This is a genomic window from Streptomyces sp. P9-2B-2 (genome assembly GCF_030406865.1).
GTDB lineage: Bacteria > Actinomycetota > Actinomycetes > Streptomycetales > Streptomycetaceae > Streptomyces > Streptomyces platensis.
This window is the reverse complement of sequence record NZ_CP129126.1, coordinates 8632577-8689931: the sequence shown is the minus strand read 5'-3', so window position 1 is coordinate 8689931 and position 57355 is coordinate 8632577. Positions and strand designations below refer to the sequence as shown.

Here is a 57355-nt window from a genome sequence, read left to right as displayed (position 1 = left end):
GCAGGACCTGGGCCCAGAGCCAGTACGGCGGTACGCCCTCCCCCGGGAAGCAGTGGCTCCACACCACGTCGGGAGCGTCGCCTGAGGCGTTCAGGGACGTGGCGAGCTCGGTCAATAAGCGGGTCTTGCCGACACCGGCGGGGCCGAGGACGCAGGCGACATGCCCGTGTCCGTCGCGGGCCGCGGCGGCGGCCCGGGTCACCAGGCGCAGTTCGCGGGCGCGGCCGGCGAACAGGGACGGCCCCGCGGGCTCCGCCGCTTCGCCGCCCGCACCGGTCGGGGCCGGCCGCTCGGCGTCGTCCGGGGTGGGCGCGGGCGGGGCCACCGCCACGACAGGCCGTACGGCAGGGGGCACGGGCGGTTCGGCGACCGGGCCGTCGTCGAGTTCCTGCCGGAGGATGGCGGTGTGTATCCGCTGGAGTTCGGCCGCGGCGTCGACGCCGAACTCCTCCACGAGATGGCTGCGGGTCCGCTCGTAAAGCTCCAGCGCCTCGGCCTGCCTGCCCAGTTGCGACAGGGCGGTCATCAGATGACCGATGAGCCGTTCCCTGGCGGGATGGCGACGCGCCTCGCGCGCCAGCTCGGCCGCCACTTCCTCGGCCGCGCCGAGGGCCAGCCGGGCCTCGGCGCCGGTCTCGACGGCCGTGAGCCGTAATTGTTCGAGCCGGCCGCGCTCGTCCAGGAGCACCGGGTGGGCGGAGAACTCCGTGTACGGGGCGCCCTGCCACAGGGCGAGCGCCTCGGCGATCCGGTCGCGTGCCGCCACCGCGTCCCGCCGCCCCAGCAGTCGGCGCCCCTCCCCCACCAGGCGCTCGAAGCGGTGGGCGTCACTCTGCTCCGGGGCCAGGCCCAGCACGTAGCCGGGCGCGCGGTGGCGCACCAAGGACGGTTCGCCCGGGCCCCTCGTGACGTCCAGCGCCCGGCGCAGGTGGGAGACATGGCTCTGGAGCGCGCCCACCGGACCGCGGGGCGGCTCGTCCCGCCAGAGTTCCTCGACGAGCACCTCGGTGGGGACGACCCGGCCCAGCCGGACGAGCAGCAGGGCGAGCACGGCCCGGCGGCGGGGCGGACCGAGCGGCAGTTCCCGTCCGTCGTACCGCGCCGTCATGGGCCCCAGGACGCGAAGGAGAGGACCGGAGGCTTCCGCTGGCTGGTGCGGGCCGGGCAGGGGAGCTGCGGACATCAGGAGCCTCAATCGTTCTCACACGTGCCGGCCACGGTCGCGGCCCGAAAGGGACGGCGTCGTCCCGAAAATGTGATCTTGGCACAGTCGGCGAACTCTATCCAGACGTCGGAATCAGCCACCGGCAAGGTTCCGGCAAGGAGCGCCCAGCCCCCGGCAAGGGCAGGTCAGCGGCCGGAACAGGATGCCGCAAGGCCGACGCGGCAGGATGGGATCGCGGGACCTCATGCCGATGACCCCTACCCGAGCGGAAACTTCATGCACGGACAGGGCAACGCCCCTCTCGCCCCACCTTCTTGCCCGGTGCCGGATGGGCAAGGAGCACTCACCCCGATCCGGGAACTCCTCGGCCGCCTCCCGCACTTGCCGGTGGCAGACGAGCAACCGGCGGCGGTGATGCGGTGGTACGCCGAACCGTTCGGCCGTCGGCAGCCGGTGGCGACCGACGACCCCGCCCCGCTCATCACGACCCGTCAGGATCGCCGTCTCCCGGGAGGTGACGCATGACCGGCACGGCATCCCCGTCCGCGCCGCTGCGCGTCGTGGTGGGCATCACCGGCGCGACCGGCACCCTGTTGGGCGTACGGCTGCTGGAGCGGCTGCGGGAGCACGGCGGGGTCGAGGTGCATCTGGTCATGAGCCGCTGGGCCCGCAGCACCCTGGAATGGGAGACCTCGCTCAACACCCGGGATATTGCCGCGCTCGCGGACGTCACCCACGCCCCGGAGGACCTGGGCGCGGCCATCTCCTCCGATGCCTTCCCCGTGCACGGCATGGTGGTCATCCCGTGCAGCATGACGACGCTGGCCGTGATCCGCGCCGGGTGTACGGACGGCCTGATCTCCCGCGCGGCCGACATCACGCTCAGGCAGCGCCGCAAGCTGGTACTCGTGCCCCGGAAGACACCGTTGAACGACGTCCACCTGGAGAACATGCTCGCGCTCTCCCGGAGGGGCGCGGTCATCCAGCCGCCGATGCCGGCCTTCTCCCAGCGCCCGGAGACCGTCGACGATCTCGTGGGCCACACGGTGGACCGGGTGCTCGATCAGTTCGGCCTCGAAGCACCCGGGGCCCGCCGCAGGCCGGGCCTGCGTGCGGCACCCGAGGCGGCGTCCTTCCGGTAAACGGTGCCGCGGTCAGCGGGGCATTGCTCCGCCGCCCCCAGGCAAGGAGGGAATGTAATGGTCGATCACACCCGCGTGCTGGTTGGCCCTGCCGGCCAGGTGCGAGTCGGGGTGATCGAGTCGCGGCCGGCGCCCGTGCCACAGGAAAGACGTGGCACGGGAGGCCAGACGACTGAGGGTGGCTTTCATCGGTCCTCCGTTCGAAGTGGTCCGCTACCGCGAGCATACGAAACGCCGGCGACGTGCAGGGAAAATCTGAGCCAGATCTGAGCATCCGGTTTCCCCTGGGAACCAACGACCGTGACAGGGAACGCTGTTGGGGCCGTTGCACGGCTCCGTGGGGAACAAAACGAATGGTGCCCGGCACCTACGGCGAGGAACATGGGCGCCATGGCCAAGGAGATCCGGCGGCAGCTGCAAGAGGCCGCCAAGAAGCATCAGTTCACGCGTCTCGTGCGCGCCCTTCCGGACAGTGACGAGCTCGAGGGTTTCGTGATCGAGGTGACCCCCGCATGGACGCTGATCGCAGAGTGCGGCCGCCTCGCCCTGGACGGTTTCGTGGCGCTCCGAACCCGCGACATCGTGCAGGTCCGACGCCGGGGCTCCCACGATCTGACGGTGCGCTGGCTACAGCGGCACGGCCCCTGGCCGCCCCCGGAGCCACGTGGTGAACTCTCGCTGACGGACGTCCGGTCCCTGGTGGAGTCGGTGAACACGCACTACCACCTGATATCCGTCTTCGAAGAGGACCTGAACCCCGGCGCGGTGTACATCGGCACACCGGTACGCACGGGAAAGAAGCGGCTCAAGCTGCTCGAGGTCAACCCGAGAGCCCGCTGGGCCGCCACACCGTCGTCCTTCCGCTACGACGACATCACCCGCATCGACTTCGACGACCGGTACAACACGGTCCTGCACGCGTTGGCCGGACCGCCGCCGGGCGCGTAGCGGGCCGACCGGCGGCCATGACGCGTCAGTTCGGCGGGAGGCGGCTATCCGAGCCCGACGTCGTCACGGATTCGCGCGCCGTAGGTGCACATGGCCGTCAAGGGGGTACAGGGGCGGTGCCGCCGGCAGGGTTCTGACGAACGCATAGCCGCTCTTCTGTGCGACACGGCACGAGGCCAGGTTGTCCACTTGGTGGAGGAGCTCAATGCCTTCCAACCCCTCGGCACGGAAGGTCTCGAAGGCCCAGGTGGTGAGTGCCTCCAGCGTGCGGGAGGCGACACCCCGGCCACGGGCTGGTGCCACGGTCCAATAGCCGACTTCGGCTGTCGGTTTGCCGGGAACGACGTTCTTGAGCACCATGTTGCCCACCAGCCGCCGGGCAGCCGCGTCGGGAGTCTCTTCCAAGACCGCAAAGCCGAGCTGGTCTCCCACCGACCAGCCGCGTTGCTGGTCCTGTATCCACCGCGCCCCCTCGGCCACGTTTTCCGGACGCGAGCGGGTCCAGCGGCCCAGGGTGGGATCCCGGTACGCCTCGACCAGTGCCTCAACGTCCGCCATGCGCCAGGGGCGAAGAACAAGCGCGGGGAGGGCAGGCGTTGCGGGCGCGTGAAGCAGCACGGAACTGTTCACCGGGCGCCCCCTGAGGGCAGCGCGAGCACTGTGCCGGTCATGTAGCGGCCTCCCCCCTCCGGTGTGCGCCGCAGAGCCTGAACTGGCCGCCCGCACACCGGCTTTCAGGTTACCCGGTGCCTTCCGGCCGTTGATCGGTCCACCGCGCGACCGGCAGCAGCGGCGCCGGCAGGTAGGCAGCGCGGGCACGGCTCTCCCATCGGAGGCACTGGCAGGAAAAGGAAGCCGGGCGAGGACGGGCGGGAAGGCTTACGCGCGGCCCGCGGCCAGGTCCATCAGGCGGGCCAGTACCCGGCCGCCGGAGGTGTTGACGCCGTCGTGCTCCCACTCGTTGGTGACCCAGACGCGGGTGGCGCCGACCTCGCGGGCGGTGCGCAGGGAGAGTTCCGCGTCGACGTACATGTCGTCGTGGTAGACGATCGCGGCGAGCGGGACCTGGTTGGCCGCGAGGCGCCGGGGGTCGTACAGCTCCGGCCAGTCGGGGCGTGCGGCCAGCAGGTGGGCGGCTTCCTCGAAGGACCGCAGGCCGGTGATCTCCCGGAACATCCAGGGGTAGATCATTTCGCCGGTGAGGAGGAGGGGGTCCGCCTCCTCGGTGAATGCGGCGAAGCCGTCGAGGGCCCGGGCGGCTGCCCAGCCCGTCGGACCGGCGCCCTGCCCGTAGAGCGTCTCCTGAAGCACGGCGTACAGCGGATTGTCGGTGAAGCCGGTCAGGTTGCGCACCTGGTGGAGGAAGGTGTCGGTCAACTCGCCGTCGGTGTCCAGGGATTCGTCGAGCAGCCAGTGGAGCCGTTCGAAACCGTCGCCCATGCCGAGGGCGAGGCCGAGGGTGCGCAGTCGGCGGGTGGTGAGGCGGTCTCCGTCGGGCAGCCGGACCTCGGTGGTCGTGAGGAGATCGGCGATGTGGCGGAGGCGGTGGGCGTCGTCCGGGTAGCGGGCGTAGAAGTCGAGGACGCGGTCCCGCACCCGTGGGTAGGTGCGGGCGTAGACCTCGTCGGCGGTGGCGGTGAGGCCGGGCAGACCGCCGGTCACGTAGCAGGCCCGCAGGCCCTCGGGGGCCCGGGAGAGGTAGGTGAGGGTGAGGAAGCCGCCGTAGCTCTGGCCGAGGGTCTCCCAGGGTTCGTCCCGGCAGAGTTGGCGGCGGATCAGTTCGGCGTCTGCGACGATCGAGTCGGCGCGGAAGTGGCCCAGGTATGCGGCGAGTTGGGCGGGCGAGGTGAAGCGGGCGGCGGCTCGGGCGGTGACCGGGGTGGAACGGCCGGTGCCGCGCTGGTCGAGCAGGAGCACCCGGTGGGTCTGGAGGGCCTGGTCCAGCCAGCCGGGTGAGCCGGCCGACGGGCGGGGGGATTTGCCGCCCGGACCGCCTTGCAGATACAGCAGCCAGGGCAGCCGCTCGTCCGCGCGGGCCGGGTCGACGACCTCGCGGGCGAAGACCTGTATGTGTTCCCCGTTGGGGGCGGAGTGGTCCAGGGGGACGGTGAAGAAGTGGTCGACGGTGGTGTAGGCGGGGTTCATGGGTCCCTTCCACGGCCCGGGGGCGCGTCATGATGTGTGACGTTGCATGGGACCGGCGGGAGGGCGGGCGGCATCGCTGTCCGCAGTGGGACGGGGCTCGCCGCCGCCCCGCTACCTGCCGGATTTCGCCGCGGTCCCGCTTCTGGCCCAGAGCGAGCGGACATGGCCCAGGTGCTTGGCCATGCACTTCTCGGCTGCCTTCGCCTCGCCGGCCAGCATCAGGTCGAGGAGTTCGAGGTGTTCCTCGGCCGACGGGATCAGCTCGCCCCGCTCGTCCAGGGCCGTGAGCCCGTAGAGCCGTGAGCGCTTGCGCAGGTCACCGACGGTCTCGACGAGGCGGTCATTGCCGCTGAGGCCGAGCAGATCGAGGTGGAACTGCCGGTCGGCCTCCAGGTAGCCGATGAGGTCGTGGTCGCGCGCGGCGCGCACGATCTCCTCGGCGACCGGCCGCAGCGCCTCCAGGTCCGCACGGGCGGCGGAGCGGGTGATCCGGCCGATCATGGGAATCTCGATGAGGGCACGGATCTCGGTGTACTGGTCGAGGTCGCGTTCATTGACTTCGGTGACCCGGAAACCCTTGTTGCGGACGGGCTCGACCAGGCCTTCGCGCGCCAGGTCGAGCATCGCCTCGCGCACGGGCGTGGCCGAGATCCCGAAGTCCTCGGCCAGGACCGGCGCCGAGTACACCTCCCCCGGCTGCAGTTCACCGGAGATCAGGGCCGCTCGCAGGGCATGGGCGACCTGGTCGCGCAGCCGCTCCCGGGTGGCGTTGAGATCGCGGTGCTTCAGGTGCCCCATAGCGGTGGTGATCCCTTCCTGGCGGAGCGGATCACCAGCATACAATTTCACATTGTTCCCACGGTGGAGAGGGTGTACGTACGGCTGGAGGTGTAGAACTCCAGGGCGGCGCGGCCCTGTTCCCGCGGTCCGTGGCCGGATTCCTTGGCGCCGCCGAACGGCAGATGGAAGTCGACCCCGGTGGACGGGGCGTTGACTCTGATCATGCCGGTGTCGAGCTGGTCGAGCCCGTGCAGAACCGGGTCCAGACCGGCCGAGTGGACCGAGGTGACCAGGCCGTACGGGACCGAGTTGGTGATCCGGACCGCATGGGCCAGATCGTCGGCGGGCAGCAGCGCCGCGACCGGCCCGAAGACCTCTTCGCGCAGCAGCTGGTGGCCCGGGGGCACCTGCTCGACCAGGGTCGGGGCCGCGTACCAGCCGGGGAGGCCGCGCGCGGCTGCGCCCGCGAGGACCGGGAGACCGTCCCGGGCGCGGCTGACCCGGTCGCGGGCCTGCTCGTTGATGAGCGGCCCGCACACGGTGGCGGGGTCGGCCGGGTCGCCGACCGGCACCGCCCGCAGGGCTTCCACGAGCGCCTCCCGCAGGGGGCCGAGGGCCGCTCCGACCGCGATCACGCGACGGGTGGCGGTGCACTTCTGGCCCGCGTATCCGGCGATCGCGGCGGCGATATGGCGCGCTGCCTGCTCGATGTCCGCGTCCGGGAGGACCAGGGCCGCGTTCAGACCGCCCATCTCGGCCTGGACCGGGATGCCCCGGGCCGTGGCCGCCTGCACGACCGACCGGCCGACGGTCGTCGAGCCGGTGAAGGAGATGACATCGGCGACGGAGACGAGCGCGTTGCCCTCGGTCGCTCCGCCGGGCAGCACCGTGCACACCCCTTCCGGCAGGGCCTGCTCGATGAGGGAGGCGAGGCGCCGGGCGCAGGCCGTCGCCTCGGGGGCGGGCTTGAGGACCACCGCGTTGCCCGCGGCGAGTGCCGGGGCCGCCTTCCAGCTCGGAATGGCGAACGGGAAGTTCCAGGGGGTGAGGAGGCCGGCGACCCCGTACGGACGGCGGCGGGTCAGCAGCAGCCCCGGGCCGACGGCGGTTTCGTGCACGGCGCCGAGGGGTTCGTAGGGGGCCTGGGCGTAGTAACGCCAGATCGCGACGCTGCGGGCGATCTCGGCGCGTGCCTCGGTGAGTGGTTTGCCCACTTCACGTACGGCGAGCGCGGCCAGTTCGTCCGCGGCGGTTTCCAGGGCGGTGGCGACCGCGCCCAGGGCGGCCGAGCGGGCGGCGGCACCGCCGGCCAGCCAGCCGGGCTGGGCCGCGCGGGCCCGCTCGACGGCATCCGCAGCGGCGAAGGCTCCGGGGGCCGGAACCGACACCAGCACATCGGACGGATCGGCCGGATTGCGGGAGGTGACAGAAGAGACGGCGGTGGTCACAGGAGGAAGCCTCCGGGGAAGGGGTCGTCCGGGTCGAGGAAGTACTGGGCGGTGCCGGTGATCCAGGCGCGGCCGGTGACGGTCGGCACCACGGCGGGCCGCCCGCCGACCTCGGTTTCGGCGACCAGGCGGCCGGTGAAGCGGGTGCCGATGAAGGACTCGTTGACGAAGTCCCGGTCCAGGGGCAGTTCGCCGCGGGCGTGCAGCTGCGCCATCCGCGCCGAGGTGCCGGTGCCGCAGGGCGAGCGGTCGAACCAGCCCGGGTGGATCGCCATCGCATGCCGCGAGTGCTGGGCGTCCGAGCCGGGAGCGGCCAGATAGACATGCTTGACCCCGGCGATCTCCGACTGCTCGGGGTGGACCGGCCGGTCCGGCGAGGCGTTGATCGCGGCCATGACGGCCAGTCCGGCGGCCAGCAGATCGTCCTTGCGGGCGCGGTCGAACGGCAGCCCCAGCGCATCGAGTTCGACGAAGGCGTAGAAGTTGCCGCCGAAGGCGAGGTCGTAGGTGACCCTCCCGTATCCCGGGACCTCCACGGTGCGGTCCAGACCGGCGCAGAAGGCGGGCACATTCGTGAGGGTGACCGACTTCGCCACCCCGTCCGCCACGTGCACGTCGACGGCGACCAGACCGGCCGGGGTGTCGAGCCGCACCGGGGTGACCGGCTCGGTCACCGGCACCATGCCCGACTCGACGAGGACGGTGGCGACCCCGATGGTGCCGTGCCCGCACATCGGCAGCAGGCCGGAGACCTCGATGTAGAGGACGCCGTAGTCGGCGTCGGCGCGGGTGGGCGGCTGGAGGATGGCGCCGCTCATGGCGGAGTGCCCGCGCGGCTCGTACATCAGGAGCGTCCGGAGATGGTCGAGGTGCTCGATGAAGTGCAGTCTGCGCTCGGCCATGGTGGCGCCGGGGAGCACCCCGACGCCACCGGTGATCACGCGCGTGGGCATGCCCTCGGTGTGCGAGTCGACGGCGTGGAAGACATGACGCGTACGCACCATGAGTCCTTTCGAAGCGGCACGGATGCGGTCAGTGGTGACGGATGCGGTCAGTGGTGACGCATGCGGTCAGTGGTGTCCGGCGGCCAGGGCCTTCTCGGTGGCGGCCCGGACTTCGGTCTCGGTCTCTCCCGTGAGCGGGGAGCGCGGCGGGCGGGCAGGGCCGCCGTGGCGGCCGACGAGGTCCATGGACAGCTTGATGCACTGGACGAACTCCGTCTTCGAGTCCCAGCGCAGCAGCGGGTGCAGGGACTTGTAGAGCGGCAGGGCGGTGTCCAGGTCACCGGCGACGGCGGCGTGGTAGAGCGCGGCGCAGGTGGCGGGGAAGGCGTTGGGGTAGCCGGCGACCCAGCCGACCGCACCGGCCACGGCGAGTTCGAGCAGGACATCGTCCGCGCCGATCAACAGGTCGAGGTCCGGGGCGAGTTCGGCGATCTCGTAGGCGCGGCGCACATCGCCGGAGAATTCCTTGACCGCGACGATGCTGCCGTCCTGGTGCAGCCGGGCCAGCAGCGCGGGTGTCAGATCCACCTTGGTGTCGAGGGGGTTGTTGTACGCGACGACCGGCACCCCCGCCTTGGCGGCCTCGGCGTAGTGGGCGCGGACGGCCCGTTCGTCGGCGCGGTAGGCGTTCGGGGGCAGTAGGAGGACCGAGCCGCAGCCCGCCTCGCCCGCCTGTTCCGCCCAGCGCCGGGACTCGGCGCTGCCGTAGGCGGCGACGCCGGGCATGACCCGCGCGCCGTCGCCCGCCGCTTCGACCGCGGTCCGCACCACACGGGCCCGCTCCTCGTCGGTGAGGGTCTGGTACTCGCCGAGCGAGCCGTTCGGTACGACGCCGTCGCAGCCCTGCTCGATCAGCCAACGGACGTGCTGGGCATAGGCGTCGTGGTCGACGGACAGGTCGTCGCGCAGCGGCAGTGCCGTGGCGACCATGATTCCGCGCCAGGGGCGGGTGCTGTTCCAGGTGAGGGCGGTCATGCCGGTGAACCCTTCGGTAGCGTGTGACATTTTATTGGGTCGTCCGTGGCCGCCACGAGGACGGCCGGCGGTCAGTCGTCAACGGCCGGGACGGCGTCCGGCCGGCCTCCGGTGGAGTCGTCGGACGAGGCGAGGGCCGAGAGCGGAACGGGCACGGCGAACGGGCGGCGTTCGGCGGGTGGTTCCGCCTCCCCGTCGCCCGCCGCGAGGCACGCCGCCGCCGTCCCGCACATCCGCCCCTGGCACCAGCCCATACCGGCCCGGGTGAGGAGTTTGACGGTGCGGGCGTCACGGGCGCCCAGGTCGGTGACCGCTTCGCGGATCGTTCCGGCGGTCACTTCCTCGCAGCGGCAGACCTCCGTGTCGTCGGTCAGCCAGCCCGTCCAGCCCGCCGCCGGTGCATGTCTGGCAGCCATCGCGTCGGCGAAGGCACGCATCCGGTCCCGCCGACGCCGCAGCGCCCGTACGCGCCCCTCGTCGGCGGGGCGCCCATGGAGCCAGGCGGCTGCCGCGAGCCCGGCCAGCTCCCCTTCCGTACGGGCGAGCGGGGCGCCGCCCACTCCCCCGGTCTCCCCCGCCGCCCACAGCCCGCGTACGGAGGTCTCCTGAAGGGCGTCCAGGGCCAGGGCCGATGTCCCGTCCGCGGTGCGGCGGGTGGCGCAGCCGAGTGCGGTGGCCAGTTCGATCTGCGGGACCAGGCCGTGTCCCACCGCGAGGGCGTCGCAGGCGATCTGCCGGCCCGTCCCCCGTACGGGCCGCCAGTCGCGGTCGAGCCGGGTGACGGTGACGGCCGCCACCCGGTCGGTGCCGTGCACCTCGGTGACCGCGCTGCGGGTGCGCAACCGGACGCGGTGCCGCAGCAGGGCGGCCCCGTGGACCGCCGCCTCGACGAGCTTGCGCGGATTGGCGGCGAGCGCACCGGGATGCCGTGCGTATTCCAGATAGCCGGACGCCTCGATCACGGCCGGGACCTGCGCACCGGCGGCGGCCAGCGACGAGGCGACGGCGAGCAGCAGGGGTCCGCTGCCCGCCACGACGATCCGCTTACCGGGCAGCACCAGACCGGACTTGAGCATGGCCTGCGCTCCCCCGGCACCCACGACCCCCGGTACGGTCCAGCCGGGAAAGGGGAGTTGGCGTTCGTAGGCGCCGGTCGCGAGCAGGATCGCCCGGGCCCGCACCCGGACCGCCTGCTCCCCGTTGCCGTCGGGTCCGGTGACGGCGTGCACCGCCCACAGGTCGCCGTCCTCCTTCGTGACGGCCCAGACATGGTGCCCGGACAGCCGGCGGATGTCGCTCCGCTCCAGGCGTCGGCGCAGTTCGGCGAAGGCCGCCCAGTCGTGGTGCAGCGCCTCGGGCCGGGTCGCGCCGACGGCAGGTGCCGGATGCCGGTAGAACTGGCCGCCGGTCTGCGGTGCGGCGTCCAACAGGGCGACGGACAGCCCGAGTTCGGCTGCCGTGACGGCACCGGCGAGACCGGCGGCGCCCGCGCCGAGCACCGCGAGGTCGTACGGGTCAGACGCCGATGCGGGCATGGCCGTGTCCCTCCTGGGTCGTGATCGCGTCGCCCGGGCTCGCGGGCACAAGACAGGCCCGGCGGTTGGGCTCCCCGTTGATGGTGGCGAGGCAGTCGTAGCACTGCCCGATGCCGCAGAAGGCTCCCCGCGGGCGGCCGGTGGTGCGGGTGGTGCGCCAGGCGAGGATGCCGGCGGACCACAGGGCCGCGGCGACGGACTGGCCGGGCAGGGCGGGGACCGGATGGCCGTCCATGGTGATCTCGAACGACGCGCCGGGGTTCGCCCCTGCCAGTTCGGCGGGGGTACGGGCCACTGCGGGCCTCCTCTCGTAGCGGACGGATCAGACGGCGGCTTCGGCTTCGAAACGGGCGGGGTGGAACGGGCCCGGGTCCAGGGGCGGTTCGGCCCCGCTCAGGGACCGCGCGATGAGCAGCCCGGTGGCCGGGGCGAGGCCGATCCCCGCGCCCTCGTGACCGCAGGCGTGCAGCAGACCGGGCACCCGCGGATCGGGGCCGATGGCCGGCAGATGGTCGGGCAGGTACGGGCGGAACCCCACATACGTCCGCATCGCGCGGACCCCGGCGAGGACCGGGAAGAGTGCGGTGGCCTGGACCGCCAGGCGGCGCAGCACCTCGGTCGACAGCGTCCGGTCGAAGCCGACCCGCTCCCGGCTGGCGCCGATCAGGACGGGCCCGGCGGCGGTACCCTCGACCACCGCCGAGGTCTGGAGCGCCGCCGAGCCGCTGGCGACGTCGGCCACATAGTCGGCCGCGTACACCTTGCGCCGGACCACCCGCGGCAGCGGTTCCGTGACGAGCACGAAGCCGCGACGTGGCAGCACCGGGAGTTCCACGCCCGCGAGCCGCGCGAACTCGCCGCCCCAGGTGCCGGCCGCGTTGACCACGTACGGGGCGAACACCTCGCCGCCCGTCGTACGCACTCCCCGCACCGCCCCGTCCGCCGTGGTCAGCAGGCCGGTGACTTCCTCACCGAGCCGCAGGCACACCCGGTCACCGCCCGCGCGCAGCAGATGGGCGGCGGCCAGGGCCGGCATCACCTGAGCGTCCTGCGGATAGTGAAAGCCCCCTGCCAGGACGGGAGTCAGATGCGGTTCCAGCTCCCGCAACCGGTCCGCCGGGATCTCGTCCGCCCGCACACCGACCGCGCGCTGTCCGGCCGCGAATTCGCGCAGGGCCCGCATCCCGGTCTCGTCGGCGGCGACCACGAGGCCGCCCTTGGGCTCGTACTCGATCTGCGGCGGGAGCAGTTCGGCCAGCTCCTGCCACAACCCGGTGGAGAGCAGCGCGAGATCGAGTTCGGGGCCGGGCTCCTTGTCGGAGACCAGGAGGTTGCCCTCACCGGCGCCCGTGGTGCCGCCCGCGACGGGGCCGCGGTCGACCACGGTGACGGAGAGGCCGGCGCGGGACGCGTAGTAGGCACAGGCCGCGCCGACCACGCCCGCGCCGACGACGATGACATCCGAGCTTCTTCTCGAGGGCACGTCAGTAATATTTCACATTGCACTGACGCTGCCAAGAGTGCCGCGTGATCCGGTCGCCACTCCCCGGGCCGAAGCGCGTCGTCGCGTCCGGATTCTTCACGACTCCCCGGGCGCGGGTAAGTAACGGACGCGCCAACCGGACCGAGGCGCCGCTGCCCCGGATCGCGGCACCGGGAGAGCCGCGGGAGGCCGCCTGGCACTTCCCGAGGCGGCCGGAACACAGCGGTGCCCCGGCTCCGCTCACGGGAGCCGGGGCCGGGGCACCGCTCCGTCAGTTCACCGTCTGGAGAGTGGTTCCGGAGGACGGCCCGAAGCTGACGTCGCCGTTGTAGTTGCCGGTGACCAAGTGGGTTCCCTTCGGTAGGGGGTTGAACGACGCGCTGGCCGTGCCGTTGACGAGAGGCACGGTCTGGGGGCTGCGTCCCGTGATGGCGAGGGTGACGGTTTCGGTGGGCGTCCCCGTTGCGGGGGCGACGGGCACCACGGTCGCGGTGACCGTGACCCGGTCACCCGTCGTGGAGGGGTTGGGCGTGGAGATCACGGTGGTGGAGGTCGTGGCCCGGGTGACGGTCTGGGTGTCGGTCCCGGTGGAGCCGTTGAAGCTGGCGTCCCCGCCGTAGGTGGCCGTGACGGTGAACGGGCTCCCGGTGGTGGTCGTGTAGGGGTGGGTGACGGTGGCGACTCCGCCGGAGAGGGTCGCGGTGGCGGTGCTGGTGCCGTCACCGAAACTGAAGGTGACCGTGCCGGTCGGCGTACCGGCCGCGGAGGAGACCGTCGCCCGGACGGTCACCGTCCCGCCGGACACCGAGGGGTCGGGAGTGGAGGTCACCGTGGTGGTGGACGCGTTCTTGGTGAGCGTCTGGGTGTCATTGCCGGTGGACGCCGTGAAGTTGGCGTCTCCGTTGTAGGTGGCCGTGATGGCGAAGGGGCTGCCGGACCTGGTCGCGTAGGTGTGGGTGACGGTCGCGGTGCCGCCGGAGAGGGTCGCGGTGCCGGCGCTGGTGCCATCGCCGAAACTGAAGGTGACCGTACCGGTCGGCGTACCGGCCCCCGGAGCCACCGCCGCCACCATCGCGGTAAGCGCCACCGCCTGCCCCGCCACCGACGGATCCGGCGAAGAAACCACCGCCGTCGTCGTCGCCGCCCGACCCACCGTCTGCGAGTCACTGCCGCTCGATGACGTGAAGTTGGCGTCCGCGTTGTAAATCGCCGTGACGGTGTACGGGCTGCCGGCGGCCCCGGTGAACGTATGCGTCACGGTCGCGGTGCCGCCGGAGAGGGTCGCGGTACCGGCGCTGGTGCCGTCACCGAAACTGAAGGTGACCGTACCGGTCGGCGTACCGGCCCCCGGAGCCACCGCCGCCACCATCGCGGTAAGCGCCACCGCCTGCCCCGCCACCGACGGATCCGGCGAAGAAACCACCGCCGCCGTCGTCGTCGCCGCCCTGCCCACCGTCTGCGAGTCACCGGCACTTGACGAGGTGAAGTTGGCGTCCCCGTTGTAGATCGCCGTGAGGGGGAAGGGGCTGCCGCTCGTGGTGGTGTAGGTGTGCGCGACGGTCGCGATGCCGTCGGAGAGCGTGGTGGTGGTCGAGGGGGTGCCGTCGCCGAAACTGAAGGTGACCGTACCGGTGGGGGCGGCGGCCCCGGGCACCACGGAGGCGACGGACGCCGTGAGGGTGGTGGACTGACCCACGACCGTGGGATCGGGCGAGGAGATCACCGACGTGGTGGTGGCCGCCTTGCCGACGGTCTGGGTGTCGCTCCCGCTCGACGAGGTGAAGTTGGCATCCCCGTCGTATGTCGCGGTGATCGCGAACGGACTGCCCGCCGTACTGCCGTAAGCGTGCGTCACCACCGCCAGCCCATTACTGACCGGTGCCGTCAACGTCGGACTGCCATCACCGAAATTGAAGGTGACCGTACCCGACAGCGCCCCCGCCCCCGGCGCGACCGACGCCACCGAAGCCGTCACCGTGGTCAACTGCCCCACCACCGTGGGATCCGGCGACGACACCACCGCCGTGGTAGTGGCCGCCTTACCCACGGTCTGCGTGTCACCCCCGCTCGACGAGGAGAAGCTGTCGTTCCCCAGGTAGAGCGCGGTCACCGTGTACGGGCCGCCCGCGGCCGTATAGGTGTGGGTGATCCGGGCGACGCCGTCGGAGAGCGAGGTCAGGGTGGCTGGAGTGCCGTCACCGAAGTCGAAGGTGACCGTCCCGGTCGGGGTGCCCGCGGCTGGTGCGGCCGCGGAGACCGTCGCGGTGATGCTCACCGGCTGGCCCGTCACCGAGGGATCGGGCGAGGAGGCCACGGCGGTGGTGGTCGCGGCCTGGCCGACGGTCTGCATACCGGTTGCCGTGGAGGGGCTGAAGTCGGCGTCGCCGCTGTAGCCGGCCGTGAGGGCGTACGGGCTGCCGGAGGTGCTCGCCCAGGCGTGGGTGACGGTGGCGGTGCCGCCCGTCACGGGTGCGGTGACCGTCGGGGTGCCGTCACCGAAGTCGAAGGTGACCGTACCGGTGGGCGTGCCCGCTCCCGACCCGGCCGCGGAGACCGTCGCGGTGATGTCCACCGGCTGGCCCACCGCTGGTGGAGCCCTGGTCCGGGAAGACACCGGAGAACTGGTTGCGCTCGGCCATCAGGCCGGGGCCGGCCGCGGCAGCGAAACGCCGCCAACCCTCCCCGTGAACCGAGGTGTTGCGCAGCGCGGAGAGGGCGCCCAGAAGGGCGGCGCTGTCCCTCGACGCCGCCAGATCGGTGCCGTCGACCACGGTACAGACGACCGGGCCGCCGGCATCGCACCGCGCCATGTGTGGGGCCGGCGCGCTGAGGGTGGGGACGACCCGGTGGGACAGCGGGTCGATGACGGCGAGGTAGTTGCCGTCGCGGTCGGTGACGAGGGCGAGCCCGCAGGGGCGTTCCGGAGTCAGCATGACGGTGTCACCGCCGATGCCTCCGTGCCCGCGGTGTTCGCCTCAACGGGGCTTTCTTCATAGGGAAGTTGGGGGAAGGGAGCGTACCGGCCCGGCGGGGCCACCCAAGGGAGGGCGATGACGCGGACGGGGCACACAGCGCGGGCAGCAGGCATGACGGCTCCAGCCAACTTGCGGGCTCGCCGCACCATGAGACGCCCGCGTACGCGCGCCGACATGGCCGGTCCTGCACATCCCCAACGGAGGAGCGCTCGAACGGCACCGTCATCAGACCGGTGCTCCGAAACAGGCAGGGCGCCTTCCACTCCCCCGGAAAGGATGGGCGGCCCACCGGAATCGGACGGATTCAGTAACCCATCCCGGTGAGATGCAGGCAACACAGCGGGACCCAGCTCACCCGATCGGGCGAGCGGAACCCGGTCACCGATGAACCGCGGTGAGCCGACCCCGGCATGCCACCCCGGTACGGCGGTGCCCGGCCCGCCCCTTCCCCCTCTCCCGGCTCAGCCCGTGAAGGCGCGCACGAACTCGTTCGTCTTCTTCCCGAGGCTCGAACAGGTCGCCGCCGCCTTGAGGTTGGCGCCTCCCGGGCAGGGCTTGTCGCGGGTGACCGACCACATCGACAGCCGGCCGAGCCCCTTCTCGTCGGCGAACTTCTTGAGCTCGGCCGCGTCGTCGGGCCGGAAGACCTCGCCCTTGACGTCGTTCACACCGATCATCGGGGTGACCCCGACGCTCTTCCACGCCGTGGCCTCGTCCCGGATACCCAGCGCCCCCTTGATCTGCTTCTGCGTGGCGGTGGCGGCCGCGGTGGCGTACTTGCCCATGTCGCCGTCGTAGTACGTGCCGTAGTCCATGGCCATGATGTTCACCGAGGAGATCCGGGCACCGTTCTTCTTGGCGCTCTTCAGCACCGCGACGGCGTGCCGGTTGAGGCCGGAGGGGAGCACCGGGAGGGTGACGGAGACGTCCAGTTTTGTGTCCTGCTGAAGCCGGGCGATGGCCTGCGCGCGAAGGTCGTTGGCCTTGGTGTCGGTCAGTGCCGGGCCCTCGATATCGAAGTCGACCTTGGTCAGGTGGTAGGCCTCGATGACCTTGCGGTAGGCGTTCACCAGCTTGTCCACCGAGCCGCAGACCCTGGCCAGTTCATTGCCGCTCTGTCCGCCGAAGGAGATCCGTACATCGCCGCCCTGTGCGCGCAGTGCATCCGCCTGCCGCGCCACGGGGTTGGCGGCGAGCGGCTGCCGGCCGCCCCACTTGGGTACGCAGCCGCCGCCCGGCGAGACGAACGCCAGGTTGTACTCCTTCACACCGGTCTCCTGGGCTCCCTTGACGAGGTCGAAGGAGGGCTTCAGCGAGGTGTCCACATATGGCGAGAACCCGCCGGTCTTCGGCGTGGGGGCGGCGCTGCTCGGCGGCGCGGAGTGGGGGGAAGGTGTTACCGGGTCCGGGCGCTTCGGCTTCGCCGGTTCCTCGGACGAGCAGCCGGCGAGCAGAGAGACCGCTGTCACGGCCGTCACCGCCGCAAGGGCGGTCGGCTTCCGCTTGCGGCTCCGCCGGGAAGCGTGTGCGTCTGCGGGGTGCGTCATCATCGGGCTGCCTCCAACGGTGGGGGGTGGGCAGTGCTGTTCGGACCTGGAGTACGGGGTCGGGACGGGCGGAAGACTCCGTCTGCCACGGGCCGGATCCGGGAACTTCGGGCGGTGTGTGCGGGAGGGAAGGACCCGGCGCAGCAGCCCACACAGCACGCGCGACATCAGCACGTCAGCAGGTAAGGTCGGCCCGTTTGTCATGGCCGCCATCGTGCCATCCGGTGCCGACATCCTGGCGGGTGGGTGCGGGCCCGGCAGCCTCCCGTATGGGACAGCTCACATCACCCACGGGAACTCGTGCTCCGCTTCGTCCGACTCCCTGAGCGGTACCGGCAGCGGGCCGGGCCACCGCATCGACGAGCCGGGAGCCCCGCGTGCCCACTGAACAACGTCTCGCACCGAACGGTGCACCGGACTCCCCGGACACCACCGGCTCCGGGGAGGAGCGGGCGGTACGGCGTTCCGGGTGGGCCGCGTTCCGCCCGCTGGTGTTGCGTCTGCACTTCTACGCCGGGGTACTGATCGCGCCCTTCCTGCTCGTCGCCGCGGTCACCGGGCTGCTGTACGCCGGTTCCTTCCAGGCGGAGAAGCTCCTTTACGCGCAGGAGCTGAGCGTGCCGGTGGGCAAGACCGAGCGGCCGCTGTCGCAGCAGGTCGCCGACGCCCGGAAGGCCCATCCCGAGGGCAAGCTCGCCGCCGTACGCCCGGCACCGCGCCCCGGGGACACCACCCGGGTCCTGCTCTCCGACGTACCGGGCGTCTCCGCCGACCACCAGCTCGCCGTCTTCGTCGACCCCTACACCGGGAACGTCAGAGGGGCTCTGGAGACGTACGGTTCCACAGGTGCGCTGCCCCTGCGCACCTGGCTCGACGCCCTCCACCGCGACCTGCACCTGGGCGAGACCGGCCGGCTCTACAGCGAACTGGCCGCCAGCTGGCTGTGGGTGGTCGCCGGGGGCGGAGTGGCGCTGTGGATCGGCCGTAAGCGCCCGAACCGCAAGCTGCGGGCGCTCGCACTGCCGGACCGCACCGCCACCGGCCGCCGCCGGACGCTGTCCTGGCACGGTGCGGTCGGTCTGTGGGCCGCGGCCGGCCTGGTCTTCCTCTCGGCGACCGGTCTGACCTGGTCCGCGTACGCCGGGGCGAACATCGGCGAACTCCGGGAGTCCCTGGGACAGGCGACCCCGACCGTCTCGACGGCCGTGGCGGAGCACCACGCCGGACATGGCGGCTCCTCAGGCATGCCAGGAATGCCTGACATGCCTGGGATGGGTGACTCGAAGGGAAACCGATCGAGCGGCTCCGCGCCCGCGGACGTGGGCATCGACAAGGTGCTCCGCACCGCCCGCGCCCAGGGCCTCGACAACCCCGTCGAGATCGTCCTGCCGACGGACCGGGGCACCGCCTATGTCGTCAAGCAGGTGCAGCGCGGCTGGCCGGAGAAGCAGGACGCCCTCGCCGTGGACCCGGCGACGGGCAAGGTCACCGATGTCTCGCGCTTCGCCGACCACCCCGTCCTGGCCAAGCTCACCCGCTACGGCATCGACCTGCACACCGGCACCCTTTTCGGCCTCGCCAACCAGATCGCGCTGGCCGCGCTCGCCCTCGCCCTGATCTTTCTGATCCTCTGGGGCTACCGGATGTGGTGGCAGCGCCGCCCCACCCGCGACCGCACGCTGTCCTTCGGGCGTCCGATTCCACGCGGCGCATGGCGTCAGGTACCGCTGCCGGTGCTCATTCCGCTCGCGCCGGCCGTCGGGGTGGTGGGCTGGCTGGTGCCCTTGCTCGGCATTTCGCTGGTCGCGTTCCTGGCCGTGGACATCGCTCTCGGCGCACTCAGCCGCCGTCGCCGCGTAGCCGTCACCACTGTGGACTGACGGCCCTGGACTGGTGGCGGCCTCGCACGGGGAAGGTCCGCCCGATGATCGCGTCGGCCCGCCGTGTCACGGCGGGCCGGAGGACGGCAGAGGGTCGGCGGGCGGTCAAGGGTCGGCCGCGGCGTCACCGTAGCCCTAACGGGCCATATGGCCAGGTCAGGCGTCCCGCATCTCCGCCAGCCGGAACGGGCCCGCCGCGCCGGGGCCGAACATCACCGGCAGGTTGCGGCCCAGCGGTACGACGACGAGCGGCTCGTCACAGTACTCCTTGAGGAATTTCTCCAGGGGCTCCCAGATCAGGCTCCGGTACCCGGACTCGGTCCGCTGATGCTCAAAGGAGAGGGTCAGCGCGGAGTCCATCACGGTGACGCTCACCGAGTCGACCTCCAGCCACTCTCCACCGATCCAGGCCTCAAGCCGTACGTATGACATGCCGCAAGGGTGCCCCGCGCCACACCCGCCTCGCAAACCGCACCACGCCCCTGGCGACAAACGCCACCCAGCCGCCGCCGCGCCGCGCCGTCACCCGACTCGCCGTGCGTCCTCGCAGGTCGGCCGCCGGACACCCGGCCCGGGGCCGACCCGCTCCGGGCAGGATCAGCTGCTACCACCCGAGGGCGCGTGGGTCACGCCCGGCCCTCGTCCCCGGCGCACCAGGGTTCGGCGAGTTCGCCCAGGACGCGGGCCGCCGGTGCCGGGTCGATCAGCCACTTCAGGTGGCTGCCCTCCAGAGTGTGGACGTCGTACGGGTTGTCCGGCGTCAGCGCGTCGCCCTCGCGGATCAGCCGGTCCTGTAGGGCGAGCGGCAGGCTCGTGTCGTCGGCCAGACGCACGAAGGTCTTCGGGATGCGGCCCCAGCTCGCGGCCTGTGCCCGGTCGGCGGAGGTGCCGACGTCCAGGTTCTCGTCGGGCTGGAAGGTGTTCAGGAAGGTCAGGAACTCCTCATCGGTGCCGTCGGCGAAGAGAGCCGCCTTGAGTGCCGCGAGGGCGGCCGGGTCCGCGGTGCGGAAGTTGACGCGCAGCAGACCGAGTTCGGCCGGGTTCCCGGCCAGCGCCATGGCCATGGAAGCGGCGTCGACCGTGGCCATCTCCGGCTCGGCGTAGTAGTCGTTGATGTCGAGATCGACCGGGCACCAGGCCGAGACATAGACGAGGTGGTCGATCAGGTCCGGCCGGGCGTTGGCCGCCGCGGTGGCCGTGATGCCGCCGCGGCTGTGGGAGACGAGGATCACCGGCCCGTTCTCCTTGGCCCGCTCCAGTATCCCGATCAGGTGCGCGACGTTGTCGGCGAGCGTGACGCCCTTGATCGAGCCGGGCGTGGTGGCGAGCCCTTCCGGATCCTGCGGCGCCTGATAGACACGCGAGTAGGTCGCCCCGAATCCGTGGCCGGGCAGATCGACGGCGATCGAACGGTGTCCGAGGAGGCCGAGTTCGGCCTGGAGCGGCGCGAAGGAGAAGGAGTTCGCGAAGGCTCCATGGAGCAGTACGAAGGTCGGTTGCATTTTGTCCTTACTCACTTTCTTGCCGCCGAGGCGTCCACCCGCACACACCGCGCCCTTCCCGGCGCCACAGGCCACCTCGCGGCCGAGGAACGGGCCGTCGTCCTGCGCACCGCCCGCGCCGCAGAGACGTTTTGTGCGTGGCAGGCGCCACGCGGCCAAGCGCGGAGTTTCGAGCGCAGTGCGCGGACGGTTGCCCGGTATCCGAGGTTCACCCTACTCAACGGAAGATCATCGGCACTAGCTGTTTGAGGCCCTGGCGGCGAGGTCGATCGTCATGACGGCGCAAGCGAAACCGGTCCCCCGGCCCTTGCCTTCGATCAGCCGCGCGGCCGCGAGCGGGTCGAGAAGCGCCGGCGAGGACCCGCACAAGTTGAGCCACCCCGGAGCCCCGTCATAGCCCTGAAGACCGTGGCGGAGAAGGTCGGTGACCTGCGCGACGGCGCCCACCAGGAGCAGACCGGCCGCGAGGGCGCACACCACTGTCACCACCCACCGCGGGTGCGGTACGTCCCGGCAATCACGTCACACATCGCCTCAGCCGTGGGTGGGCACCGTCAGACAGCTGCGAAGATCGGAGAACCGGAACGGGTGCCCGGCCGCTGCCGGTTGCGCGTGCCGGTCCCGTTGCGCAGACGGTGTCAGACGTTGTGCCGCGAGGCGTCGGCGCGCAGCACGCCGCGTACGCCCGGTACATACGCTGCCGCGCTCCAACAGCCTGCGGTCCGGCGAGAAATGCCCTGAGGGCGGCCGCGGGCCCGGACCATACTGGTGCTTCGTCAGGCCGCCCGGCGCCCCTTCGCGGGCCGACCCTCCCACGCCACCCACCAGCCGTGGCTCTCCCGCCCCGACGCGATCCTTCTCAGCCGGTCCACAGCGGCGTGACCGTTCCCATCCGCACCACGAAAAGGACCCTTGCCATGCGTCGTCTTCACTCGCTCGCCATCGCCGCAGCCGCCCTGGCCACCGCCTTCGCCGGCGCACCCCTCGCCAGCGCGACCCCCGCCGCACCTGCCGGCCTGGCCGCCTTCAGCTGCTCCTCCGGGTACTTCTGCATCTACAGCGACTGGAACGGCGGCGGAACCCGCTGCCAGTGGTCGCAGGCCAGCAAGGCGAACACGGCCGACAACTGTTCCTTCATCCAGAGGGGACAGAATGTGCGCTCCGTATGGAACAACACCGGGCACCGTGTGCAGTACTACACCCAGACCAACTACCACGCACGCGTAGGCTCCACGCCCTCCCACGCGGGCGGCAACTTGCAGGGCAGCTACCAAATCCGTTCCTTCAAGCCGCAGTAGGCGAGGAGGAGCAACCGGCACCGGCTGCGGGGTGGTCCCAACACGTGTGCTGCGAGCCCCCGTTGGAGGGGAACGTACGGCACAAGGGGGCGGGACGCCGACCAGCGGCCCCCGCTCCCCCGCCCGGCCCGCCCGGCCCGCCCGGCCCGCCGGGGGCAGCCGGTCACGACGGCTCGTCGTGATCCCAGCGCCCGGCGGTGTGCTCGTGGGCGATACGGGTCCATTCCGCGGTGCCACCGGGCAAGGGCCAGGCCCAGGTGGGACGGCGTCCGGTGCGCGCCGCGTCGAGTCGGCGGGTGAGTGCGGGACCGGCGAACTCGGCGCCGTCGGGAATGCCGGGGCCGTGCAGAACGCGCAGCTCGGCGAAGCGCGTCAGTTCTGCCTCGTACGCCGCTACAGCGCGGCGGGTTTCGGTGTCGGCCTCGTCGTCGGGGACCGTCCGGTGGAGTTCCAGCAGCCGCGGTTCCGTGGACTCGGCGATCGCCGCGGCGAGGCGGGCATGGCCGTCCAGGATGAGGTGACAGTCCAGACCGCTGACCCACCAGAGAAGAACGGGCGGCAGCGTCCCGTCCCTGGCCTGCTTCCGGTAGGCCTTGACCCGGCTGTCGTCGGCATCCGGCATGGGGCGCAGCGGAAGAATTTCCCATGAACCGTTGTGGACGTACCAGTCGACATAGCCGTCCGGATGGCCGTCGATGAGCATCGCGCTCCAGTACTCCGCGAGCGGTCGGCGTCCGTGGTTCCCGTGCCGCAGTCGGGGGTCGGGGGACAGCACCCAACGGCCGTCGTGCAGCGGTGTCCCGGGTGACGAGGCCAGCAGATCCGCGAAACGATGTGCCCAGCGCTCGGTGGACCCGCCGTACGCCTGAACCGTCTGCGCACGCAGCGGCGGCACGGGCGACCGGTAGCGGTCCGTACGGAAGAAGTCCACTCCGTAGGCGGGCGGGTGCACCACACCGAGCAGTACCGGGTCCCCGCCCTGCGTCAGCAACAACCGGTGCTCTGCGGTCAGCAGGCACAGCTCCGGTCTGGGACGCCCTTCTGTCTCCAACGTGAGCCCGGACCATGTGCCGTCGGGATAAGTGAGGTTCGCGCGCCGCATCCTGGGACTGTAGACGGGGCGGATCGTAGCCCTGCGGCCAGTGGTGCCGTTCCTGACCGGCAACTCAGCAGAGTCCGCAGCGCGCTACGCGGTACCGCCGGGCGTCGGTGAGGGGTCGGCGGGTGTCGGCGAGTGCCGACAACAGACCTCACTCCGAGCCGGTTGACGGTCTCCCTCCGAGCCGGCTGGAGGTCCGCTCCCCGCCGCCCATCAAGCCGCGTGCCCGAGCAGTTCGGCGTGCCGAGCTGTTCCTGGCCTGCGCGCAGCCCGTCGCCGACGGGTCCGGACCGGGCGGAGCCGACGTAACATACCGGCAATTGTCCGCACGTCCGTTTGGTCGCCGATATGTCCGCCAAGGTTGCCGGCCCCGCCGCCGCGCCCGCCCCCCTGCCGGACCGGGCGCCGCCCGCTCCGGGCCCACTGCTCTGGCTTCCTGCGCTTCCCCGGTGGTGGCGGCCGTGGGGCGCGATCGCCCTGGACGTGCTGATAGCCGTGGCCTGTGTGCCGTTCGACGCACAGTTCCGCACGGCCTTCCCCGAGGGGGACATACGGAGCCTGCTGCCCGAGAACTGGGCGATGTGGTGCACGGTCGTGGCCGCTCTGCTCCTGGTACTGCGACGCCGCTTCCCCGTGACGGTCGCCGCGGTCATCACCGGCGGTCTCCTCCTGGGCACCGGCTCCGTCCTGGCCACCATCGTGGCGTACTACTCGCTGGCCCGGCACACCCCGCGACTGCGTACGGTGTTCATCGCCGCGCCAACGGGCTTGCTGCTCATCCTGGGCATGGCCGCGTTGCATCTGCGGAAGTACGCCCCGCTTCACGGGACGGCCTTCGCCCAGACGACGGTACTCATCGTGTTCGCCGGACTGATCGCGGTGGTGCTGCCCGTCCTGGCCGGCCTCTACCCCCGCACTCCGCAGCAGCCCTGGTGGTGGGAGCACCGGAGCGCGATGCTCTTCGACATCCTGCTCGTGCTGCTCTTCCCGCTGGCGAATCCCATCGCGCTCGTCAGCGGCCTGAACGGCGCGCAGCGGGATCCCCTGCTGCTGCCGGCTCCCGTGGTCGTCATGGTCGTGATGGTGCAGGGGGTGGCACTGCTCTGGCGGCGGCGGTATCCGGACGCACTCGCCGCTGTCTCGGTGCTCCTCATCCCGCTCGTACTGCCGTCCTTCAGCATCCTCCCCGTCAGTCTCTACGCGCTGGCGAAGTACGGGGCGTCGCGGCGCAATCTCCTCCTCGGCTCCGGCGCGGCGGCCGTGATTCTCGTCGTGTGGACCTTGGTCACCACGGGTTTCAACGCCGAGGCGTTCGTGCCCTACTCGATCTTCCTCGTGGTGCCCTCCGTGGTGGTGCCGGTGCTGTTCGGCATGTACCGGGGAGCCAAGCGGAGTCTGGTGGTGACCCTCCAGGACCGGGCGGACCGGCTGGAACGGGAGCAGCATCTCCTGGCGTCGCAGGCCCGGATGGAAGAGCGCACCCGCATCGCCCGGGAAATGCACGATGTGGTCTCCCACCGGGTGAGCCTGATGGTGGTCCACGCCGGGGCGCTGGAGGCGGGGGCCGGCGGCACCGGGGTGGCCTCCGATACGGGCAAGCTGATCGGCGACATGGGCCGGCAGGCACTGAACGAGCTGCGGCAGGTGCTCGGAGTCCTGCGCCTGGACGACGGGGACCAACAGGTTCCGCTCTCCCCGCAGCCGACGCCGGACGACATCGCGACCCTCGTGGAGGAGTCACGGGCCGCCGGGATGCAAGTCGCCTTCGACGTCATCGGCGAACCGCCGGCTGCGGACTCCACGGTCCAGCCCACCCTGTACCGGGTTATCCAGGAGGGGCTGACCAATGCCCACAAGCACGCGGGCAAGGTAGCGGCCCGGGTGGAGGTGCGCTACCAGAAGGACGACGTGCGGGTGATGGTGGAGAACGAGGCCCCGGACGGCCCCGTAACCACCCTCCTCCCGAGCGGAGGCCACGGCCTGGTGGGCCTGGGCGAGCGGGTAACCGTCCTCGGCGGCACCTTCGAGGCCGGCCCACTCCAATCCGGCGGCTTCCGTATCACCGCCACGGTTCCCCTTCGGTGAGCACCGTTCGCCCCCGATGAGTGCCGGTTCCTGTCGGTGAGCGCCGGTGCCCGTCGGTGAGCACGGTGCCCTGGGCCCAAGCCCCGCCGCCCTCCACCGGTGGATTCGGCCGATATCGGGCAAGCTTCCAGTATGGGTACTCAATATCCGGAACAGGATCCACACAACGCACCAGGCCTCGGGCCGGGTGACGGGGTGCCGCCCGAGGAAACACCCCAGGGCGAGGGCAGCACAGGGGCCGAGACCGGCCCCCGCGACAAGCAGACGCGCGGCTGGGCCAAAGGTCCAGCCATTGCCCTCGGCATCCTCGTCGTGCTCTGTGCGGCATTCTTCATCGCTTACGCCGTGACCGTGGCGCTGTAACTCTCGGTGAGCCGCAGCACCGGCGCCTCACCGGTGTGGGCGGCGCACGAGCTGGTCGCCTCAGCGCGCCCTCAGACGCGAACTTCAGGCGTCGCAGACGACCACGCCCTGGTCAGGCACTGCGAGCGTTACAGCAGACCGGCGATGCTCGGCGGGGCGAATACGTGCCGGGCGCGGTGTTCCAGGACGAGTACGGCCGGCATCTGCCGACTCTCGTCGGAGGTGCACCTCTCGCAGGACGGGTCGATGGCGGGGACGTCCGAAGCATGGTCGGTGGCGATGTGCCGGGCGAGCCTGATCTGGGTGGACACCACCGTGTCGAGGGGGTCGTAATCCACCCCGGGCTCCCCCTCTTCCCGGGCGGCATTCACCACCTCGGGGGCGCGCTTCATCGCCTTGTACAGCTCGGTGCACTCTTGGCAGCTCCACATCCAGGAGGGAGGCAGCGGCCACTCATCGGCACCAGGCACGTCACTGGAATCCATGCCCGTCACCGTAGCGAGCCGCCAACGCCGCAGGCAGCAGATCAGCCGAATCCCCCCTCCTGTGCAGCATCCTTCGCCGCACACTCATTTCCCGAAGAACACACCTACGCCGACGTCACCCCTCCCAAGAGCGCCGGAACGTCGGCGAACGCGGCGTCGGCGGCCTGGCCGCAGACCTTGCCGGCCGTTTCGCCGGCGAAGCTGAAGACGCCGACCAGTTCAGGGCCGCGACGTCCCCATATGACGAGGGGGCTGCCGCTGTCTCCGAAGCACATGGTCGTCTCGCCGTCGGATATGTCACGGGCGCAGAAGACCGAGGCCTCGTCCACTATGGCGGGCGCCTGGGCGGCGCACTGCGCATGGGTGCGGACGGTGAGGTCGCCACGGCGGAGTACGTCACCGCGGATCTCCTTCCCCGGCTGGGAAGGGTCCGGTGCGGCCGTGGTGCCGTGGCTGAAGAGGGACACAGGGGTGCCGGGCAGCGGCCGGTGGTGCGCGATGCGGAGCGGCTTGACGCCTCGGACCGGGGCGCTGAGGCGGATTTCTGCCATGTCGTACGCCGCCGAGGAGAGTGCGACGTTGTCGGGGTCTGCGGGGGAGGGCAGCAGTTCGTACCGGGGGTGGGTGGTGACGCTGCGGATGTCGCGTACGGTGCCGGGGTCCCGCGACAGGACCGAGGACCCGATGTGCACCTCCGCCCGCCTCGTGTCCCGTCCGTCGAGGCAGTGGGCCGCCGTCAGGACCCGGTCGGGAGCGATCAGCGCGCCACCGCACGACGCGCGTTGCAGCAGCGGGGCATCACCCTTCACCGCCAGGGTCGCCAGCCACGGGGCCGCGCCGCGCTGCGGCAACTGCGTGCCCCCGGACATGGCGTGCACCGAACCGGCCGTGCTCACACTCAGCGCCACAGCGACCATGACCGCACCGAGCACCGCCCCCGTACGCCTCCGCCTACGCCGATCACGCCGCACCTGTCGCCGCAGCACTTCTTCACTCACTTCGCTCCCCCGTCTCTCGCACCTCGTCTCGGTGCCATGAGTCGAAATTAGCGGCGGGGACGGCGGAATTAGTCAGACCGTGGTCGCGTCTGTGGTCATACTCCGAAGCGAACGCCCCTGAGCCACCGTCAGGGTTGCGGCCGCGAGACTCTGCGCGGGACCACACGGCGGAGGGAAAACCACTGGTGGGAGAGGTGGTCAACCAGTAGGGGACCGAGGCCACCTCAGCCGGGCCACCTCACCACCTCACGCCCGCCGCCGCCCGTTCAACCGCCAGTACTGCCGCCGCTTTTCATCCCGCACGACAACCCCCAGCCCGGCCACCTCCTCGCGCAGCTCTCGGAGTTCCTCGGTGGAGCTCTTCTTTTCGAGGAGTCGTGCACGGGCCTTGAGCAGCGCGTTGGCTCCTTGCGGCAGTCCCGGCACGTCCGGCACCCAGCGTCGGAAGTCGTCTTTGTAGGGGTCCTCGTCCACCCAGGCGTAACCGTGCGCCCTGAAGGTGTCGGCGACACGCTGGGCGTCCAGATCGCAGGCCTCCCGGGCGAGTTCACCCTCGTCGTCGCCGAGCAGGACGAGTTGCTTGCCGTCCAGGAACGCCTGGACGATGCGGTCGCGCGCGAACTCCTGGTCCTTGCCCTTCCGGGTAAGGGTGATCCGCTCGGCCGATACGACGGCGGAGAGCTCCTCGTACTGGGCGATGAAGCCCACGATCAGCCCCAGGACCGCGCCGGCGGAGAGCAGGCCGACAGTGATCCAGGGCTCCGGAACCGAGGCCAGGAGTTTGGCCGGTCCTTGCATCGGCGCCCAGGGCAGCCCCGCCAGCCACTCCGCCAGGATCTTGACCAGCCAGCCGGCTCCGGCCCCCAGCAGCGCGAGGACGACGTACACCAGCACCGACATCCAGGCCGGCTGAGCCAGCACCGTGGCCTTGTCCGTCCGGTGGTGGTGCGCGAGCTGGTCATCCATGGGCGGTGTCCCCCTTCAAGCAGTCTGCGTCGCCACGGCCGACGGAAGCCGGCGCGGTGCGGCGCAGGAGCGGACACCCATCATAAACCGAGTGCGCGGTCTATTATTGGCTCAACGGCGAAGGAGCCGTCCGCCAGAGGAAGCGGCCAGTCATAAGGTGATGCCATGAGGACGATCGATCCGGCGAAACATGCAGCGCGGCGTCAGCACATCGTGAACGCGGCGTGCGAGCTGTTCGCCACGCAGGGTTTCGAGCGCACCACGACGGCGCAGATCTGCAAGGCCGCCGGGATGAGTTCGGGGAACGTGTTCCACTACTTCCCCAACAAGCGCGCGATCTTCGTCGCCCTCCTCCAGGACGACAAGGGCGAGAAGACGGAGCGGCTGGCCGCGGCGACGGCCGGCGCCGACCCTTGGGCCGCGCTCCTGGACGTCGTACGGTTCCTGGCCGCACCCGCCGCGGAACCCTTGGCACCGCCCCTGGTGATGGAGGCCATGCTTCAGGCGCACCGCGACCCCGAGCTGGCGGAACTCCTGAACCAGGACAACACCGACGAGCACACGGTGATCACGGAACTGCTCACCAAGGCCGCCGCGGCCGGTCAGATCGACCCCGAGCTCGATCCGGGCCATGCCGCCTCGTGGGTCATGGCTCTCATCGCCTCGATGTACACCAGCGCGGCCACCGAGCCGTCCTTCGACCCGGCCGGGCAACTGCCCACCCTGCTCCTCATCTTGGAACGGTTCCTGCGCGGCGAGCCACAAGAGCGCCGGACCGGAGGGGCACCTCCACGGGAAGCCAACGCATCGGCGGCAGCGCGGTGACCTGACTCCCCGCGCGCAGACGCCGCCCACCGAAGCCGCGACCACCACCAACTACCCCTCGACGAACACCTCTTGCCCTCACACCACGCCGGTTCCACCAGCCCCACCCATCACCAAAGGACGACCCACCCGTGAAAAAGAGTGCGATAGCCGGCGGCTGCCTCCTCGGCCTCTTCGTGATCGCCTGCGCCTACCAGGGCGGCACCGACACCAGCGACCCACTGAGTCTCGCCGAATACAAGAAGATCAAGGCCGGCAGCAGCGAGAAGGCCCTGTTCGCCTACACCAATACGTGCAAGCAGAACAGCGAGTCCGAACGCGCCGAGGACTACCCGACCACCTGGACGTGCTACGGCGCCGACGGCAGCAGCGCGGTGTTCTTCTATTCCGAGGGCGTGATGTTCAGCAAGTCGCAGACCGGGCTGGTGTGAGGACGGTGCGCCGCCCGTCCGGCCGCCTCTCCCCCACCGTGCGCAACAGTCTTTCCCGCTAACGGAGTTGAGGCAGCCGCGCGTCATGGGACAGCGTCATAAGCCTGCCTTTAGGAAATACAAAGCACCGTTATGAGGGTAAATCCCGTCGTAAATCGGGCTTCCGGCGATGTCGCATAAGAGGTCCGGGTGCCCCGGGACGCGCCTCCGCGAGATTACTACGCAAGGTAGTGGCGCTGGAACGGCAGGTAATCGCGCAGGTATTCGGGGTTGCGTCGTCAGTGCAGCGAGCATTTCCGGCCGCGCGCCGGCGGACAACCGGTTGCGAGCGGTGGGCTTCGACCAGACGATTCAGACTCCCGCGTGCCGGTCGGCCGAGTGCCGGCCGAGCGGCATGCCCGTAGGCCAGGAGGTCCTGATGAACGACCAGACTAGTCTCAGCCCGGATGCGGCACGGCAACTCGCGACCACGACCAAGACCAGCCCTCAGATGCGCGGTATCACCCCGCGCTATCTCCTGCGGGCCCTGCCATGGGTGGATGTGGAAGCCGGTGTCTTCCGCGTCAACCGCCGCCGGACCTACGTCCTCGGTGACGATCGCATCAGCGTCCACACCGACGGCGGTTCGCCCCGCGTCATCCCGGGCGACCTGCGGGAGTTGCCGTATCTGCGGGATGCCGACGACGCCCTGCTCTCCGAACTCGCGGGCTCCTTCACGGAAGTCAGCTTCGAGGCCGGACAGATGCTGGCGCAGGACGGCGACGCGCACGACAAGCTGTGGGTGATCGCCCAGGGCCGCGCCGAGAAGCGGGTGAGCGGCCGTTACGGCGAGGACGCCGTGCTCGAAGTGATCGGCGACGGCCAGTTCTTCGACCTCGACGCCTGGACCCGTTCCGAGCCGCTGCCCTATCGCGTCCGGGCGCTCACCCCCGGTGTGGCGCTGTGTGTCGAGCGCAGTGTGCTGGAAGGGCTGTGTGAACGGGACACGGCCGTGCGGGGAGCGATGGATGCCTACCTCTCGGCGAACGGCATGCTGCCGGGCGCCGAGGTGCCGGTCGATCTGAGTTCCGGGCACATCGGCGAGCCCGACCTTCCCGCGACATTCGTCGACTACGAAGACACGCCCCGCGAGTACCACATGAGCCTCGCCCAGACCGTGCTGCGCGTGCACACCAGGGTCTCCGACCTCTACAACGGGCCCATCGACCAGATCCGGGCCCAGTCGAACCTCACCGCGCACGCACTGCGTGAGCGGCAGGAGGCCTCGCTGCTCAACCACCCGGAGTTCGGTCTCTTCAACAATGTGGCCCCCGGGCAGCGGGTCCAGGCGCGCACCGGTTCCCCGACCCCCGATGATCTGGACGAGCTGCTGACCCGGGTCTGGAAGCAGCCCGGTTTCTTCCTCGCGCACCCCAGGGCGATCGCCGCGTTCGGCCGGGAGTGCACGCGTCGGGGTGTGCCCCCGGTCATCGACAACCGGTTCGGCAGTCCACTGCTGAGCTGGCGCGGTGTCCCGCTGCTGCCCTCCGACAAGGTGCGGTTCTCCGGTAATGCGGGCATCGGCACCACCGAGATCCTGCTGATGCGGGTGGGCGAGGCCGAGCAGGGCGTGGTGGGTCTGCGCCCCGCGAAGGTCGAGGACGAGGTGGAGCCCGGTCTGTCGATGCGGAACATGGGCGTCGACCAGAAGGGCATCACGTCGTACCTGATGACGGCGTACTTCAATACGGCGGTGCTGGTGGAGGACGCCGTCGCGGTGCTCCAGAACGTCGAGGTCTCCAACTACTATGACTACTCCTGACGTCGTCCGGGGTCTGTGGCCCGGGGCGCCGACTCCGAATCTCCTCGGCGACGGTCTGTTGTCGCCCGATCCGACCACGGCCACGGTCCCGGCCTCGGCCCCGACTTCGACTTCGATCCCGACTTCGGCCCCTGCCTCGGCCCCGGTCACGGATCCGGCTGTCCCGGACGCCCACCCCGCACAGTTCACCGGTCTCCCCGGCCAAACGGCCGCCTTCTCACCGGAGTTGGCGCGTCGCGATGTCCCGATCCTGCACCGGACGGTGAACGGGCATCCACTGGTCTGGCTGGACAACGGGGCCACCACGCAGAAGCCACGCCAGGTGATCGAGGCGCTGGCCGGCTTCTACGGATCCGCCAACTCCAATATCCACCGCGGTGCGCACACCATGGCCCGCGAGGCCACCGAGGCGTACGAGGCGGGCCGGTCGGCGGTCGCCCAGTTCCTGGGAGCGCCGTCACCGGACGACATCGTCTTCGTACGCGGCACCACCGAGGCCATCAACCTCGTCGCCCAGACCTGGGGCCGGGCCAACCTCGGTCCCGGGGACGACATTCTGGTGCCGGTCCTGGAGCACCATTCCAATATCGTCCCCTGGCAGTTGATCGCCCAGCAGACCCGGGCCCGGGTGGTACCCGTACCCCTGCAACCGGACGGGCAGATCGACCTCACCGCATACGACGATCTGCTCTCCATGCGCACCCAGCTCGTCGCACTGAGCCAGGCGTCGAATGTGCTCGGCACCGTCCCGCCCGTACGCGAGATGACCGCTCTCGCCCACCGCTACGGGGCCAAGGTCCTGGTGGACGGGGCCCAGGCGGTGGCGCACTTCCCCGTCGATGTGCAGGACCTGGACGCCGACTTCTATGTGTTCTCCGGCCACAAGCTGTACGCCCCCACGGGCATCGGCGCGCTGTATGTGAAGCCGGAGATCATGCGGGACATGGCGCCGTGGCAGGGCGGCGGCAACATGATCGAGTCGGTCGACTTCACCCGTACCACCTATGCCCCCGTCCCTCATCTGCTGGAGGCCGGCACCGGTCATATCTCCGGCGTGGTCGGTCTGCTGGCCGCGCTGAACTGGCTGACCTCCTTCGACCGCGACGCCATCGCCGCCTACGAGACCTCACTGATGGCGTACGCACAACAAGCCCTGGCGACGGTCCCGGGACTTGAGTTGCTGGGCTCAGCGCCTGACCGCATCGCCGTACTGACCTTCACCCTGGCCGGCCACGACCCGTCGGAGATCGCCGCCTGGCTGGACCGGGACGGCATCGCCATCCGGGCCGGACACCACTGCGCCCAGCCGGCCCTGGCCCACTACGGCCTGGCGAGTGCGGCCCGTGCCTCGCTCGCGCTCTACAACACATCCGAGGAGGTGGACAAGCTGGTGGCCTCACTACAGCAGATGCAACAGGCCGCCTGACGCTCCATCCGTCCGACGTCGCCGACCGCTCATCGGTCGGCGACGTCGGCACGAGTGCTTCAGCGGCGGCTTGTGGCGGCCGACCGCCGCTGAGCGCGTGCACGGTTCATACTGGGAGCCGGACCGCAGATGAGGGGGACCCAAGCCATGACGTGGTCGCCGGACGAGGTGGAGCCGCCGATTCGGGTCGAGGACGTGTCGTCCGCCGGCTGGATCGAGGAGAACGTCGGCGGGTTCGACAGTGGTGTGCATGCCCTGCTGCCGGCCGGGTTCGAGGCGTACGTACGGCTGCTGCATCCCAGCGAGCCGTCGGACGGCCGGTTCGAGCGGTGGGCGGAGGTGGCGCAGCGGTCGGGGCGCACCCTGCACCCCCTGGCGCGCTTCGAGGACGTGGCCGGCCCGGGTGATGAACCACCGTGGCAGGGTTCGCTGCCCGCACCTGTACTGGCGGCTTTGTGCCCGGTGCTGGCAGCGGAGACCGGCACCCCGCGGCAGTGCCTCTTCGGGCTCTGGGAAGGGTGGGGCTGGTCCGATGCCGGCGGGCCGATGGTGCAGTTGAGCGGACGTGCCTACACGCTGTACGAGGGGCCGATCGAGGCCGCGCTGGCCACCGGGGACCGGAGTGCGGGGGTTTTCTTTCCGCAGTCGCCGAATCTGTGGTGGCCACGGGACCGGGCCTGGTGCGTCGCCACGGATGTGGACCTCGACTCCACCTACATCGGTGGGTCCGCCCGCCTGGCCGAGCGGCTGGCGGGCGAACCGGACATCGAGGTGGTTCCGGTGGCGCTGAACGACCGGCTCGGTTGAGCCGGTCGTCGCACACCACTCCTGCCCGGCCGGACGTCTCCCCGGCCGGTGGGGTCAGCGCTTCTTGCAGGCGTCGATGCGGACCGTCGCGCTGGTGTGCTTCACCTGCTGGGTGTGCGGGGTGTAGCCGGGCGGGAAGGTGACCACGCCGGCGGAGACGCCGGTGTACTTCTGCCGCTTGATGCAGCGCCGCGCGGCGTTCTGGCCCACCTTGTTCCGGCCGCGGTTGACCTTGGCGCCGCTCTGCTTGTACAGCGATCCGTTCTTGTACAGGCCGACGCGGAGGGCCAACTGCGCCACCGGCTTGGTGCACTTGATGTCGGCGGTGACGTTCACCATGTGCCGGTTGTCGGCGTGGGCGTGGTGGGAGTAGTGCGGGAGATGCGTGGTGATCTTGCAGGTGATCACGTCACCGCTGCGGGCGTCCATCGTGCGTACGGTGGTGGTGCCGGTCGCGGTGTCGGGCCCCGGCCCGGCCGGTGTCGAGGCACCGGCGGTCCCCGCCCCCATGGTCAGTGCCAGCACGCCGGTCAGCGCTCCGGAAAGCAGCGTTCGCTGTACGATCCTCATGAATATCCCCCTGTGTAGCGCCCGTTGAGGCGCATTGCTGATGCGCCGTCACCTCTCCGTGGCCGATCCGAGGTCCGGCGCGCGCTGGCCACATAATTGCGTATCAGGGCGGCGGGCGCAGGCATATCGCACATCTACCGCCTTCGGCACCGCACGGCGGGAACGCCACACTTCACGGGAAGCGGCACCCTCACTACTGGAAGATCTGGGTGACCACCGGCCTGTCTTCGACCGCCACTGACCGCCTCGGGCGGCTCGTCCGATCCGCGGCCCGCGCCGTGAAGATTCCGATGGCGCAGAGGACGGCGAAGCCGAAGAGCACCCATCGTGCCGAGCCGAGCATCGACGGGCCGCCCAGGCTGACCAGGACACCCGCGACCGCCGTGCCGAACGCGGTGGACATCGTCGTCACGGTGGCGATCGCGGCGGCCGCCTGCCGTCCCTCCTCCGGGTCGGTGGCGGCCGACATCGCGGCCACGGACAGGTGCGGGTAGGCGAGCCCGATGCCCGATCCGGCGACGCACAACACCGGCACCCAGATGACCACCCACCAGATCGACGCGTGCTCGCGCTGGAGCAGCCCCTGGACGAGGAAGCCGAGGGCGAGCAACACCGGGCCGGTGGTGCGCAGTCGGCGTACGGTGTGCTCCCGGACCGCCGATGAGCCGGCGATCTGGGTCAGTGACCAGCCGAGGGAAACCGCCGCCCCGAAGAACCCGGCCGCGAGTGGGGGCAGCCCGGCGAGGCGTTGGCCGAACAGTGGGACGAACGACTCGACAGCGACGCCGAAGGACAGCAGCCCGAGCGTCAGGTAGACCCACTTCAGCGCCGAACCCGCCCGGTATGTCGCGCCGGGGAAGACCCGTCGCGCACTGCGCCGCTCATGGGCGACGAATCCGACGACCAGCAGCAGCGCCATCGCGACGCCCGCCGCCCTCGCCATGGTGTCGGGCAGGATTCCGGACACGCTGACGGCCGCCGTGGCGGCCATGACCAGCGCCAGGGACACCACCGGTACGGGAGCCGCCGCATGGCCACGTTCCCCTCGGGGCAGCACACGGGGCACGGCCGCGCCGCACACCGCCGTGATCCCCGCCATCAGGACGAACGCCAGGCGCCACGAGCCGAATTGGGCGAACAGGCCGCCGAGCGCGGGACCGGCGAAGTTTCCGACGCCGTACATCGCCGACATCAGCGCATTGCCACGGGTCCAGAGCCGCCGCGGCAGGGCCGAGCGGATGACCGCGAACCCGAGTCCGGACAACAACCCGGCGCCGAGGCCCTGAAGGCAGCGGCCCGCCAGCAACACCGGCATCGTCGGACTCACCGCACAAGCCAGTGAGCCCACCATGAACAGGGCGAACCCGATGAGATAGGCACCGGCGTTCCCCCAGCGTGCGAGGAACCGGCTGACGAGCATCGTCGCGATCACCATGGCGACGAGGTAGAGCGTCATGTTCCACGCGTAGAAGCTCTCACCGCCGATCTCGGCCACCGCGGTGGGCAGCATGCTCGACGCCAGATAGATATTGACCGCGCCGACGAGCACACCGGCGGCCAACACGACCGCGGCGCCCCGATGCTCCGGGCCGAACAGCTCCCGCCAGCGGGGCGGGGCGGGGGCCGGATCGGGAGGTACGTGATCGTCTCCGTCAGCGTGATCATCGTGTGCGGGGTTTCGACGGCGGTCGGCATCCCCGATGTTGTCGAGGGGCTCCAAGTCAGGCCGTGGGCCTGGGAGTTCGCTGTTGTCGGCATTCATGACTTCCAGCGTTCCATTGAAGCGAGCCCGGAGACTTCGGGCCGGATCCGCCGTACGGTGCCGGGCCGAGGGGCAGACAACCCTCAAGCCGCGGGTGAACCCATGAGACCGGCCCCGGCACCGGCCCGGCCCGGCCCCGGCCGACGTCAGCCTGTGGTCTCCCGCTGGCGGCGCCATTCGGGAGCCAGGACCGACCAGACCTCCATGTCGTGGCGTACGCCGCGGTGCGGATAGCTCTCCCGCTGCACTCCTTCACGCACCATGCCGAGCCGCTTGGCGACATTGAGGCTGGGGGTGTTGGCCGAGGATGCGATCCACTCCACACGGTGCATCCCACGCTGCTCGACGGCCCAGTCGATGAGTACCCGGATCGCGCGGGTGATCAGACCGCGCCCGACCGCCGACTCCTCCAGCCAGCAGCCGACCTCGCAGGTGCCGGAGGTGACGTCGAACGCCACGAACAGGACACCGCCGACGAGTACCCCGTCACTCCAGATGCCGTAGAGACGACCGGTGTCGGCAGCCGCCTTGTCCGCATACGTCTGAAGGAACGCCATGGTGGACGCGAGGTCGGTGGTGCGGTCCGGCAGTGAGACATACCGGCCGATGTACTCGCGGCCACGGTCCATATGCGCGAGGTACTCCCCGGCATGCCACGGCTCCAGCGGCCGCAGCTCGGCACCCTCATCACCCAGCGATATCGCGAACACTCTGTTCCCCCGTCCGACACGGCTCCTCCGCACCGGCTCTCCTCCTGCGCGGACCCGGCACGAGCGGCGCCGGCTCTCCGCCGCTCGCGCACCGCGGCCGAATAGTCCCACACCGGTGCGGCCGTCGGCCCCCGGCCTGCCCTTTTGAAAGAGCGCTCAGCCGGCACTCAGCTCGGTCATCAGCCGGACGGCCACCGGCACGGGTACGCCGTGCCGCTCGGCCGCGCGCAGCAAGGCCCCGCCGATCGCATCGAGCTCCAGCGGCCGCCCGGCCTCCGCATCGCGCTGCATGGACGACTTGCTGCCGGCCGGGAACGCGTCGTACAGGGCCAGGGCCTTCGTCGCATCGGTAGGCGCGCCGCAGGCGCTGCTCACGGCGGCGGCTTCCTCGACGAGGGCCACCAGTTCCTCGCGCCGCTCGGTTCGCACCTCGCCAATGGTGCGGCCGTATCGGGTGGTGAGCAGGGCGAAAGGGGCCAGGAAGGCCAGCTTGGCCCAGAGCGCGGCGGTCTCGTCCTCTACCACCCGCGTGCGGACCCCGGCGTCCTCCAGCAGCGCGGCCAGCGGGGCGAGGCGCTCGTGCGCTCCGGACAGCTCGATCTCCGTGAACGGGCTGCCGTGCTCGATGGTGCCGGGTGCGGTGCGGGTCGACTCGACCCGGATGATGCCCGGTGCGACACGCTCCGCGCCGTAGCGCTCGCGCAGCACGGCCGGATGCTCGATGCCGTTGAGCAGCGGCACCACCACGCCCTCCCCCGGAACGCCGGGCGGGATCCGCTCCAGCGCCGACTCCAGAGCGGTGTGCTTGACGGCGATCAGGCACAGATCGACGGGCTCCCGCAGCTCGGTGTCCGCCTCGACCGTCGCGGTGAAGTCGCCGAACTGGCCGCTGCGGACGCGGATGCCGTCCTGGCGCAGGACCCGGGTCGTAGCGTCCCCCGCCACACAGATCACTCGGTGTCCCGCGCGGGACAGCAGGGCGGCGAGGAGACCACCGACCCCGCCCGGGCCCAGCACCGCCACGGTCCACGGTCGGGGTGCGGCTCCGCCGGGGAGCGGCGCGGTGGTGAGCTCCGTATGGCAGTCCGTCCAGGCCGACCGGCTCAAGAGTGGTCGTAGGCGGGTGAACAGGGTGAGCAGGTCGGCGCCGGAGGCTTCCCGGAAGGCGGGGGCGAAACGGGCGATATCGAGTTCGTTCGCGGCCGACAGCTCGGCGAAGTCGCGTCGCAGGCCGAGGTCCGGTGTGAAGGTGCGGCCGGTGAAACGGTCCCGGTAGGCGGCATCGGGGTCCGCGAGGGTGGCGTAGGAGGAACGCCGGTCGCACGCGGCGTAGAAGTACACGAGCGCCTCGGCCTCGGCGCCGATCACCGCCGCCAGCTCCGCGCGCCGGTCGAGCGGCAGGAGGGACGTGGGAAAGCCGTCCGTGCCGTAGAACGCGTGGCACAGGCCCGCCAGTTGCACGGCGGGGCGGGCGCCCCAGGCGGCGAGCTGTTGCTGTACGCGGCGAAGGTGAGCGAGAAGAGTGCCGCCGGGGTGCGCGATGGTCTCGGCACCCAACTCGCGGAGCTGAGACAGTACTTGGGGTCCGGCGGAAAGCGGTACGGACATGAGATCGGGCTCCTTTCGGACGTGACGGGTCGACACCTGCCCGGTGCTCCCCGCTTCCCGGCGGACGGTTCCGTCCGGTGCGGAGAGCGGCACGGTTGCCGCCCTTGGGCCCTGCGCCGATCTTCGAGGCGGCCCGGAGGCATGTCAATGCTCGGATTGTCCGGCGAGGGTGGATGTCGGCCGATCGGGTCGGGCTCGGCCGCTTCAGACCGATGATTCCGCGCCGGGGCGGGAGTCTTGTTTCCGACCGCACACTCGGGAAGGTGGGCACACATGACCAACCTGCACGACACCCTGGAGAAACACATCAGCGACGGGACGGTACCCGGGGCGGTGGGCCTGGTGGCTCGCGGCGACCGGACCGAGGTGCAGGCCGTCGGGTCGGTGGATATCGACGGCACGGCCCCCATGACCAGGGAATCGATCTTCCGGATCGCCTCGCTTACCAAACCCCTCATCGCCGCGGCGGTCATGATGCTGGTCGAGGAGGGCCGGATCGCGTTGGAGGACCCGGTCGGGCACTGGCTGCCGGAGCTGGCGTCGCCCTCAGTCGTCCGCACGCCGGACGGGCCGGTGGACGAGGTGGTCCCCGCCGCCAGACCGGTCACCGTGCTCGATCTGCTCACCTCCCGCGCCGGACACGGCTTTCCGTCCGACTTCTCGTTGCCTGCTGTCGCACCGCTGCTCAGCGATCTGAAACAGGGCCCGCCGCAACCGCAGCACGTCGCGGAGCCGGACGCCTGGATGGCGACACTGTCCCGTATTCCGCTGCTGCACCAGCCGGGCGAGGGCTGGCTGTACAACACCTCGTCCGACATTCAGGGAGTGCTGATCGCCAGGGTCTCCGGCAGTCCGCTGCCCGAGTTCCTGGCGGAGCGGCTGTTCGAGCCGCTCGGCATGGTGGACACCGGTTTCGAGGTGCCGCCCGGCAAGCTCGACCGGTTCACCAGCTACTACCGGGCCGACCCGGCGGGCGGCCTGGAGCTGGTCGACGCCCCCGACGGGCAGTGGAGTCGCCGGCCGGCGTTCCCGTCGGGCGCCGGGGGCCTGGTCTCGACCGCCGACGACTGGTACGCCTTCGCCCGGATGCTGCTCGCCGAAGGGACCGTCGACGGCCGCCCATTGTTGTCGCCCGTCTCGGTGCGGCAGATGACCACCGACCAGCTGACTCCCGCCAAGCGCGAGGCCGGCCGGGTATTCCTGGAGGGCCAGGGCTGGGGTTTCGGCGGCTCGGTGGACATCGAGGTGATCGACCCCTGGAACGTACCGGGACGCTACGGCTGGATCGGCGGCAGCGGAACGGCAGGGCATCTCAGCGCGTCCACCGGCACCGTCACCATCCTGCTCAGCCAGCTGGAACTGGCCGGACCGACGGCGCCAGCCCTGATGCGGGACTTCTGGCGGTGCGCGGCCGGGGAGTGAGAGGCGGGAGTCGGCGGCGGGGGCTGCTGCTGCGTTCGCGCCTTCACGGCGCAGCCCTTCGCCGCTGGCTACGCTCATGCCCGGTCGGACCTTAGTGCCCGGGTGATGTGCGGTGGCGGTAGGAGTGTGCGGCGATGGACAGGCCGATGCCCCACACCAGGAATTGCGGGATTCCGTAGACGACGATCCAGGGGCTGAAAATGCCGTCGTCGTTGAAGTCGTTGATCGTCTGTGAAGCGGCCCAGACGGTGTACAGGAGGAGGAAGGCCGAGACGGCGAAGGCCGTGGCGGTCAGCGTCCGGCGCGGAACTCTGCGCCCGGCCAGTAACGGAGTCCAGCTCGGGAACACCAGGCCCCACGGCCGGACCAAGCTCAACGCCAGGATGCCCGCCAGCAGGGCCAGGCCGCTGAGCACGAATAGGTACGGGCCGCCGCCGACCGCGTACCACTCCCGGAACTTTTGGCTGTCCGCCCAGAGGGGAATACCGAGCGCCCAGATCGCGTGGAGCGGGATGAACCCGGCGGTCGCGGAGAGCGCCGAGGCATAAGCAGCTCGGACGGCCCATCGGGGCGGGGGCGGAACTTCAGCGACTGCGTTCCCTGGAAGGGGGATGGTGCGTTCGGACATGGCCCGGTTCTCCTCATGCGAAGGAAGAGGTGATCGGGAGGCACGCTTCCATGGACCGGCGCTCCGGGGCATCGAGCCCGGGGCTGACGATCACTCATCCTCTGAGGTGGCCAAGGCGCCGAGTCGCTCCCCCGAGCGGGGGAACGGGTCTCAGCCTCATCCAGGACGGATGGTCCTGGGCTTGATGCGCTTTGACGGACATCTGAGATCAGGGGTTCTGCCCCGGGAGGATGTCCATCATGGAGAGCATGGGGAAGAAGAAGCCTCGGCCTCGCCGTTCGTTCACGTCGGAGTTCAAGGCCGAGATCGTCGAGCTGTGCCGGCGTGGTGACCGCTCGGTCGGTCAGGTCGCCAAGGACTTCGACCTGACCGAGACCGCGGTGCGGCTGTGGGTCAGCCAGGCCGAGGTCGACGCGGGCGAGCGCGATGGGCTGACCAGCAGCGAACGTGAGGAGTTGGCCGCGCTGCGGCGGGAGAACCGCCGGTTGCGGGAGGACGTGGAGGTCCTCAAGCGGGCGACGGCTTTCTTCGCGAAGGAGACCCGGTGACGGTGCACCCGTTCATCGAGGCGGAGAAGCGAGACGGTCACAACGTCAAGCGCGCGTGTGAACTGCTGCAGGTCTCCCGAGCCGCCTTCTACGCCCGCCGCAGTGGCAGGACCGGTCCGCGGGCGGTCCGCGATGCCGAGCTGACCGAGAAGATCGCCGAAGTTCACGAGCGGTCCCGCGGGACCTACGGAGCCCCGCGAGTCCACGCCGCCCTGCAACGACAGGGCGAGGACTGCGGCCGACGCCGCATCGCCAGACTGATGCGCAACGCCGGGCTGCAGGGCCGGCACCGCAGACGACGGCAGCTGACGACGATCCCCGACCCGCGGGCCACGTCCCGGCCCGACCTCGTCGTCCGGGACTTCGCCCCCGACCCGGACGGCGTCGACACACGCTGGTGCGGTGACATCACCTACGTTGCCACCGAGGAGGGCTGGCTCTATCTGGCCACCGTCATCGACATCGCCTCCCGCCGCGTCGTCGGCTGGTCCACCGCCGACCACCTGCGGACCGAACTGGTCGCGGACGCTCTCACATCCGCCTGCCGCCAGCGTCGTCCCACCCGGCCAGTGATCTTCCACTCGGATCGTGGATGTCAGTACACGAGTCAGCAATTCGCCACCCTGGCAACGGAGTTCGGCGTCCGCCTGTCCGTCGGCCGCACCGGGCAGTGCTGGGACAACGCGCTCGCCGAGTCGTTCTTCGCCACCATCAAGCGGGAGTTGCTCGACACGGGTTCCTGGCCCAGCCGGGCCACCGCCCGCACTGCGATCTTCGACTTCATCGAGGGCTGGTACAACTTGCACCGACTACACAGCAGCCTCGGCTACCGCAGTCCCGCCGAATACGAGACCGCACTCGCAGCCTGACCACCACACCGATGGTGTCCGTCAAAGCGGAACAAGCTCAGTCCGGCCGCAGCGGCCGGACCATCGTCCCCAGCACACGCTCGACGGGATGGAACCCGAAGCGCCGTGCCTCCACACCGCGTTGAGTCCGAGCCCGACTCCCCGCTCAGCTGACGGGCGCGCCGAACCACGTGGGCAGCTGGCTCAGCAGCTCCTGCTGGTCCTCACCGGCCCACGCCACATGCCCGTCCGGCCGCAACAGCACTGCGGGCACGTCCAGTTCCTCGCTGATGTCGACGACGTGGTCGACGCGATCCGCCCAGCCCGTCACCGAGAGCCGGCCGGTCTGGTCGAGCAGCAGTCCGCGGCCACCGTGCATCAGCTCGTAGAGGCGGCCCCGCTTCAGCGCCACGTCCCGCATCCGCCGGCCGAGCAGGTCGTGACCCTCGCCGAAGTCGTAGCGGACTCCGACCGCGGTGATCATCCCGGTCACGTACCGGTTCACCTCCTCGAAGTCCATCAGCTTCCCGAAGAGCTCCCGCAGCGCGGTCGCCCCCGGGTCGGTGCCCAGCAGTGTGATCTGCGCGCGGGTGTTGTCCAGCACGGCGGCGCCCACCGGGTGCCGTTCGGCGTGATAGCTGTCCAACAGCCCTTCCGGTGCCCAGCCGTTGACCGCGGCGGCCAGCTTCCAGCCGAGGTTGAACGCGTCCTGGACGCCGAGGTTGAGCCCCTGACCGCCGGTCGGCGGGTGGATGTGCGCCGCATCGCCGGCCAGCATCGCCCGGCCGACCCGGTAGCGCTCGGCCTGCCGGGTGGCGTCACCGAACCGGGACAGCCAGCGCGGCGAATGCACCCCGAAGTCAGTGCCCGCGACCGCCCGCAACTGCTGCTTGAACTCCTCCAGGGTCGGCTGGGTCGTACGGTCCTCGGCCACACCGTCGGCGGGCACGATGATGCGGTACACCCCCTTCTTCCCGTCCACGTCGGGAACGGCTCCGAACCGAAGCTGGGTCTTACGGATTTCCTCGACGACGGCGGCAATCGTCGCCGGATCCTCGGTCGCCTCCATATCGCCCAGCATCGTCTCGACCTTGGCGGGCTCGCCGGGGAAATCGACGCCGAGCAGCTTGCGCACCGCACTGCGGCCGCCGTCACACCCGACGAGATACCGCGCCCGCAGCTGCGTACCGTCCGCCAGCTCGACGGTCACCCCGTCCTCGTCCTGGCTCAGCCCCACCACTTCACAGCCGCGCCGGATCTCGGCACCGACTTCGAGGGCACGCTCGTTGAGCAGCCGCTCGGTGACCGGCTGCGGGGTGGCGAGGCCGTACGGGTGCGCCGTGTCCAGCCGGTCCGGCCACGGCTTCATGATGCCGCCGAAGAGGCCGCCGACCTGGAACTTCTCACTCGCCGCGAGGAACCGGTCCAGCAGGCCGCGCTGGTCCATCAGCTCGACGCTGCGCGCATGCAGGCCGCGCCCGCGGGACTGCTCGGTCGGCTCGGCCAGCTTCTCCAGCACGACCACCTGCACCCCGTGCAGCCGCAACTCGCCGGCCAGCATCAGGCCGGTCGGTCCGCCGCCGACCACGATCACGTCAATCATCAAAAACGCCCGTTCACCGAGAAGGAATTCCGGCCAGCCACTCCACGCATTCCGGGGACCCACAGCACACACTTCGTGCATCCCGGATTTCCGCAGGTTCTGGCTTCGAGCGCAGATTCTGACGCACCACGGGGGCCTTGCCGCAAGGCCCCCCATGCGCTATACATTAAGAGTGGCAAGGAGTGGTCTACCTCCTTGCCTTTGTTGTTTGCGGACGCCCGATCGTTTCGCAGTTGCCGCCGGCCTACGGCTCCCACGCTCCAGTCACCGCTGGCGCCACTCGCCGAACCAGCGCACGATCGCCGACGTGGCCGCGACATTGGACCCCAAGTGACGGGATCCCTTGTACTCGACAGCGCCGAGATCGACGACCGGGGCGTCCACTCCGTTCTTGTGCAGAGCCTGCTGGCAGTGCTCGGTGTTGGCGGTGACAGCCTGCTCGTCCCCGGTCGCCATGTACAGGCGCACCGGCGCGCCGGGGGCCCAGTCGCTGCATACGGCACCGGTGGTGCGCAGCGCCGCCGCCAGCGGCCCCGTCGGATGCGCGAGCAGCGCGCGACCGTGCTCGGTCAACAGCTCGTCCAGGGTGCCCGGGGTGCCCCGCATCAGCTGCTCCCCCGTGTGGGCGCCGTCGAAGAGCGCCTCGACGGTGCTGTCATAAGGAGCTCGGAAGACCTCGCCAGGGCTGTCGTAGACGTGGTGGAGCCGGTTGAACGCCACCAGGGTGTACGCCGCGTACAGCACACTGGACTTGGGCTCCAGCCTGCCGTCGAGTAGCGCGGACAGCCACGTGCCGCCGAAGTCATACGCGCCGCTGACCGGTGCCAGCGCACCCAGCCTGAACCAGTGGTCCGCACCCGCCTCCAGAGCCCGGCCGAGCCCCAGCGCCGCCGAGGCGCCCTGCGAGAAGCCGGTGACCATGACCTCGCGCTCCAGCACATGTCCGGTGCGGGGTGCGAAGGCGCGGGCCGCCCGGAGCATGTCCAGGGACGCCGTGGTCTCGGAGCCGATGTCCATCCAGGGGTGCAAACCGGGTCCCTTGCCCATTCCCAGATAGTCGGGCGCGACCCCCACAGCGCCGGCCGCCGCGTGCGCGATCACCGGCGCGGACACGAACGCGCCGCGCTTCATGGACGGCGAGTCGTTTTTGTGGCTGCCGGTGCCGTGCGCGAAGGAGACCGCGCGTAGCCGTCCCTCTCGGTTGAGCGGCAGCGCGAAGAGCCCACTCGCCGTAGTGGGCCGTCCGTGCGGATCGATGGTCCGGTAGACCAGCCGGTACGCCACCACGCCGTAGCGGACGGCGTCGTCCTCGAACCCGGCCGCGCCCAGCTCGGCGGCCACCGCGTGCGGGGTCGCGAGCGTGTACAGCTTCTCCGCGGAGAGCAGTGTGCCCCGGCCGCGCTCCTCGACCTGCGCCTGTGACTGGGCCTGGGCGTGACCAGCGGGCGCAGCCGCAGCGGTGGCGGCGGCCCCGCTCAGCAGCAGACCACAGCAGACGGCTGCCACGTGCGCCCGGAGAACGCCGCGATATGAGGTTCTGCTACGCGATGAGAATGCTGCTGGGATGGCCACGAGATCCTCCAAGTTCGGTTCAGCGACGGCCAGTTCAGCCTCACCTGTTCCGAACTTCGATGCACTGGTGGAGGCCCCCGGGTCCTCTTGGTGCCTGCCCCCCGTTCGATCACGCTTCGGCTGCAACGGGGCACCTAGACGAGATCGCGTGACAAGTTCTCAGGCCGATAGATGCACGCCGCCAGCGGCGCGTACGCCTTCCAGTCCAGGGTCTCGTACAGCGCACGCCCTTCGTCCGTCGCGCCCAGCACGCCGAGGGTCGCGCCGTCGGCCACCGCGCGATCGGCGAGGGTGCGCATCACGAAGGCGCCCAGTCCGCGGCGGCGATGGGCCTGTTCGGTGATGACGCGGTCGATGACCGTGGCCTCCCCGAGGACGGCCATCTGGCCCTGTGCGGCCAACTCGCCTGCCATATCGTGCAGTTGGATGTACGTGACGCCGTCGCGGGTCTCCACCGACACGGTGTAGCCCTCGGGTGCCGTCGGGCGCGTGACCCGGAGGTCCGTGGCCATCAGGTGGCCTGCCTCGTCCGCGTCCACCACCCAGCCGTCGGGGAGCCAGCGTGCGACCTCCGCCGGCTCCCTGGGCACCTTGAGCCAGGTGTGCGGCACGGCGACCGAGGCGGCGGCCTCGCGCACCGTCAACTCATAGGCGTCCGGGAGGACATGGCGTCCTATCTGGTCCGGTCGGCCCACCTCGACATAGAGCCCCCAGGGCTTTGCCACCGGTGTCGGTCGGTGTCGCGATATGGCCCAGCCGGATACCCAGGTCCTGACCAGTTCCGGAATCATCAAGCCCTCCCGAAGTAAGTGTCACGTTCCGGGAGTGCACATTACGTCACCGGGTGATGCCGCGGCATCTGCTTTGCGGTGCGTCGTCGGTTCCCGTGAGCCAGGGGGCGACGGGGAGAGTGCGCACCGCTGCGCCTCCGGGTCTGGCAGCCCGCGGGAGACGGGCTGCCAGACGTGTCGGCGGATCAGATGTTGGGGGACCCGAAGCGGGTGTAGACCGCCGGTGTGCTGGTGCCGCCGGGGCTGGTGACGGTGACATCGACCGGACCGGGGGCGCCGGCGGGGATGTCGGCGACGAGATGGGTGTCGGAGACGACGGTGAAGCCGGTGGGGGCGCCGCCGACGAGGACCGTGGTCGTCTGGGCGAAGTTGCTGCCGGTGAGGGTGGCGGTGGTGCCGCCGGAGGTGGATCCGTGGTCCGGCACCAGCGTCGTGATGATGGGCGCCGCCAGGTAGGTGTAGGAGACCGGGTTGCTGGTCCCGCCCACGGTGGTGACGGTGACGCTCGACAGGCCGGCGGCTCCGGCCGGGACCACGGCGGTGATCTGGGTGTCGGAGACGACGGTGAAGGACGTTGCCGGTGTGGCCCCGAAGCGCACGGCGGTGGCCTCGATGAGGTTGGTGCCGGTGAGGGTGACGGTGTTGCCGCCCGAGAGCGGGCCCGAGGGCGGGGTGACACCGGCGAGCACCGGGGGGCTGACGTAGAAGTAGGACTTCGGGAGGGTACTCACGCCGCCGGGGGTGGTGACGGTGACATCGACCGGCCCGGCGGTGGCCGCCGGGACCACGGCGGTGATCTGGGTCGCGGAGAGCACCGTCACGGAGGTCGCCGGGGTGCCACCGAAGGTGACCGAGGTGGCGCCGGTGAGGTTGGTGCCGGTGAGCGTGACGGTGTTCCCGCCCGAGGTGCTCCCCTGGTTGGGGCTGATGCTGCTCAGTGTGGGGGCCCCGGAGTAGGTGTAGGAGAGGCCGTTGCTGGTGCCCCCGGGCGTCGTGGCGGTGATCTGTACGGTCCCGGTGCCAGGAGGGGCAACGGCGGTGACGTGAGTGTCGGAGACGACGATGAAGGACGTCGCCGGTGTGGCGCCGAAACGCACCGCGGTGGTGGTGGTCAGTCCCGTGCCGGTGAGCGTGACCGTCGTCCCGCCCGCGGCCGGGCCGGAGTTGGGGCTGACCGAGGTCAGGACCGGCACGGACGCGGAGACGTAGGTGAACGACACACCATTGCTCGTCCCCCCGGGCGTCGTCACCGTCACCGCAACGGTCCCCGAACCCGCCGGCGCCGTCGCCGTGATCTGCGCACTCGAATTCACCGTAAACGCAGCCGACACCCCACCGAACCGCACCGCCGTCGCACCCGAAAACCCCGAACCCGACAACGTCACCACCGTCCCACCCGACGCCGGCCCCGAAGTCGGACTCACCGAGGTCAGGACCGGTGCAGGCGTGGAGACGTAGGTGAACGACACACCATTGCTCGTCCCCCCGGGCGTCGTCACCGTCACCGCGACAGTCCCCGAACCCGCCGGCGCCGTCGCCGTGATCTGCGCACTCGAATTCACCGTAAACGCAGCCGACACCCCACCGAACCGCACCGCCGTCGCACCCGAAAACCCCGAACCCGACAACGTCACCACCGTCCCACCCGACGCCGGCCCCGAAGTCGGACTCACCGAAGTGAGGCTCGGTACGGGGGCGGTGACATAGCTGTAGGTGACGAACTGGTTGCTGGTGCCGCTGGGGGTGGTCACGGTGACCTGCACCGTCCCGCTGCCGACCGGGCTGGTGGCGGTGATCTGGGTGTCGGAGTTGACGACGAAGGACGCCGCGTGCGTGGCGCCGAAGCGGACGGCGGTGGCGCCGGTGAAGCCGGTGCCGGTCACGGTCACCGCCGTGCCACCCGCGGTCGAGCCGGACGTGGGAGAGACGGAGGTGACGGTGGGCGTGGCCGCCAGGGACGGCGCTGCGGAGAAGGTGGGCGGGTGTGCGGAGCGATTCACGGCCATGGTCCTTCGTGGGCGTGAGCCCCGGCCGGCCCCCGAGGAGAGGTACCGGGCCGGGGCTCGTCATGGGAAGGGAGAGAGGGCCCGGACAGGGACAGTGCTCCCTGTCCGGGCAGGTTGTCCGCCCCCGCCTGGTCACAGGACCAGGACATCGGCGGCTCAGGGTCCGGTCAGATGCCGGGTCCGGCGACGTAGGTGAAGCCGCCGGCGGCAGTGGCGCTGCCACCGCTGGTGGTCACGGTGACATCAACGGCACCGGCGGTTCCGGCCGGGGTGACGACCGACAGGCTGGTGTCGCTGAGGACGGAGAACGGCGCGAGGGTGCCGTCGAAGGTGACCGACTGGGTGGTGCTGAGGTTGGTGCCGGTGATGGTCACGACCGTACCGCCGCTCGCCGGACCGGCGGTGGGGTTCAGACTGACGATCGTGGGCGCGTCGATGTAGGTGTACGACAGGCCGTTGTTGGTGCCGCCGGCCGTGGTGACCGAGACACTCACCGGTCCGGGTGCCGCACCCGCCGGCACGGTGACGGTCAGCTGGCCGTCGTTGACCACGGTCGGGGTGGCGGCGGTGGCACCGAAGTTGACCGCGGTGGCGGTGGTCAGACCGGTGCCGTTGATGGTGACGGTGTCGCCGCCCGCGGTGACGCCGCTCACCGGCGACAGAGAGGACTTGAACGGCGCGCCGACGTAGAAGAACTGAAGCGGGTTACTGGTTCCGCCCGGGGTGGTCACCGTCACCCCCACGGTGCCGCTGCCGGACGGCGACGTCACGGTGACCGAGGTGGGGGTGTTGGCGGTGATGGTGGCGTTCTTCGTGCCGAACTTCACGGCGGTGGCGCCGCCGAGGTTGGTACCGGTGATGACGACCGTGGTCCCGCCGCCGGTCGATCCCTGGTTGGGAGAGATGGGCATGCTGGTGCTCCTTCGGTGAAGGTGTGTGAGAGGGAGTGCTCAACCGAAACCGGATGGCGGTCTTCGCCATCGACGGTTGAGGGGGGTATTGCCTGGTGGAGCAGGTGGCCGAGACCTCGGCCGACCGTCAGGTGCAGCCCACTACGCTGCCTGACGGAGCACAGTTGTCCGGGGTGTTGTCGCGCACCACCGTGCCCAGCAACGTCACACCACCCGAGTTGACGTAGATGCCGCCCCCGCTGGAGGTGGCCTGGTTACCGGTGACGGAGCTGGTGGTCAGCGTGATGCTGCCGTTGTCGTTGTAGATGCCGCCCCCGGCGACGGCGGTGTTGCCGGTGACGGAACTGGAGAGCATCGAGACCGTGCCGCCCAGGTTCGAGAGCCCGCCTCCCGGATACGGAGACACCGCGCTGCCGCCGCGGAGGGAAATACCCACCGCACTCAACTGGCCCTTGGTGCCCGGCACGTTCGCGGCGCCCTCCACCTGGAGAATCCGGAAGGCCGGCGCGCCGGAGGCGCGGGTGATGGTGACTCCCAGACCGATCAGGGTGATCGGGGTGGTGATCGGCGGCAGTCCCACCGGCCCGTGGGGCGACATCCCGTGAGCGCTGGTGAGCTGGTAGGTGCAGAACGGAACGAGTGCCAGGGTGTCCCCACCGGCCGCATTGGCCGAGTTGATCGCGTTCACCAGCGAGGTCTCGCTGCACAGGACCGGAATCTGAGCGTGTGCCCTGGTCGGAGCCGCGGCCATCGCCACGGTCAGTCCCAGGGTCAGCGCGCAGATCCCGAGGAGGGATCGCAACGTGCGGACAGTTCGCATGACGCCCCCAGAAAGAGGTGACGTGAGCTACCGCACCAGCCGGTCCCCGCGAAGGGGAACCAAGTGGTGAATGCACTTCCTCAAGCGTGGGAGGGCGCCTGCCGCGGATGCCAGGGCCGCATCGCCGCCTGCACTCTCAATCGGGCATAAGGGCAGGCAAGTTGCCACTCCCCCGAGAGGAATGGGCAGCCCACCGGATTGGAATGTGACCAGTTATCCATTGGGGTGAGCACACCTGCAAGCGCCTTGACGCCCCCTCACTCGAATGGCAGAGCGCGCGTCGGAGGCGCCGCAAAACACCGGCGCTGCCGCTCGGCTCGCTCCGATCCTGATACGCCGAGCGCGCACCGGCCGCCGACCGTCCTCAGGAGTGAGTGGCAGCAACTACCGCTGGATGCCCCGCTCTTGATCGGCTGCACCGCTACGGTGTGGACATGACCGCTACCTGGAACGCTGCCGACGCCGGAGTCCTGAGGCTTCCTTCCGGTCGTCTGATCCGAGGCCGGGGGCTCAGCCGACCGCTGCCGGAGGGCCCCACACCGGACTTCGCCGTCCATCTCCTCGGCAAGCAGCCACCCGAGGTCCCCTGGGAATCCCGGTGGCTGCGCTGGCCCGACTTCCGGCTGCCCAGCAGTCACCCCGAGGCCCAAGCGGTGCTCCGTGCGGCCTGGGCGCGGGCCGACACCGAACGCGTCGAGGTCGCCTGCGCCGGTGGCCGTGGCCGGACCGGGACGGCGCTGGCCTGTCTCGCTGTTCTGGACGGCGTTCCGACCGGCGAGGCAGTGGACTTCGTACGCCGCAACTACGATCCCCGGGCCGTCGAAACCCCCTGGCAGAAGCGTTACGTCCGCCGCTTCGCCGACTGACGGCGCCAGCCCGTCGGCCGCCCCCGCTCCCGCGCGTTCAGCGACCGAGGCGTCCCCGGACCATGCCGACCATGGCGCTGAGCTCGGCCACCCGCATCCAGTGCGCGAGGAGTACGAAGACACCGAGCAGGACGCACCCGCCGGCCAGCAGCGTCACAAGCGAGCCCAGGGCGCCGCTGCCGACGGCCCGGGTGAGCGCGTAGGCCACACCGCCGCCGGCGAGCGCCGCGGGGATCGCCGCGGCACTCAGCCGGGCATAGGCGCGCAGCACGCGTGAGCCGTCCAGATCGCCGCCCAGCCTCTTGCGCAGCCGGCGCCAGGCGGTGCCGACCCCGACCGCGTAGGCCAGACCGTACGAGGCGGCCATTCCCGCGACGGCCCAGCGTGCCGGGAGGAGGACGAAGCACGCCCCGGACGCGGCGGCGTTCACCGCGGCGACGATGACGGTGTTGTAGAAGGGGGTTTTGGTGTCCTCGTAGGCATAGAAGCCACGCAGCACGACGTACTGCACCGAGTAGGGAATGAGCCCCGGGCCGAAGGCCATGAGGATGTAGCCGATGCCCCGGGCGCCCTCGGCATCGGTGCCGGCGTAGAGCAGCGTGGCCATCGGCACACCCAGCGCCAGGAAGGCGAACGCGCAGGGCACGATGGCGACGGCGGAGGTCCGCAGTCCGTAGGAGATGTCGTCGCGGATCGCGGTCACATTCGCGTCCTGGACCGCACGCGACATCCGGGGCAGCACCGCGGTCATCACCGACACCGTGATGATGGCCTGCGGCATCTGCCACAGCAGCAGGGCGTAGTTGTAGGCGGTGATCCCGGAGCCGCTGTGCCCGGCCCGTTCGGCGAGGGAGCCGGCCTTGGTGGCGAGTTGTGTGACGACGATCAGGGCGGCCTGGTTGACGAGGACGAAGAGCAGCGTCCATTTGGCCAGGCCCATGGCCCTGCCCAGGCCATGACCGCGGAAGTCGAAGCGCGGGCGGAGCCTGAACTGGGCGTCGCGCAGATACGGCAGCATCGCCAGCGCTTGTACGGTGAGGCCCAGGAGGGTGCCGAGGCCCAGGAGCCGTACCCCTTCGGGGGTGATGGTGGCGGCACCGACGCCGGAATCGGTGAAGCTGCCGAAGGCCCAGATGAAGCCCCCGAAGGTCGCGAGGATGATGATGTTGTTGAGCACCGGCGTCCACATCATCGCGCCGAACCGGCCCCGGGCGTTGAGGATCTGGCCGAGCACGACATGTGCGCCCATGAAGAACATGGTGGGCAGGCAGTACCGGGCGAAGGCCACGGTGACCGCCATCCGGCGCGGGTCGGCGGCGATTTCCGGCGACATCAGGTGCACCAGCAGCGGCGCCGCCAGCACACAGAGGACCGTGACGCTCCCCAGCACCACCATGACGAGGGTGATCAGACGGTTGGCGTACGCGTCACCGCCGTCGTCGTCCTGCTTCATGGCACGCACGAGTTGCGGCACGAAGACGGCGTTCAGCGCACCGCCGCCGACCAGGATGTAGATCATCGTGGGCAGGACATTGGCGACCTGGTAGGAGTCGTTGAGGGTGCCGACGCCGATCGCCGCGGCCATGACGAGCGTACGGAGAAAACCAGTGATGCGGGAGACGAAGATGCCCGCCGCCATCACGGCGCTGGACTTCAGCAGACCCGAGGCGCCACTCCCCGACCGCTTCGGCTCGGGTATCGGCTCACCGGCCGGGGTCGGGATCGGAGCGCGCTGCTCACCCGCCGGGTTTCCCACCCCGCCGTCGTACGCCTCGCGGGACGTGGTCGCGTGGTGGTTCCCCAAGTCTGGCCGCAGCGGGACCGTGTCATCCGGCAGGACGTGGCCCCCCTGACCCCGGCCGTCGTTCTCCCGCCCCTGCGCATTCATGCGTGCCCCACCTCGTCCGCCCCCGGCCCGCCACCGGGCCCCGTCGTCGCTCAACGGGACACTCTTTCACCTGTCGGCTGACGTCCCGACAGGTGGCCTGGTCACGGCAGTGCCAGGGCCTGTCCGGCAGCTCTGGTCCGCCGGACAGGCCCGTGGCTCTCCGGGGACCGCGTGGCGAGCGGTTCCCGGCCTTCGTCGTGCGCTCCGGCCGGGTCAGCCGAGCTGCGCTCCGGTCTTTTCGAGGGCCTCGCGCACGGGCTGGTAGTAGGTCACCCCACCCGCGGAGCAGTCGCCCCGGCCGCCCGAGGTGATACCGAGCGCGGTATCACCCTCGAAGAGCGAGCCGCCGCTGTCCCCGGCCTCCGCGCAGATGCTCGCCTGGATCAGACCGTCGACCGCGCCCTCCTGGTAGTTGGCGGTCACTTCGAGGGCGATGACATCACCGTCGTGCACATGCGTGGAGCCGCCGCTGCGCTGCACCTTCTGGCCCACGATCGGATCGCCTGCCCGGGTGATGGGCTGCATGCTGCCGTTGTAGAGATCCACCTGACCGGGGTGCACGATGCCGGCGGCGGTGTACTTCACGATCCCGTAGTCGTCGCCGGGGAAGGTGCCGGCCTCCGTCACCGCGATCTCCTCGCCGCCCTGTGTCGCGGACCAAGTCCGTACGGCGTTGGTGCAGTGCCCCGCGGTCAGGAAGTACGGCTGTCCGCCCCTGGTGACGTTGAAGCCGAGCGAGCAGCGCGCCCGGGTCCCCCAGATGGCGTCGCCGCCGGCGATCAGCGGCCGGAGGGTGCCCGTGGACTGTCTGAGGACTGCCCGGTCACCGAGCCCGGAGACGACCCGCTTGAGCTGCGCCAGCTTGTCGCCCCGGACCGTGCGGTCGGCGGTGATGACCACCTTGTTGCTCCTGGGGTCCATCCCCCAGGAGGTGCCGGGGATGGTGGCCTGCCTCTTGAGGGTGGCGCGGGCGGCGTCCAGCGAGGCGAGCGAGTGCTTGACGACCCTGGCTTCGGCACCGGCCGCCCGCGCCTTGGCCGCGGCGGCCTCGGTGGTGACATTGACGATGAGTTTGCGGTGCTTGGCGTCGTAGTAGGCGCCCGCGCCGTCGGCGCCGAGGGTGGAGGTGATGCCCTTGGCGCGCTGTCCGGCGGCGGTGGCCGTCGGCGGATCGGGGGCCTTGGCGGGGGCGGCCTCGGCGGTCTTCAGGGTGACTGTGGCGGCGGTCAGGGCCACCACCAGAGCGGCACCGGTGAGGACGGTGCGGGGCGTCGATACGCGGGTGTGCTTCAACTCGGAACCTCTGGTGGCGGTTGGACCGGGCAAGGGGTCGGGCCCGGATGCGGTCGCGTCGTTTTCTGACCCACCCTCGTCGAGGGGCTTTCGGCACCGTCTGCGGCCCGGGGGCGTGACATCGCGGCGCGGACGTATCTCTTCCTGGCGCCGCCGCGCCCCACACCCGTCCGGCCGCAGGACCGCAGGAATCACCTGTACGGCGGCGGCCCGGCGTCGTCACCAAACGCTGGACCGTACGAGTGAAATCGGGTCACCCGCCCTATGCACGGGGCGTGCCGCGGTGGGTCAATCGTGCTATCCGCGCGACGGGCCGCCCATTCCTCCGCACGGGGCAAGGACCAGTCCTTCCATCCGGTCCCGGGCGACCCACCGGCGCAGCCGTACGTCAATCAGTGGTGCCTCGGGCCCGGGAGTTTCCCCCGCAGGAGGCCCCTCGTGCACCCTCATTCCGGTCCGTCGTCCGAGCCAACCGCCATGGCGGGCAGCCCCCTTGCCGAGCACGGGGAGGCGACACCGCCGGCCGCGGACAGCGTGTCCGCCGTCCCCAAACGGTTGCCGTCGCTGACCGGTCTGCGCTTCGCCGCCGCGGTCGGGGTCCTCTATACGCACAGCAGGCTGATGATTGATCCGCATCTCGCCGAGACCCTCGGGCCCGAAGTGTGGCTGGGCGGAAGCTCGGTATCGCTGTTCTTCATTCTCAGCGGCTATGTGCTGACGCACTCGGCCCGCCCGGGCGACACCGCACGCGCCTTCTGGCGTAGACGGGCCGCCAAGATTTTTCCCAATCACGTCCTCACCTGGTGTGTGGTGGTCGCCGCGCTGGCCAGTGCCGGTACGGCGGCCGTCACCACGGGCTCCGGGATAGCGGCCGATCTGGCCAGCCTCTTCCTGGTGCACACCTGGGTCCCCAGTCACCTTTTCGTCTCCGCGGGCAACCCGGTTTCCTGGTCCCTCGCCGCCGAGACGTTCTTCTACTTTCTCTTCCCCGTACTGCTGCCCAGGGTCAAGCGGCTGTCGCCCCGTGGACTGCTGATCGGCGCGGCAACGGCGATCGCGGTCGTCTGGTCGCTGCCGTTGTTCTGTGCGCTCGTGGTCAACCCTGACGGCTCCTCCTTTCCCGAGTACTGGTTCCTGTACATGCTGCCGATCGTCCGGCTGCCCGAGTTCGTGCTCGGGATGATGGCGGCGCGGATCGCCGCGTCGGGCCTGCGCATCCCGCGGATAGGGGTGCTGCCGGCCGCGCTGGGTGTCCTCAGCGCGGTCATCATGAACCCCGCGTTTCTGCCGCAGCGCTTCCTGTACGCGGCCTCGACCGTGGCACCGCTGGTCATACTCGTGTACGCCACCGCGGAGCTGGATCTGCGCGGCCGGCGCTCGCTGCTGCGCACCCGGCCCTGCGTGTTCCTCGGTGAACTCTCCTACGCCATGTACCTCGTGCACTTCCTGGTGCTGGGGCTGCTGTACCTGGGGCTGCGCGGGCACGGCTGGAGCAATCTCGATGTGGTGCTGGTCGGCCTCCCCGTCGTCCTGCTGGCCTCATGGCTGCTGTACGCGGGGGTGGAGCGCCCTTGCGTACGCCGCTTCTCCGCACCACGTGCCCGTGCGCGCCACCGCACCCGTACGGCAGCGGCCTCGTGAGCGCCCGACGCTGCCCCGGCCGGCCGCGGCCGCGGCAGCCCCACCCGGCCCTCCCGTCGCGGTGCGCGCTCGGGGCGGCGCACCGGCAGCCGGCCGCCCGTCCCGACCCGCCGCTCCGGCTCGGTCTGCTGGCCGTACGGCCGAGGGAATCCAATCTCGCGTATCGCGTCCACCGTCCATACCGACAGCCACGCCCACGCCACCAGGACTACAGCTGAAAGGGGCTCCCCGTGACGAACAAGCGAAGCGAGCAGATCGCCGCCCACAGACCCCGCTACCAGGACGAACTAGCACACGGGCTGGACCGGTTCTTCGATCCGGAGCGCGCCACCTGCCCCTGGTGCACCTCCGCCCGCCTGCACCGCCGTCTGCGCACCACCAACCATCCCCAGCGCAAACCGGGGAACTTCGTACTCGACCAGTGCCGCAACTGCGGGCACGTCTTCCAGAACCCGCGGCTGAGCGCGGACGGGCTGGATTTCTACTACCGCGACTGCTACGACGGCCTGGGCGAGGCAACGATGGCGCGGATGGCCGCCTCGCCCCTCGCGGTCAAGCTCTACCGGGCCCGCGCGCGGGCACTGCTCCCGTTCGGGCGCCCCGCACGCTGGCTGGACGTGGGCACCGGTCACGGCCACTTCTGCTCCGAGGCCCGGAGAATCCACCCGCGTACCGAATTCCACGGGCTCGACTGGGGCGAAGGCGTCGAGATCGGTGTACGCAACGGCCGGATCGCCCGTGCCTACCGCGGTTCCTTCGCCGGTCTGGCGGGCCAACTCACCTCTCAGTACGACGTGGTGAGCATGTACCACTACCTGGAACACACGCTGGCGCCCCGGCAGGAACTGGCCGCCGCGCATACGGCGCTGCGGCGCGGCGGGCATCTCCTGATCGAGGTACCCGACCCCCAGTCCGCCGCCGCCCGGTTACTCGGCCGCTGGTGGGGCCCCTGGCTCCAGCCCCAGCATCTGCACCTCATCCCCCTGGACAATCTCTGCGGCGCGCTGACCGAGCAGGGCTTCACCGTGGTGGCCACCAACCGGCGGGAGCCGCACATCCCGACGGATCTGACCTCCGCGGCCGTGAACGTGCTCAACTGCGTGCTGCCGGGCGAGGATCTGCCGTGGCTGCCCAGAAAACCCGGCCCGGTCAGCCGCTGGGTCCGCAGGCTGTCCCTGCTGGCCGCCGCGCCCGCCCTGCTCGTCCTCTTCGGAATCGACATCCTGCTCGCGCCCCTCACCCGGCGCACCCGTCTCTCCAACGCCTACCGGGTGATCGCCCGCCGGGACTGACCGTGGCCGCCCTGCACAACCGTGCAGGAAGACAAGCGTTTTCGGCTCCACGGGACTGCGGCGGATAGCCCACCCGGGTGAAGCAGTACGCGGTCGGAATCGCCGGAACTCAGGGAACGGAACACTGCCGACTATGCACATCCTCATCGCTACCGCGGGGTCGCACGGCGACGTGGCTCCCTACACCGGCCTCGGTGCCCGGCTGCGGCAAGCCGGGCACCGGGTGGTGATGGCCACCCATGCGCGCTCGGCCGAAGCGGTCCGCCGCAGCGGCCTCGGATTCCGCCCGCTTCCGCTCGACCGGTACGCCGCCTCCGGAACGGATTCCCGGGAAGGAACCAGACCCGGTAAGAGCGGCTCGGGGGCCGGTCTCACCAAGGTCGAACAGATAAAGCTGGCCCGGGAGTTGGCGCCGGAGATGGCCGACGCGGTGACGGAGGCCTGTGCGGCAGGAGCCGAAGTCGTGCTGCTGTCCAGCGGTTTGGCGCCCTTGGGGCTCGTGGCGGCGGAGGGTCTGGGACTGCCCAGCCTGGGCGTCTTCCTGCAACCCCTCGCGCCCACCCGGGAGTTCCCGCCGGTCATCTTCGACATGCCGTCGATGGGACCGCTCACCAACCGGGCCGCGGCACGGTGCGCCGAGTCCCTGCTGACCCGGGCCTTCGCCACGGGCGTGCGCCATCTGGAACGCCGGCTGGGCGTGTCTCCGGCCGCCCTGGAACGGCGGCGGGCCACCTGGCCCGTCCAGCACGGCTTCAGCCCGGTAGTCGTTCCCCGCCCTGCCGACTGGCGACGGGGAATGGAGGTGGCGGGCTACTGGTGGCCGTCGGAGAGCCCCGACTGGACACCGGAACCCCGGCTCGCGGATTTCCTGTCCTCCGGGCCGCCACCGGTGTATGTGGGGTTCGGCAGTATGCAACCCAGCGATCCGGAGCGGCTGGGGCGACTCGTGGCACGGGCCCTGAAACTCGCCGGAGTACGCGGTGTGGTCCAGGCGAGCTGGGCCGGCCTGTCCGTGGACGGCGACGATGTGCTGACCGTCGGCGAGGTGCCGCACTCCTGGTTGTTCCCGAAGATGGCGGCCGTCGTCCATCACGCGGGGGCCGGCACCACGGCGGCCGGTCTGCGCGCGGGCGTCCCGTCGGTCCCGGTGCCGATGATGCTGGACCAGCCCTTCTGGGCGTCGCGTCTCACCGCACTCAGGGTCAGCCCGGGAAAGGTGCCGTTCCGGCGACTCTCCACGGAAAACCTGGCGGAGGCGCTACGAAAGGCCGTGCACGACCCCCGGTACCGTCATCGCGCCCGGCAGGTCGCGGCGTTGATCGCCACCGAGGACGGGGCGGGGCGGGTCCTGACGGCCGTGGAGCAACTGGCGGGGCGGTAGGGGATGGCCGGGGGCGTCGTCTGCCGAGGTCTTGAGGAGGGAGCGATGCGCGACCGCCCGATGAGATGACGGGCGGTGGGCC

General features: G+C 70.6%; 51 protein-coding genes and 1 pseudogene (1 of these 52 only partly in view). 18 read left to right on the top strand and 34 right to left on the bottom strand.

Features of this window, described 5'->3' with window-relative positions:
* A protein-coding gene (locus QT196_RS38255; RefSeq protein WP_290356583.1) for a BTAD domain-containing putative transcriptional regulator crosses the window boundary here: on the bottom strand, positions 1–1108 show its start. It extends 2072 nt beyond the left edge of the window; only the first 1108 of its 3180 coding nucleotides appear in the window; its start codon is at positions 1106–1108; the stop codon falls past the left edge of the window.
* A gap of 608 nt (positions 1109–1716) precedes the next feature.
* Here QT196_RS38255 and QT196_RS38250 point away from each other — a divergent pair.
* Both QT196_RS38250 and QT196_RS38245 read left to right on the top strand, forming a co-directional pair.
* Entirely contained in the window at positions 1717–2307 is a 591-nt protein-coding gene (locus QT196_RS38250) for a UbiX family flavin prenyltransferase (protein ID WP_211117658.1), read from the top strand.
* Between the two features lie 390 nt (positions 2308–2697).
* Positions 2698–3255 (top strand): hypothetical protein, encoded by a 558-nt coding sequence (locus QT196_RS38245; RefSeq protein WP_168483321.1) that lies wholly within the window; start codon positions 2698–2700, stop codon positions 3253–3255.
* Positions 3256–3318: 63 nt separating this feature from the next.
* Here the strand turns inward: QT196_RS38245 and QT196_RS38240 are convergent, their stop codons facing one another.
* The 12 genes from QT196_RS38240 to QT196_RS38185 all read right to left on the bottom strand — a co-directional run bounded on the left by QT196_RS38240 (position 3319) and on the right by QT196_RS38185 (position 17069).
* On the bottom strand, positions 3319–3885 hold the full coding sequence (locus QT196_RS38240; RefSeq protein ID WP_290356582.1) for a GNAT family N-acetyltransferase: 567 nt from the start codon (positions 3883–3885) through the stop codon (positions 3319–3321).
* Positions 3886–4134: 249 nt separating this feature from the next.
* A complete protein-coding gene (locus tag QT196_RS38235; RefSeq protein WP_168483316.1) occupies positions 4135–5400 on the bottom strand; it encodes an alpha/beta fold hydrolase in 1266 nt (421 codons plus the stop codon).
* 111 nt (positions 5401–5511) lie between these two features.
* On the bottom strand, positions 5512–6198 hold the full coding sequence (locus tag QT196_RS38230; RefSeq protein ID WP_168483314.1) for a GntR family transcriptional regulator: 687 nt from the start codon (positions 6196–6198) through the stop codon (positions 5512–5514).
* 47 nt (positions 6199–6245) lie between these two features.
* Complete coding sequence (locus tag QT196_RS38225) at positions 6246–7628, bottom strand: aldehyde dehydrogenase family protein (protein ID WP_266737105.1); 1383 nt, start codon at positions 7626–7628, stop codon at positions 6246–6248.
* Complete coding sequence (locus QT196_RS38220; protein WP_168484289.1) at positions 7625–8629, bottom strand: proline racemase family protein; 1005 nt, start codon at positions 8627–8629, stop codon at positions 7625–7627. The genes QT196_RS38225 and QT196_RS38220 overlap by 4 nt, the downstream gene beginning before the upstream one ends.
* Positions 8630–8698: 69 nt before the next feature.
* A complete protein-coding gene (locus tag QT196_RS38215) occupies positions 8699–9607 on the bottom strand; it encodes a dihydrodipicolinate synthase family protein (RefSeq protein ID WP_168483310.1) in 909 nt (302 codons plus the stop codon).
* A 71-nt stretch (positions 9608–9678) separates the two neighbouring features.
* Positions 9679–11142, bottom strand: coding sequence for an NAD(P)/FAD-dependent oxidoreductase (locus QT196_RS38210; RefSeq protein WP_266737103.1), 1464 nt, complete (start codon positions 11140–11142; stop codon positions 9679–9681).
* Entirely contained in the window at positions 11123–11437 is a 315-nt protein-coding gene (locus QT196_RS38205; RefSeq protein ID WP_168483306.1) for a (2Fe-2S)-binding protein, read from the bottom strand. Before QT196_RS38205 ends, QT196_RS38210 begins: the two co-directional genes overlap by 20 nt.
* Before the next feature lie 27 nt (positions 11438–11464).
* On the bottom strand, positions 11465–12625 hold the full coding sequence (locus QT196_RS38200; protein WP_168483304.1) for an FAD-binding oxidoreductase: 1161 nt from the start codon (positions 12623–12625) through the stop codon (positions 11465–11467).
* Between the two features lie 271 nt (positions 12626–12896).
* A complete protein-coding gene (locus tag QT196_RS38195) occupies positions 12897–15197 on the bottom strand; it encodes an Ig-like domain repeat protein (protein ID WP_290356581.1) in 2301 nt (766 codons plus the stop codon).
* Positions 15118–15558: a hypothetical protein gene (locus QT196_RS38190; RefSeq protein WP_168483300.1), complete on the bottom strand. Its 441-nt coding sequence runs from the start codon at positions 15556–15558 to the stop codon at positions 15118–15120. The genes QT196_RS38195 and QT196_RS38190 overlap by 80 nt, the downstream gene beginning before the upstream one ends.
* A gap of 503 nt (positions 15559–16061) precedes the next feature.
* Complete coding sequence (locus tag QT196_RS38185; protein WP_323139183.1) at positions 16062–17069, bottom strand: chitinase; 1008 nt, start codon at positions 17067–17069, stop codon at positions 16062–16064.
* A 455-nt stretch (positions 17070–17524) separates the two neighbouring features.
* Here QT196_RS38185 and QT196_RS38180 point away from each other — a divergent pair, with 455 nt between their 5' ends.
* Positions 17525–19027: a PepSY domain-containing protein gene (locus QT196_RS38180; RefSeq protein ID WP_168483298.1), complete on the top strand. Its 1503-nt coding sequence runs from the start codon at positions 17525–17527 to the stop codon at positions 19025–19027.
* A 156-nt stretch (positions 19028–19183) separates the two neighbouring features.
* On the opposite strand, the gene QT196_RS38175 is transcribed toward QT196_RS38180, so the two are convergent.
* The 3 genes from QT196_RS38175 to QT196_RS38165 form a co-directional block, all read right to left on the bottom strand.
* Positions 19184–19459 carry a hypothetical protein gene (locus QT196_RS38175; RefSeq protein ID WP_168483296.1) on the bottom strand — a complete coding sequence of 92 codons (276 nt, stop codon included), beginning with the start codon at positions 19457–19459 and terminating at the stop codon, positions 19184–19186.
* Between the two features lie 194 nt (positions 19460–19653).
* Entirely contained in the window at positions 19654–20529 is an 876-nt protein-coding gene (locus QT196_RS38170) for an alpha/beta hydrolase (protein WP_290356580.1), read from the bottom strand.
* 237 nt (positions 20530–20766) lie between these two features.
* Positions 20767–21018, bottom strand: coding sequence for a hypothetical protein (locus QT196_RS38165; protein ID WP_290356579.1), 252 nt, complete (start codon positions 21016–21018; stop codon positions 20767–20769).
* 428 nt (positions 21019–21446) lie between these two features.
* Between QT196_RS38165 and QT196_RS38160 the strand changes: the two genes are divergently transcribed.
* Positions 21447–21827, top strand: a complete 381-nt coding sequence (locus QT196_RS38160) for a peptidase inhibitor family I36 protein (RefSeq protein WP_168483291.1) — start codon at positions 21447–21449, stop codon at positions 21825–21827.
* A gap of 163 nt (positions 21828–21990) precedes the next feature.
* On the opposite strand, the gene QT196_RS38155 is transcribed toward QT196_RS38160, so the two are convergent.
* On the bottom strand, positions 21991–22929 hold the full coding sequence (locus QT196_RS38155; RefSeq protein WP_290356578.1) for a hypothetical protein: 939 nt from the start codon (positions 22927–22929) through the stop codon (positions 21991–21993).
* Between the two features lie 345 nt (positions 22930–23274).
* Here QT196_RS38155 and QT196_RS38150 point away from each other — a divergent pair, with 345 nt between their 5' ends.
* Complete coding sequence (locus QT196_RS38150; RefSeq protein ID WP_248001537.1) at positions 23275–25011, top strand: histidine kinase; 1737 nt, start codon at positions 23275–23277, stop codon at positions 25009–25011.
* A gap of 132 nt (positions 25012–25143) precedes the next feature.
* Positions 25144–25374: a DUF6480 family protein gene (locus tag QT196_RS38145; RefSeq protein WP_168483286.1), complete on the top strand. Its 231-nt coding sequence runs from the start codon at positions 25144–25146 to the stop codon at positions 25372–25374.
* Between the two features lie 128 nt (positions 25375–25502).
* On the opposite strand, the gene QT196_RS38140 is transcribed toward QT196_RS38145, so the two are convergent.
* The 3 genes from QT196_RS38140 to QT196_RS38130 all read right to left on the bottom strand — a co-directional run bounded on the left by QT196_RS38140 (position 25503) and on the right by QT196_RS38130 (position 27823).
* The gene (locus tag QT196_RS38140) at positions 25503–25859 is read right to left on the bottom strand and encodes a hypothetical protein (RefSeq protein ID WP_248001536.1); all 357 of its coding nucleotides are present in this window, start codon (positions 25857–25859) and stop codon (positions 25503–25505) included.
* 104 nt (positions 25860–25963) lie between these two features.
* Entirely contained in the window at positions 25964–26728 is a 765-nt protein-coding gene (locus QT196_RS38135) for a serine protease (protein ID WP_266737090.1), read from the bottom strand.
* Between the two features lie 375 nt (positions 26729–27103).
* On the bottom strand, positions 27104–27823 hold the full coding sequence (locus QT196_RS38130; protein WP_168483282.1) for a hypothetical protein: 720 nt from the start codon (positions 27821–27823) through the stop codon (positions 27104–27106).
* A 165-nt stretch (positions 27824–27988) separates the two neighbouring features.
* Between QT196_RS38130 and QT196_RS38125 the strand changes: the two genes are divergently transcribed.
* The 5 genes from QT196_RS38125 (at position 27989) to QT196_RS38105 (ending at position 33113) form a co-directional block, all read left to right on the top strand.
* Positions 27989–28648 (top strand): TetR/AcrR family transcriptional regulator, encoded by a 660-nt coding sequence (locus QT196_RS38125; protein WP_290356577.1) that lies wholly within the window; start codon positions 27989–27991, stop codon positions 28646–28648.
* Between the two features lie 131 nt (positions 28649–28779).
* Positions 28780–29079 carry a hypothetical protein gene (locus tag QT196_RS38120; protein ID WP_266737086.1) on the top strand — a complete coding sequence of 100 codons (300 nt, stop codon included), beginning with the start codon at positions 28780–28782 and terminating at the stop codon, positions 29077–29079.
* 418 nt (positions 29080–29497) lie between these two features.
* A complete protein-coding gene (locus tag QT196_RS38115; RefSeq protein ID WP_168483272.1) occupies positions 29498–30880 on the top strand; it encodes a family 2B encapsulin nanocompartment shell protein in 1383 nt (460 codons plus the stop codon).
* 262 nt (positions 30881–31142) lie between these two features.
* Positions 31143–32306, top strand: coding sequence for a cysteine desulfurase (locus tag QT196_RS38110; RefSeq protein WP_290356576.1), 1164 nt, complete (start codon positions 31143–31145; stop codon positions 32304–32306).
* A 147-nt stretch (positions 32307–32453) separates the two neighbouring features.
* On the top strand, positions 32454–33113 hold the full coding sequence (locus QT196_RS38105) for a hypothetical protein (RefSeq protein WP_168483268.1): 660 nt from the start codon (positions 32454–32456) through the stop codon (positions 33111–33113).
* A gap of 54 nt (positions 33114–33167) precedes the next feature.
* On the opposite strand, the gene QT196_RS38100 is transcribed toward QT196_RS38105, so the two are convergent.
* The 5 genes and pseudogenes from QT196_RS38100 to QT196_RS38080 form a co-directional block, all read right to left on the bottom strand.
* Positions 33168–33683 carry a hypothetical protein gene (locus tag QT196_RS38100; RefSeq protein ID WP_168483266.1) on the bottom strand — a complete coding sequence of 172 codons (516 nt, stop codon included), beginning with the start codon at positions 33681–33683 and terminating at the stop codon, positions 33168–33170.
* A gap of 193 nt (positions 33684–33876) precedes the next feature.
* Entirely contained in the window at positions 33877–35445 is a 1569-nt protein-coding gene (locus tag QT196_RS38095; protein ID WP_290356575.1) for an MFS transporter, read from the bottom strand.
* Positions 35446–35591: 146 nt separating this feature from the next.
* Complete coding sequence (locus QT196_RS38090) at positions 35592–36155, bottom strand: GNAT family protein (RefSeq protein ID WP_168483264.1); 564 nt, start codon at positions 36153–36155, stop codon at positions 35592–35594.
* A 156-nt stretch (positions 36156–36311) separates the two neighbouring features.
* Positions 36312–37178 (bottom strand): 2-dehydropantoate 2-reductase, encoded by an 867-nt coding sequence (locus QT196_RS38085; protein ID WP_248001716.1) that lies wholly within the window; start codon positions 37176–37178, stop codon positions 36312–36314.
* Positions 37179–37235: 57 nt separating this feature from the next.
* Positions 37236–37763 (bottom strand): annotated as a pseudogene (locus QT196_RS38080) (DUF6817 domain-containing protein); the annotation flags it as partial.
* 273 nt (positions 37764–38036) lie between these two features.
* Between QT196_RS38080 and QT196_RS38075 the strand changes: the two are divergent.
* A complete protein-coding gene (locus QT196_RS38075) occupies positions 38037–39185 on the top strand; it encodes a serine hydrolase domain-containing protein (RefSeq protein WP_290356574.1) in 1149 nt (382 codons plus the stop codon).
* Between the two features lie 91 nt (positions 39186–39276).
* Here the strand turns inward: QT196_RS38075 and QT196_RS38070 are convergent, their stop codons facing one another.
* A complete protein-coding gene (locus QT196_RS38070; RefSeq protein ID WP_168483257.1) occupies positions 39277–39813 on the bottom strand; it encodes a hypothetical protein in 537 nt (178 codons plus the stop codon).
* Positions 39814–40052: 239 nt separating this feature from the next.
* Between QT196_RS38070 and QT196_RS38065 the strand changes: the two genes are divergently transcribed.
* Both QT196_RS38065 and QT196_RS38060 read left to right on the top strand, forming a co-directional pair.
* Positions 40053–40361: a transposase gene (locus tag QT196_RS38065; protein ID WP_168477819.1), complete on the top strand. Its 309-nt coding sequence runs from the start codon at positions 40053–40055 to the stop codon at positions 40359–40361.
* Positions 40358–41230: an IS3 family transposase gene (locus QT196_RS38060; RefSeq protein ID WP_168478147.1), complete on the top strand. Its 873-nt coding sequence runs from the start codon at positions 40358–40360 to the stop codon at positions 41228–41230. Before QT196_RS38065 ends, QT196_RS38060 begins: the two co-directional genes overlap by 4 nt.
* Before the next feature lie 145 nt (positions 41231–41375).
* Here the strand turns inward: QT196_RS38060 and rox are convergent, their stop codons facing one another.
* The 6 genes from rox to QT196_RS38030 all read right to left on the bottom strand — a co-directional run bounded on the left by rox (position 41376) and on the right by QT196_RS38030 (position 48894).
* Positions 41376–42812 (bottom strand): rifampin monooxygenase, encoded by a 1437-nt coding sequence (rox, locus tag QT196_RS38055; RefSeq protein WP_290356573.1) that lies wholly within the window; start codon positions 42810–42812, stop codon positions 41376–41378.
* Positions 42813–43076: 264 nt separating this feature from the next.
* The gene (locus tag QT196_RS38050) at positions 43077–44318 is read right to left on the bottom strand and encodes a lipase (protein WP_266737073.1); all 1242 of its coding nucleotides are present in this window, start codon (positions 44316–44318) and stop codon (positions 43077–43079) included.
* 200 nt (positions 44319–44518) lie between these two features.
* The gene (locus tag QT196_RS38045) at positions 44519–45109 is read right to left on the bottom strand and encodes a GNAT family N-acetyltransferase (RefSeq protein WP_356948495.1); all 591 of its coding nucleotides are present in this window, start codon (positions 45107–45109) and stop codon (positions 44519–44521) included.
* Between the two features lie 251 nt (positions 45110–45360).
* Complete coding sequence (locus QT196_RS38040) at positions 45361–47181, bottom strand: IPT/TIG domain-containing protein (RefSeq protein ID WP_168483249.1); 1821 nt, start codon at positions 47179–47181, stop codon at positions 45361–45363.
* A gap of 167 nt (positions 47182–47348) precedes the next feature.
* Entirely contained in the window at positions 47349–48092 is a 744-nt protein-coding gene (locus tag QT196_RS38035) for an IPT/TIG domain-containing protein (protein WP_290356571.1), read from the bottom strand.
* Positions 48093–48219: 127 nt separating this feature from the next.
* Positions 48220–48894, bottom strand: a complete 675-nt coding sequence (locus QT196_RS38030) for a hypothetical protein (RefSeq protein ID WP_290356570.1) — start codon at positions 48892–48894, stop codon at positions 48220–48222.
* 452 nt (positions 48895–49346) lie between these two features.
* Between QT196_RS38030 and QT196_RS38025 the strand changes: the two genes are divergently transcribed.
* On the top strand, positions 49347–49778 hold the full coding sequence (locus tag QT196_RS38025; RefSeq protein WP_168483245.1) for a protein-tyrosine phosphatase family protein: 432 nt from the start codon (positions 49347–49349) through the stop codon (positions 49776–49778).
* Positions 49779–49815: 37 nt separating this feature from the next.
* On the opposite strand, the gene murJ is transcribed toward QT196_RS38025, so the two are convergent.
* Positions 49816–51666 carry a murein biosynthesis integral membrane protein MurJ gene (gene murJ / locus QT196_RS38020; protein WP_290356569.1) on the bottom strand — a complete coding sequence of 617 codons (1851 nt, stop codon included), beginning with the start codon at positions 51664–51666 and terminating at the stop codon, positions 49816–49818.
* A gap of 213 nt (positions 51667–51879) precedes the next feature.
* Positions 51880–52959, bottom strand: a complete 1080-nt coding sequence (locus tag QT196_RS38015) for a S1 family peptidase (protein ID WP_168483241.1) — start codon at positions 52957–52959, stop codon at positions 51880–51882.
* 477 nt (positions 52960–53436) lie between these two features.
* On the opposite strand from QT196_RS38015, the gene QT196_RS38010 reads away from it, so the two are divergent.
* The 3 genes from QT196_RS38010 (at position 53437) to QT196_RS38000 (ending at position 57273) form a co-directional block, all read left to right on the top strand.
* Positions 53437–54600 carry an acyltransferase gene (locus QT196_RS38010; RefSeq protein WP_290356568.1) on the top strand — a complete coding sequence of 388 codons (1164 nt, stop codon included), beginning with the start codon at positions 53437–53439 and terminating at the stop codon, positions 54598–54600.
* Positions 54601–54830: 230 nt separating this feature from the next.
* Positions 54831–55892 (top strand): class I SAM-dependent methyltransferase, encoded by a 1062-nt coding sequence (locus QT196_RS38005; RefSeq protein WP_168483239.1) that lies wholly within the window; start codon positions 54831–54833, stop codon positions 55890–55892.
* 133 nt (positions 55893–56025) lie between these two features.
* Positions 56026–57273, top strand: coding sequence for a glycosyltransferase (locus QT196_RS38000; protein ID WP_168483237.1), 1248 nt, complete (start codon positions 56026–56028; stop codon positions 57271–57273).
* The last annotated feature ends 82 nt before the right edge of the window (positions 57274–57355 follow it).

Bases quoted from the DNA above. Each gene is read 5' to 3' on its own strand.
- QT196_RS38245 (WP_168483321.1), top strand. From the start codon at position 2,698: ATGGCCAAGGAGATCCGGCGGCAGCTGCAAGAGGCCGCCAAGAAGCAT.
- QT196_RS38235 (WP_168483316.1), bottom strand. From the start codon at position 5,400: ATGAACCCCGCCTACACCACCGTCGACCACTTCTTCACCGTCCCCCTG.
- QT196_RS38230 (WP_168483314.1), bottom strand. From the start codon at position 6,198: ATGGGGCACCTGAAGCACCGCGATCTCAACGCCACCCGGGAGCGGCTG.
- QT196_RS38215 (WP_168483310.1), bottom strand. From the start codon at position 9,607: ATGACCGCCCTCACCTGGAACAGCACCCGCCCCTGGCGCGGAATCATG.
- QT196_RS38210 (WP_266737103.1), bottom strand. From the start codon at position 11,142: ATGCCCGCATCGGCGTCTGACCCGTACGACCTCGCGGTGCTCGGCGCG.
- QT196_RS38190 (WP_168483300.1), bottom strand. From the start codon at position 15,558: ATGCTGACTCCGGAACGCCCCTGCGGGCTCGCCCTCGTCACCGACCGC.
- QT196_RS38175 (WP_168483296.1), bottom strand. From the start codon at position 19,459: ATGTCATACGTACGGCTTGAGGCCTGGATCGGTGGAGAGTGGCTGGAG.
- QT196_RS38170 (WP_290356580.1), bottom strand. From the start codon at position 20,529: ATGCAACCGACCTTCGTACTGCTCCATGGAGCCTTCGCGAACTCCTTC.
- QT196_RS38160 (WP_168483291.1), top strand. From the start codon at position 21,447: ATGCGTCGTCTTCACTCGCTCGCCATCGCCGCAGCCGCCCTGGCCACC.
- QT196_RS38155 (WP_290356578.1), bottom strand. From the start codon at position 22,929: ATGCGGCGCGCGAACCTCACTTATCCCGACGGCACATGGTCCGGGCTC.
- QT196_RS38150 (WP_248001537.1), top strand. From the start codon at position 23,275: ATGTCCGCCAAGGTTGCCGGCCCCGCCGCCGCGCCCGCCCCCCTGCCG.
- QT196_RS38145 (WP_168483286.1), top strand. From the start codon at position 25,144: ATGGGTACTCAATATCCGGAACAGGATCCACACAACGCACCAGGCCTC.
- QT196_RS38140 (WP_248001536.1), bottom strand. From the start codon at position 25,859: ATGGATTCCAGTGACGTGCCTGGTGCCGATGAGTGGCCGCTGCCTCCC.
- QT196_RS38135 (WP_266737090.1), bottom strand. From the start codon at position 26,728: ATGTCCGGGGGCACGCAGTTGCCGCAGCGCGGCGCGGCCCCGTGGCTG.
- QT196_RS38130 (WP_168483282.1), bottom strand. From the start codon at position 27,823: ATGGATGACCAGCTCGCGCACCACCACCGGACGGACAAGGCCACGGTG.
- QT196_RS38125 (WP_290356577.1), top strand. From the start codon at position 27,989: ATGAGGACGATCGATCCGGCGAAACATGCAGCGCGGCGTCAGCACATC.
- QT196_RS38115 (WP_168483272.1), top strand. From the start codon at position 29,498: ATGAACGACCAGACTAGTCTCAGCCCGGATGCGGCACGGCAACTCGCG.
- QT196_RS38105 (WP_168483268.1), top strand. From the start codon at position 32,454: ATGACGTGGTCGCCGGACGAGGTGGAGCCGCCGATTCGGGTCGAGGAC.
- QT196_RS38100 (WP_168483266.1), bottom strand. From the start codon at position 33,683: ATGAGGATCGTACAGCGAACGCTGCTTTCCGGAGCGCTGACCGGCGTG.
- QT196_RS38095 (WP_290356575.1), bottom strand. From the start codon at position 35,445: ATGAATGCCGACAACAGCGAACTCCCAGGCCCACGGCCTGACTTGGAG.
- QT196_RS38075 (WP_290356574.1), top strand. From the start codon at position 38,037: ATGACCAACCTGCACGACACCCTGGAGAAACACATCAGCGACGGGACG.
- QT196_RS38070 (WP_168483257.1), bottom strand. From the start codon at position 39,813: ATGTCCGAACGCACCATCCCCCTTCCAGGGAACGCAGTCGCTGAAGTT.
- QT196_RS38065 (WP_168477819.1), top strand. From the start codon at position 40,053: ATGGAGAGCATGGGGAAGAAGAAGCCTCGGCCTCGCCGTTCGTTCACG.
- rox (WP_290356573.1), bottom strand. From the start codon at position 42,812: ATGATTGACGTGATCGTGGTCGGCGGCGGACCGACCGGCCTGATGCTG.
- QT196_RS38040 (WP_168483249.1), bottom strand. From the start codon at position 47,181: ATGGCCGTGAATCGCTCCGCACACCCGCCCACCTTCTCCGCAGCGCCG.
- QT196_RS38035 (WP_290356571.1), bottom strand. From the start codon at position 48,092: ATGCCCATCTCTCCCAACCAGGGATCGACCGGCGGCGGGACCACGGTC.
- QT196_RS38025 (WP_168483245.1), top strand. From the start codon at position 49,347: ATGACCGCTACCTGGAACGCTGCCGACGCCGGAGTCCTGAGGCTTCCT.
- murJ (WP_290356569.1), bottom strand. From the start codon at position 51,666: ATGAATGCGCAGGGGCGGGAGAACGACGGCCGGGGTCAGGGGGGCCAC.
- QT196_RS38010 (WP_290356568.1), top strand. From the start codon at position 53,437: ATGGCGGGCAGCCCCCTTGCCGAGCACGGGGAGGCGACACCGCCGGCC.
- QT196_RS38000 (WP_168483237.1), top strand. From the start codon at position 56,026: ATGCACATCCTCATCGCTACCGCGGGGTCGCACGGCGACGTGGCTCCC.